The following is a 56549-nucleotide window of genomic DNA, read 5'->3' as shown; positions in this document are numbered from 1 at the left end:
TGTCCATGATACGCTGATGTATCCCGACAGCGGATCGTCGCGGGCCGATTTCCCCGGTGGCAGCGCTGCAGAACTGTGGGACAGCATTCAATCGATCCTGTCGCGCCCTGATGACACGCGGTTGTTCATTGGCCACGATTACGGCAAGGGCGACCGCAAAGAGCCCGCATGGGAAGCGACCGTCGCCCGGCACAAGGCCGATAACATTCACGTCAATTCAACAATTGAGCGTGCGGATTTCATCAAGACCCGCGAAGACCGCGATGCAACGCTGGCCCTGCCTGACCGGATGCTGCACGCGCTGCAGGTCAATCTGCGGGCGGGCGCCCTGCCCCCGGCCGAGGATGATGGAAACAGCTATTTCAAGATACCGGCGAACCGGTTTTAACCGGCCAAATCACCTGCCGCGCGGTTTATTGTGCGGCAGGTATTTCACATCACCCGAATGACAGCCCGGTGATCAGCTGGCGCAGGCCAAGTGCTGCACCGGCAAAGATCGCGGCGAAAACGATGGGCGCATTGATGGTCAGCAGGGAAAACGCCGATATGCCCTGCCCGATGGTGCATCCCATGGCCAAGATCGCCCCGAACCCCATCAGGACCGCGCCCAGAACCTGACGCTTCAGCTCTCTTGGGTCTTCGCAGGCTTCCCACCGGAAATGGCCTTTGAACAGGCTGCCGATAAAGGCGCCGACCAACACGCCAAACACCGATCCGACCCCAAAGGTCAGACCTCCGCCGCTGGATGTCATGAGAAACAACAGCGTTTCGCCCAAGGGCGATGTAAAGGTATGACTGTTGACCGGAAACGCGCTGTATCCCGTGTCGGCCACCCATTGGGTTCCGGCCCAGCCGGTGATGATGGCAACGCCAACCAATGCGCCCCAGATCACCGCCCGGGGTTGATTGATGAAATCCCGCGACCACAGGGCCAATCCGGTGATCGCCCCACTGATCAAAAGCCCCAGAGGCACGATGGGAAGACCCGTCAGATCATTCAGGATCTGTGGATAACTGCGGGTTTGGGCCGAAATCTCGGTCAGGGCGAGACCCGCAATCCGCAGATGCGACAGCGGCCCGGAAAGCATGAAATAGGCGCTGATCCCCATGACAACGACAATCACGAAAGATCGCAGATCGCCGCCGCCAAACCGCGCCAATGCGCCAAATCCGCAATTGCCCGCCATCGACATGCCATACCCAAACAGCAACCCGCCAAGGATTGCGAAGGCGGGCGATAACGGGGCCTGATGATAAATCGTCTGCGCCGGATCCAATGCGCCCAACCCGACAAGGCCGAATGTGCCCAGCCCCGCAACACCAATCGCCAAGCCCCACATGCGCAGCCTGATATCGCTGCCCTGATACAGGAAATCCTCGATCGCGCCGAGCGTGCAAAACCGCCCCAATCGCGCGGCAAGGCCAAGAATAACGCCACCGCCAAGGCCGATCAGCGCAAGAATTGTCGCGTCAGAAATACTGTACATCATCCGGCTTCTCCCGCTGGTTCACGGGTGTGGCTTTGGGTTATCCGTCTTTACAGAACAGATCGTAAACAAGATCCAGTATCTGAATGGCGCGGGGATCTGTCAAACGATAATAAATCGCCTTGCCTTCACGTCGTGGGGCAACCAACCCTTCTGCGCGCAACCGGGCCAATTGTTGTGAAACAGCCGCCTGTCGGGCCGACAGCAGCGTTTCCAACTCGGTCACCGATTTTTCGCCCGTTGCCAGATGGCACAGAATCATCAATCGCCCCTCATGGCTGATCGCCTTGAGGAAATTCGACGCATTCAATGCATTCTCCATCATCCGCTCAATTTCTGAGTCAGAGATATCCTTGGTGATGACAGGAAGTGACATTTTGAATGACGATCCGCAATTTTTCCGACCTAACTAACCGCCGTAGCCCTTTCTGACAAGTTGACAAGGTGAAGCATGCTTCAAGAATCGCTGTCTGCCTCAATTTCGTTTTCATCCAGCAGCTTACCAAGGATGAACCAAAAGAATTCATCGCCTGCATAGCCTTCCATCCGGCCGAGCTCCTTGCCATTTTCGACCAGAACGAACGTGGGGGTGAAAACCGGACGCGACGCAAATTCAACGTCATCGGGCAGATCGCGCAGATCGACACGGCGCAACGGGGCGCGCGCACCCTCATCGGTTTTGGGGTAAATTTCCGATATCTCGGCATCCCACTGGGCACACCAATGGCATCCCTCCTGCTCAACCATCACAAGTTCAGCAGCGAAAGCCGACAGGGTGAATAACGAAAATACGGCGCTAAGAAAAAGGTGCTTCATCAGAGTTCCAATTGACTGGCCTAATATATACAATATGTTGAATGTGTAATCTGCACAAGTGTTGGGGCGAAATTGAATGTTGGATGTAACGTTTTTTGGGGCCTTCATCGGTGGGCTGATCGTTTTCTTTTCGCCCTGCGTTCTGCCGATTGTGCCGTTTTACCTCAGCTATATGGCCGGGGCCTCCATGTCGGAAATCAGCGCCGAAGGAAAACTTGCGCCGGGCGTGCGCAAACGGGCGTTTTTGGCCTCGATCATGTTTTCATTGGGGATCATCACGGTTTTCATCCTGTTGGGCGCCGCCGCCTATGGGCTGAGCCAGACGTTTCGCAGCATGCAAACCGAATTTCGCCTGTTTGCCGCCTTGGTGGTTTTTGTCATGGGGCTGCATTTTCTGGGCGTTATCCGGATCGGGTTTCTGAATCGCGCATTTCAGATGGATGCGGGTGATACGAAAAACATGTCGGTTCTGGGCGCCTATGTGGTTGGGTTTGCCTTTGCCGCCGGTTGGACACCCTGTGTTGGCGGCGTGCTGACCGCTGTGGTATTTGCCGCCAGCACCGAAGCGACCGCCGCACGCGGGCTTGTTCTTTTGCTGGTATTTGGCATTGCGATGACCGCACCGTTTGTTGTGGCGTCGCTGTTTATCGGACCGTTTCTGAAATTCGCCTCGCGCTTTCGCCGCCACCTGCCCAAGGTTGAAAAGGCAATGGGCGTGTTCATGATACTGTTTGCCATTCTGATTGCCACCGATAGCGTTAATTATATCGCCCAGTGGATGCTTGAAACCTTCCCCGCCTTTCAAAACATATAGGGAGATTGCCTGATGAAACGTCTGATTGCCCTTCTCATGCTGATCGCGATGCCGGCTTTTGCCGAACTTGGCGATGATGGACTGCACAAGGCAGACTGGATGCGCGACACGTTCAAGGATCTGAACGAAGATCTCGCCGAGGCGAATGCCGAAGGCAAACGGCTGGTTGTCATGGTCGAACAGCGCGGATGCATTTATTGCGCCAAGATGCACGAAGAGGTGTTTTCACGCGACGAGGTGGCCGACTATATCCGCGACAATTTTTTTGTGGTGCAGATCAATCTGCATGGCGACACGGAAATGACCGATTTTGATGGCGAAACCCTGACCGAAAAACAGGCGGCGCGCAAATGGGGCCTCTTGTTCACGCCTTCGATTCTTTTCCTGCCTGAAGAGGTGGAAGACGGCGCCACCGCCCAAAGCGCCGCGGTTGCCCTGATGCCGGGCGCCTTTGGGGCAAGCACGACGTTGGACATGTTCACTTGGGTCAACGAAAAACGATACGCCCTTGATTCTGATGAAGATTTCCAAAGATATCATGCCCGCCGGATTCAGGAACGGCAGAACGGATCGGCCGATTAGAATAATTCCAACCCAGTTTGTTGAACTTGTTCTTGATTGATTTGTGGATCGCATTCTATAGTATGCCAAGAACTGAATGTGTTTTGGGAGGACGCATGGAACGCAAATTCCTCGTAATTTTGGCTTTTGCCGCATCAGCCGGTGCTGCATTTGCCGCAGAGATAGAACCGTCGAACGTTTCTTACAGCGACGGCGCGGTTGAAACATCGCTGACCGGCGTTGCGGGGGATCCGGCGAACGGACGCCTGATTGTCGGCGACAAGGGGCAAGGCAACTGTGTTGCATGCCATCAGGTCGGTGATCTGGCCGAAGTCCCGTTTCAGGGTGAAATCGGCCCCATGCTGGACGGTGCCGGCGACCGCTGGAGCGAGGCAGAACTGCGCGGGATTGTCGCAAACGCAAAGATGATGTTCGACGAAAGTCTGATGCCGTCTTTTTACAAGGTCGATGGGTTTACGCGCCCCGGCAATGCCTACACCGGCAAAGCGCCCGATGACACATTTGGCCCGCTTCTGGCGGCCCAGGAAATCGAAGATGTGGTGGCCTATCTGACCACCCTGAAAGAATAATGTTCCTAATCAGGATCTAAGGAGGTTCGCATATGCAACTGACACGACGTAACGCAATTCTCATGGGGACTGGTGCCGTTTTGGTCGCTGGTCTTCCCCTTGCCTCTTCGGCAGCTGGTGAAGATGCCATCGCGGCCTTTACGGGCGGCGCGGATGTTGGCGAAGGTGATATCAAACTGACCGCACCGGAAATCGCCGAAAACGGAAACACTGTTCCGATCGAGGTGTCTTCGGATTCCGCAGTCGAGATCATGGTTCTTGCCCTTGGCAACCCGACACCTGCTGTCGCGACATTCAAATATGGCCCCCTGGCCGCATCGCGCACAGCATCGACACGCATCCGCCTTGCCGGAACGCAAGACGTGATGGCGATCGCAAAACTTGAAGACGGATCGTTTGTAAAAACATCTTCGACAGTAAAAGTTACAATCGGCGGCTGCGGCGGCTAATCAGGAGTTAAGAATATGGCAGAAGGTGTAAAACCCCGCGTCAAGGTCCCCAAATCAGCATCGGCTGGTGAAACAATCGTCATCAAGACGCTGATCAGCCACAAAATGGAATCTGGCCAGCGTAAAGATGGTGATGGCAACATCATTCCACGTTCGATCATCAATCGCTTTACCTGCGATTTTAATGGTGAAAACGTTGTTGATATCGTTTTGGAACCGGCGATTTCAACCAATCCATACCTGGAATTCGAAGCATTGGTCCCCGAGGCCGGTGAATTCAAGTTCACTTGGTACGACGATGACGGATCCGTCTATGAAGACAGCAAGAAGATCGCCATCGAATGAGCGGAATGTCTTGGGAGGGACAAGGATGAAACGACTGACAGCCACCCTGACCGTCGGCCTTGCGGCGACGACGTTCGCTTGGGCAGATCCGGTGGACGACACGCTTGTCCTGAACGGGGAAACCACCATCGTAACCCGGACCGACGCGCCTGAAGCCGTTGAAAAGGTGTTCGATGAGGTCATTTCGGGCTGGCATTTCCGCGAGGATGACACGCGGGCAATGCAGGCCGACGATTTCGACAACCCCGGCATGCTCTTTGTTGAGCAGGCCGAGGATCTTTGGAATGCAGCAGACGGGACCGAAGACAAATCCTGTGCCAGCTGTCATGGCGCATCCGAAGAAATGGCAGGCGTCCGCCCGGTTTATCCCAAGTGGAATGAGGATGCGGGCGAAGTTCGCACCCTTGAGATGCAGATCAACGACTGCCGCGAAAATCGCATGGGCGCAGAAAAATGGGGCTATACCAGCGGCAACATGGTCAACATGACCGCGCTGATGGCTTCGGTTTCGCGTGGCCTGCCGATGAATGTGGCGTTCGATGGCCCTGCAAGGGAAACATGGGAAGCGGGCGAAGAACTGTATTACACCCGCTTTGGTCAGCTTGAACTGTCATGCGCCAATTGCCACGAAGAAAACAATGGCATGATGATCCGCGCCGACCACTTGAGCCAGGGCCAGATCAACGGCTTTCCTGTCTATCGCCTCAAGAACACCAAATTGAACGCGGTTCATGACCGTTTCAAGGGCTGTGTACGGGATACGCGCGCCGAAACATTCAGCCCCGGCAGCCCCGAGTTTATCGCTCTTGAGCTGTATGTCGCCACGCGCGGCAACGGTCTTGGCGTCGAAGGCCCCTCTGTCCGCAACTAATAATTGGATGCCCCGCATGTAAACCGTGCGGGGCGTTTCTCTTTGAAATACATTCAGGAATACGCATATGATCTCCCGGCGCGATTTTCTTCAGACCAGCATGGCCGCCAGCGCCCTTCTTGGGGCGTCGGGGTTCGGGCAATGGGGCCGCATCGCCGCACAACAAAGCCTGACACAGGATCAGTTGTTGCAGTTTGATACGTTTGGAAACGTTTCGTTAATCCATATCACCGATATTCATGCGCAGCTGAAACCGATCTATTTCCGCGAACCGTCGGTGAACCTGGGTGTTGGCCCGAACAAGGGCGAAGTTCCCCATGTTACCGGGGCCGATTTCCGCCGTCTTTACGGTATCGAGGATGGATCGCGGTCGCATTACGCCTTGTCCTCGGGGGATTTCACGGCACTGGCCGAAGGGTATGGCCGCGTTGGCGGATTGGATCGTGTTTCGACCGTGATCAATCAGATCCGGTCTGATCGCCCCGATGCCTTGCTGCTGGATGGCGGTGATACCTGGCACGGCAGCTATACCTGCCATCACACCCAAGGCCAGGATATGGTCGATGTGATGAATGCGCTGAAACCTGATGCGATGACGTTCCATTGGGAATTTACCCTTGGGTCAGACCGCGTGCGCGAAATTGTCGAAGGCCTGCCCTTTGCGGCACTTGGCCAGAACATTTTTGACGCCGAATGGGATGAGCCCGCCGAACTTTTCCCGCCCTACAAGTTTTTTGAACGGGGCGGCGTCAAGATTGCCGTGATCGGTCAGGCGTTTCCCTATATGCCGATCGCCAACCCCGGCTGGATGTTCCCGGAATATGCCTTTGGCATCCGCGATGAGAACATGCAGAAGATGGTTGATCAGGTGCGCGCCGAGGGTGCCGAATTGGTCGTCTGTCTCAGCCATAATGGATTTGACGTCGACAAGAAAATGGCCGGGATTGTCAAAGGGATCGACGTGATCCTGTCGGGCCATACCCATGATGCCCTGCCCGAACCGGTGCTGGTTGGGGAAACGATCATTGTCGCCTCGGGATCAAACGGCAAATTCGTGTCACGCGTTGATCTGGACGTGCGCGATGGCCAGATGATGGGCTTCCGCCACAAGCTGATCCCGATCTTTTCCGATGTGATCACGCCCGATGCCGAAGTGACCGCCGTCATTGACGCAGTGCGCGCGCCTTACGAAGACACATTGGCTGATGTGATCGGCAAAACCGAAAGCCTGCTGTATCGTCGCGGCAATTTCAACGGCACCTGGGATGATGTGATCTGCGACGCGCTGTTGTCCGAACGTGAGGCCGACATCGCGCTCAGCCCCGGTGTGCGGTGGGGGCCATCGCTCCTGCCGGGTCAGGATATCACCCGCGAAGACCTGTGGAATGTCACCTCGATGTCGTACGGCGAGGCGTATCGCACTGAAATGACGGGTGAATACCTGCATGTGGTGCTGGAAGATGTGGCTGACAACCTGTTCAACCCTGACCCGTATTATCAGCAGGGTGGCGATATGGTGCGCACTGGTGGTCTTGGCTATCGCATCGATATTTCCAAACCCCAGGGCAGCCGGATCACCGAAATGACGCTGTTGAAAACCGGCGAACGGATTGATCCTTCCAAAACCTATCAGGTGGCGGGTTGGGCATCGGTCAACGAAGGCACCGAAGGCCCGCCCATCTGGGATGTGGTCGAAGCGCATATTCGCAACCAAGGCACGGTCAGCGTTGCCCCGAACAACAGTGTCGAAGTGGTTGGCATATGACCGACCGGACCAGACGAAAAACGGAGAATGACATGTCAAACGGACCCTCGCGCCGGACGTTCCTGCGCGGTGCCGCTGCGGGCACCGCCCTTGTTGCGGGCGCAGCCCATGCCAACACGCCCGATCCTCTGATCACCGAGGTTCAGCCATGGGCCAGCGGTTTTGGCGACGGTGTCGATGTTACGCCATATGGCCTGCCGATCGAATATGAGGCCGACGTGATCCGCCGCAATGTGGAATGGCTGACGGCGGATACCATCAGCTCGATCAACTTTACCCCGATCCACGCGCTGGACGGAACGATCACGCCCCAGGGCTGCGCATTTGAGCGGCACCATTCCGGCGCGATTGAACTGCGCAAGGAAGATTATCGTTTGATGATCAACGGTCTTGTTGATCGCCCCTTGGTGTTTTCCTATGCCGATCTTGAGCGTTTCCCACGCGAAAACCATGTGTATTTCTGCGAATGTGCCGCCAACACCGGCATGGAATGGGCCGGCGCACAGCTGAACGGCGCACAGTTCACCCATGGCATGATCCACAACATGGAATACACCGGCGTGCCCCTGCGCACCCTTCTGGAAGAGGCCGGGCTGGATACTGCCGGTGATCTTTCTGACAAATGGGTGTTTGTCGAAGGCGCGGATGCGTCATCGAATGGCCGCTCGATCCCGATGGAAAAGGCGTTGGACGATGTTCTGATCGCGTTCAAGGCCAACGGCGAGGCGTTGCGCAAGGAACACGGTTATCCCGTGCGTCTGGTCGTTCCCGGCTGGGAAGGCAATATGTGGGTGAAGTGGATTCGCCGGATCGAAGTGATGGATGGGCCGGTGGAAAGCCGCGAAGAAACCTCTAAATATACCGATACGTTGGAAGACGGCACATCGCGCAAATGGACATGGGCGATGGATGCAAAATCTGTTGTCACCTCTCCCAGCCCGCAATCGCCCATCACCCACGGCAAGGGGCCGCTGGTCATCTCTGGCCTTGCCTGGACAGGGCGCGGCGCGATCACGCGGGTCGATGTGTCAAAGGACGGTGGCAAAACCTGGGAAACGGCGCGTTTGGCCAAACCCGGTGAGAAAATGGCGCTGACCCGGTTCTATCTTGATACCGAATGGGACGGCGAAGAAATGTTTCTTCAAAGTCGCGCGATCGACGAAACCGGATATGTGCAGCCCACAAAGACGCAACTGCGCGAAGTGCGCGGCCTGAATTCGATTTATCACAATAACGGCATCCAGACATGGTGGGTGCGCGCGAACGGAGAGGCGGAAAATGTTGAGGTTTCTTAAGTACACAACAGCGCTGGTTTTGATCGGCGCCCCCGCTTATGCCGATAATTTTGGTTTGGGCCGCGAGGCATTGCCAGAAGAAATCGCCGCATGGGACAAGGATGTCAGCCCCGATGGCACCGGCCTGCCGGTTGGGTCGGGCGATGCCTATACGGGCGAAGAAATCTTTGCCGACAAATGCGCGGTGTGCCACGGTGATTTCGCCGAAGGTCTTGGAAACTGGCCAAAACTGGCGGGCGGGCGCGATACCCTGGATCGCGAAGACCCGTTGAAAACCGTCGGCAGCTATTGGCCGCATCTTTCGACAGCATGGGATTACATCAACCGCTCGATGCCCTATGGCGATGCGCAATCGCTGGAGGCTGACGAAGTTTACGCCATGGTCGCCTACATCCTGTATTCCAACGATCTGGTGGATGATGATTTCGTTTTGTCCAACGAAAATCTGGCCGATTTCGAAATGCCCAATGCCGACGGGTTCATCATTGATGACCGGATCGAAACGGAATTTTCAAAATGGGTGGGCGAGCCTTGCATGGAAAACTGCAAGGATAACGTCGAAGTCACCATGCGCGCGCTGGTTCTTGACGTAACACCCGATGTCGCAACCGACGAGGCCGCATTGGATGTTGAGGCCGCGCCGGTTGAGGAAGCCGTGGAAGAAGCCAGTGCGCCAGCCGAAGAACAGACGGCGGCGATTGACCCCGAACTGATCGAAGCCGGTGAAAAAGTGTTTCGCAAATGCAAGGCCTGTCACCAGATCGGCGATGGCGCGAAGAACCGCGTCGGCCCGATCCTGAACGGGATCGTCGGCCAACCCGCAGGCGTGGTTGACGGCTTTGATTATTCGAACGTGTTGAATGACATGGCCGCCGATGGTTTGGTCTGGAACGAAGAAAACCTGCATGCGTTTCTGGAAAATCCCAGAAACTTCATGAAAGGCACCAAGATGAGCTTTGCCGGACTGCGCAAAGAGGCCGATCTTGTCGCGATCACCGCCTATTTGTCGAGCTTTGACAAGTGACCGCGCGAGCCTTGATCGCCCCGATGATCACGGCGGCGTTTTTGGCGGGCGGCGCCATGGCCGCCCCCATCGGTGACCCGGATCTGGGCGCAGAAGTTTTCGACCAATGCAAAAGTTGCCATCAAATCGGGGCCGGTGCGCGTGATCGCATCGGCCCTCATCTTAACGGCATATTCGGTCGCAATGCCGGCGCGCATGATGGCTTTGCCTATTCCAAATCTCTGGAGAGGGCGGGCAATGACGGGTTGGTCTGGACCGCACAAACCCTTGATGCCTATATCGAAAACCCGCGTGCCTTGGTGTCGAAAACCAGGATGAGCTTTCGCGGTATGAAATCGCCCGAAGATCGCGCCAACCTTCTTGCCTATTTGCGGGATTTTTCCGACGATCCGTCAAACATCCCCGAGGCCGAGCCGACCGCGCAGGCCACGGATCATGATCTGGATCCCGCAATCCTCGCGCTGGAGGGGGATGCCGAATATGGTGAATATCTGGCCAGTGAATGTCTGACCTGTCACCAATCAGACGGGGCGGCCGATGGCATTCCGCCAATCACCCGCTGGCCAACCGAGGATTTCGTGGTGGCGATGCATGCTTACAAGAACAAACTGCGCCCGCATCCGGTGATGCAAATGATGGCGGGCCGTTTGAACAACGAAGAAATTGCAGCACTCGCCACATACTTCAAGGATCTCGAATAACGCGATCCACTTTCTGGGAGGAGAGAACCGATGAAAATGAACCGACGCCTGTTTCTGGGCACCACCGCTGCGGCTGCCGCATCACTGAGTGCGCCGGCCGTTCTGGCCGAAGGCCATGGCAAACCAAATGTGGTCGTGATCGGCGGTGGGCCGGGCGGGGCCACCGCGGCGCGTTACATCGCCAAGGACAGCAAGGGCGAAATCAACGTCACGCTGATTGAACCGACGCGCACCTATTTCACCTGTTTCTTTTCCAACCTGTATATCGGCGGTTTCAAAGACATTGATGATCTGGGCCACACCTATGGCACACTGGCCCCGAAATACGGGATCAATGTGGTGCATGACTGGGCCGTGGGCGTGGATCGCGATGCAAAAACGGTCAGCCTGGCGGGGGGGAACACCCTGCCCTATGACAAACTGATCATCAGCCCCGGCATTGATTTCGTAGATGGCGCCGTTGATGGATGGTCGCTGGCGTCGCAAAACGCCATGCCCCATGCCTATAAGGGCGGATCGCAGACCGAGCTGTTGAAAGCACAGGTTGCCGCCATTCCCGAAGGCGGAATTTTCGCCATGGTCGCACCGCCCAATCCGTTCCGCTGCCCCCCCGGCCCCTATGAACGGGTGTCGATGGTGGCCCATACGCTGAAGAAAACCAACCCGACCGCGAAAATCATCGTCGCCGACCCCAAGGCGAACTTTTCCAAGATGGCGTTGTTTCAGGAAGGCTGGGCCAAACATTATAACGGCATGGTCGATTGGATCGGTCCCGATTTCGGCGGTGCCAATGTATCGGTTGACCCGGATGCAATGACCCTGACCATTGACGGCGAAACCACCAAGGTTGATGCCTGCAATGTCATTCCTGCAATGAAAGCCGGCCGGATTGCCGAAATCGCCGGCGTTACCGAAGGCAACTGGGCCCCGATCAACCCCGCAGATATGAGCAGCACGGTTGACCCGGACATCTATGTTCTGGGGGATTCCGCCAATCAGGGCGACATGCCAAAATCGGGTTTTGCCGCCAATAGCCAGGCCAAGGTATGCGCCAACGCGGTGCGCGGCGCGCTGACCGGATCGCGGGTGTTCCCTGCGAAATTCTCAAACACCTGCTGGTCGTTGATTGATACCAATGATGGCGTGAAAGTCGGCGCCACCTATGAGGCGACCGACGAAAAGATCGCCAAGGTCGACGGGTTCATTTCCTCAACCGGGGAAACCGACGAAATGCGCAAAACCACCTACGAAGAATCCGAAGGCTGGTATGCCGGCATCATCGCCGACATGTTTGCCTGAGAAATCCGGCCCGAACCTGATGCAAATCAATGTTCGGGCCGCCTGACTGTGATTTAACACAGTTGAACTCTGAAAGGACATCACATGAAACGCTTTATCATCGCCGGACTTTTCGCACTGGCCGCCGGCCCCGGCATTGCCTCGGATCAGGCCGTCACCCACCCTTTCGCAGGCAGCTTTGATGATGCGACCTTCGCCGTTGAGAATGCGATCGTGGGCCGCGGTCTGGTGATTGATTACGTCAGCCACACCGGTGAAATGCTGAACCGCACCGGTGAAGACGTGGGCAGCACCAAGGAACTGTTCGAAGAGGCCGATATCTTCCTGTTCTGCTCGGCGCAGATTTCGCGCCTGGTGATGGAGGCCGATCCGATGAACATCGCCCACTGCCCCTATGGCATCTTTGTGGCGGATCAGGCGGGCGAAGTGATGATCGGATACCGCACCTATCCCGAAGGCCCGATGCAAGAGGTGCAGAGCCTTTTGGAAGGGATCGTTCAGGATGCATTGCAGTAGCAGCAGCCAACGGCGTTTGTGAAAACTTGCGTGGCGGGGACACCCGCCGCGCATCGCGCATGGCGATTGCGGGCCTGGACGAACATGATTTAGGGCCGCATAGGCCAAATACCCTCGTGAACATTGCGGAATAACAACTATTGAAGCGGTCAGATCGGTTAAGCCAACACCCATCAAGGAGGCCGACAGATGCTGGAAACATTGATTGAGCGATTCGGTGATGGCGCAGTTTTGGCCATGGCGGGCGCGGTGGTTGGCGTTTTCTTTGGTGCCACGGCACAACATTCGCGGTTTTGCCTGCGCGCCGCCTCGGTTGAGGTGTCGGGCGGTGTATTCGGACCGCGCCTTTATATCTGGCTGATCGCTTTCACCGCCGCCGTTGCATCGGTGCAGGGGCTGATCGCCACCGGATTTCTCGATGTATCTTCTTCGCGGCAACTGGCCACAACCGGAAGCCTGTCGGGCGCCATCATTGGCGGGCTGATGTTTGGCGTCGGCATGATTTTGGCGCGGGGCTGTGCCAGCCGGTTGTTGGTGCTGTCTGCAACCGGCAATTTGCGCGCCATCGTGACCGGGCTTGTCCTGACCTTGGTGGCGCAGGCATCGCTGCGCGGTGTGTTGGCCCCGGCACGCGAAAGCCTTGCCTCAATCTGGCTGGTTGAGGGGGGCGAAACGCGGGACATGTTGGCGCAAATGGGGCTGACTTCGGGGTTTGCGGCGGTATTGGCAGGGATCGCATTGGTGGGTTCCCTTGCGATGGCGGGGCGCAATCAGGTGCCTCTCAGCCGCGCGATTGCCGCTGCCGGCGTCGGGTTTGCCGTGGCGTTGGGGTGGGTGTTCACCTATGCCATCGCGCAGGTTTCGTTTGAGGTTATTCCAATCGCATCCATCACATTCACCGGACCATCGACCGACACGCTGATGGGGTTTGTCGACAATACCAGCCTGCCGTTGGGCTTTGGCGTGGGTTTGGTGCCCGGCGTTTTTGCAGGGGCCGGATTGATGGCTCTGGCCACGCGCGAATTCAAGATTGAACGCTTCGGCCCGGAAACCCCGATGGAGCGGTATTTGATCGGTGCCGTGCTGATGGGATTTGGCAGCATGCTGGCGGGGGGCTGCGCCGTGGGGGCGGGCATGTCTGGTGGGTCGGTCTTTGCCCTGACCGCCTGGGTCGCCGTATTCAGCATGTGGATCGGTGCGATGGTAACGCACCGATTGTTGTTTTTGAATTGGAGCGTCAGGCCCGCCTGAGCGTCACTCGAACTCCATCTGTTCGAACACCCGCCCTGCGTTCTTGGTTGCCAGTTCTTCGAACGTATCAAGACGGGCATAGGCCGATTGGTCGACATAATACGCCTCGGCCAAACCGCCGCCCGCCTCGATATGGGCGCCGATTTCACCGCGCAGATGCTCAAGATACCCTTTGGTAAAGCGGCGCACCTGATCCATGTTGGTCGGGTGGCCATGGCCCGGAATGACATAGGTCGCGCCCAGCTGCTCAAACTCGTTGTCCCAGGTTTCCAGCCATTCGGCGGTATAGGTGTTTTCAAAAATCGGCAGCATCCGTTCGTGAAACGCAACATCGCCAGAAATCACCAGGCTTTGTTTGGGCAGCCAGACCACGATATCGCCCGGCGAATGGGCCGGCCCGAGATAGCGTGCCTCGATCCGGAAATCGCCCATTTCGACGATATACTCATCCTCGAATGTTTCGGTTGGCGCCTGTATCTCGGTGCCTTCCGCCTGATCCTGATTATAGGTTTTCATCCCTTCCAGGATCGACCCGCCATATTGCTCAACCTCGGCCGCGGCGTCGACATGGGCGACGATGGGCACACCCAGTTCGGCCCAGTAATTGTTGCCCAACACCGCATGTCCCTGCCCGTTTTCATTGAAAACCAGCTTGACCTCTTCATCGGTGACCGCCTTGATTTCATCGTGCAGCGCCTTAGCCAGACCATAGGCCGCGCCACCGTTGATCACGACAACTCCGTCGCCGGTTACGATAAAGCTCAGGTTGTTGTTGTGGCCCGCATTTTCATAGGTGGGCGGGGCCGTCGCGCCGATGGCCGAAAAGACGCCGGGAATGAATTCAACCGGTTTGTTATACAGCAATGATCCTGGGTATTTGTCAGCGATATCTTCGCTGGCAAAGGCGCCAGTGGCCGCCGCTGTGGCCGATATAAAAGGTAGTATCCAACGCATTACGCATCCTCCGGTACAAATCTGTAAGTTTCGCCATCCCGTTCAACCCGGCCCAAACCGCCCTGCGGCAAATGAAAGCCCAGCAACGAAATGTCATCCGCCGCAAGCTGATCAAGCAGGCGCAGACGTGTTTGCGCCCCCAGATCCGGGTCTTGATCCGAATTGCTGGCCCATGCCGGGCGTTCAAACGCGACGTGTCCGTTGCCGATGGCATCACCAACCACCATCACCGCATTTTTCCCGTCGCGAATTTCAAATGACATGTGGCCGGGGGTGTGGCCGGGCGTGGCATGGGCCATCACCCCGGACATGATTTCATCGCCATCCTTGAAAAAGCTGATCTGATCCTCAACCGCCGCCAGTCTGCGCGCGGCGCCCACCGCAAAGGATGCGCGCTCTTCGCCGATGGTGCTGACCGTATTGGGATCGGTCCAATAATCCCATTCCGCCTGAGCGATCATCAATTCTGCGTCGGGGAAAACCGGATCATCAAAATCGTCCAGAACACCCCACAAATGGTCGGGATGGGCGTGGGTGAATACCACGTGGGTGATATCCTCGGGCGACAGGCCCTCGGCCTCCAGGCTGTTCAAAATCTCGCCCGCGCTTGGCATGAAGGTCGATCCCGAACCGGCATCAAACAACACATTCCTGCCCTCTTGGCGCAACAAGGTCAGGTTGCACGGCGGTTCCAGCTGATCTTTCGGAACATCATATTTGGCCAGAATCTCGGTCAGTTTTTCTTCGGGCAGCCCTTCGAAAAAGAACGACCATGGCAGAACCAAATTGCCATCGCTCAGGCTGATCACCTGACTTGTTCCCACCTGCAGTGCCGTTCGCGCAAACACGCCCGACCCCGCGCCACATAGGGCAAAACCGCCCAGGCCCGCGATTACCTGCCTTCTGTTCAACGTCATCCGATCCCCTCCCTGGAAACCAATTCCATTTATTGAATATGGCATGACAAAACCAAAAGACGCAAGCCGTAGCGCATTTGGCACCCGCCGGACGAGCCGTGCCGCACCCGGCCCGCGATCGAGGATTGGCACAGCATCCCGTTGCCCTAAGCATTTGACAGGGATATCAATATCCCCAAGGGTCTGTCTGAGGGAGGAAGCGCTTGTGCCGCAAAGTACATCCACACTGACGCTTTTCCGGAACCAGACGTTCCGCATGCTGTGGCTTGCGGCGCTTGCCTCAAACTTTGGCGGGCTGGTTCAGGCGGTTGGCGCCGCCTGGATGATGACATCGCTGACCGATTCACAAAGCATGGTTGCGCTGGTGCAATCCTCGGTGACCCTGCCGATCATGATATTTTCGCTGTTGGCCGGGGTGTTTGCCGACAATTTCGACCGTCGAAAAGTGATGCTGATCGCGCAATCCTTCATGCTTGTCGTGTCGATCATCCTTGCGCTAATGGCTTATGGCGGGATGCTGACGCCTTGGCTTTTGCTTGGGTTCACGTTTCTGATCGGCTGTGGCACGGCCTTGCACAACCCCTCTTGGCAGGCGTCGATGGGCGATATCGTCTCGCGCGAAGAACTGTCGGCGGCGGTCTCGCTTAACAGCATGGGCTTCAACCTGATGCGCAGCGTCGGGCCTGCGGCGGGTGGCGCGATTGTGGCGATTGCCGGGGCCGCCGCCGCATTCACGGTAAACGCGCTCAGTTATTTCGGGATCATCACGGCGCTGTGGCTGTGGCGGCGGCCGGTGCAAAAACGGCATCTGCCGCGCGAACGGATGGGCAGCGCGTTTTCGGCCGGCCTGCGATATGTGGCGATGTCGCCCAATCTGATAAAAGTCATCTTTCGCGGGTTCATGTTTGGCCTGTCTGCGGTCGTGATCCTGGCTCTTTTGCCGTTGATTGTTCGCGAACTTTTGCAAGGCAACGCCTTTGTTTATGGCGTGCTGTTGGGGTGTTTCGGGTTGGGCGCGGTGTTTGGGGCGCTGCTCAATGGCCGTGTGCGGGCGCGGTTTCACAACGAATGGATCACACGCGCCGCGTTCATCGTCTTTGCACTTAGCTGTGTCATTCTGGGGGTCAGTCGGCATTATGTGTTCAGCGGTGGCGCGCTGCTGCTTGCCGGCGCGGCCTGGGTCATGGCGCTGTCGCTGTTCAATGTCACGATTCAGCTGTCGACGCCGCGCTGGGTGGTCGGGCGGGCGCTGTCGCTGTATCAGACCGGCGTATTTGGCGGCATGGCGGGGGGCAGTTGGGCCTGGGGCGCGATTGCCGAAAATTTCGGCGCCGACCGGGCCATGTATGTTGCCGCCGCCCTGCTGATGTGTGGCGCGGTGGCAGGTTTGATCGTGCCCTTGCCGGATTCAACCGATCTTAACCTTGATCCGCTCAACACCTTCACCGAGCCGTCTTTGCGGCTTGACCTGAAACACCGCAGTGGGCCGATCATGATCATGATTGATTATGAAATCGCGCAGCGGGATGTGACCGCCTTTCTGGCCGCGATGAACACCCGACGCCGGATCAGAATCCGGGATGGCGCCCAGCAATGGGCGCTGTTGCGCGATCTGGAAAACCCCGATGTCTGGACCGAAACCTATCATGTTCCCACCTGGGTTGAATATGTGCGCCACCACGAACGGCGCACACAGGCCGATGCCGAATCCTATGAACGTGTGCTCAGGCTGCATCGCGGCAATTCCCCACCCAAGGTGCACCGCATGATCGAACGCCAGGCGATATCGCTTTACGATGACACCCCGCGCAAGGATAACACCGCCCCCGCCTCATCCGCGCCGGGACATTGATGCAACCGGATCAGACCCGATTGACGCGCTTATGAAAAACGCCACAACGGCCTGCTGCTATATCAGATGGATCGAACAAACGGGGCAACCACGCTGAGTGCAAACAGGATTGCACTCAGCCAGATCAGCCTGACACGCTGGCGATGATAGCGGGCATGCGACAGCCCCTTGCGAAATACCGCAATTTGCGTGGAAAAACCCGGAAAGGCGCGCCCCGAACGTGCAACCGCCTCGGCGCGCATGGCAAAAAGCCACCGAAACGCCAAAACAGCCCAGAGCAGAAATACGCCACCCTGCAGGATCAAAAAGAGCGCAAACAGTGTGGTCATTCAAAAACTCCGGCGAAAAGAAGAGCTGCCCAATCTTAACTGGGATCCGCATCCTCTCCAATACGTATGGTTGACGGCCCCTCTCGCCGTCCCTTGCCGGTGCACAGAAAAATTACCCTTTGCGCCCAAACGCCACCGTGCAAATGTCGCGCTAAACATTGGACACGGGAAAGACCAGGCATGAGCGACGTTGACGCGGTGGTGATTGGTGCGGGCGTGATCGGCCTTGCCGTGGCGCGGGCGCTGGCGATGGCCGGGCATTCGGTGGTGGTGATCGAAGAAAACGGCGGCATCGGCATGGAAACATCATCGCGCAACAGCGAGGTCATTCATGCCGGCCTCTATTATCCTCAAGGCAGCCTCAAGGCGCGGCTGTGCGTCGCTGGACGCCAGCGCCTGTATGCTTTTTGCACCGCGCGCGGCGTGCCGTTTCGCCGCTGTGGCAAGCTGATCGTCGCCAGTGATGCCTCGGAACTGGCAGCGGTTGAAGCGATCGGCCAGCGTGGCCGTGACAATGGCGTTGACGATCTGATCATGATCACGGGTGACAAGGCCCGCGCGATAGAACCGGCGCTGGCGACGGTCGGCGCGCTCTTGTCACCCTCTACCGGCATTATCGACAGTCATGCCTATATGCTGGCCCTGCAGGGTGACGCCGAAAGCGCGGGCGCGGCTTTTGCGTTTCATACGCCCTTTGCCGGTGGCGCGTCGGGCGGTGATGGCTTTACCCTTCGCACCGGCGGTGCAGATCCCACCACCCTCACCTGCCAATGGCTGATCAACGCTGCGGGGCTGAATGCATCACAGGTGGCGCGCCGGATCGAAGGGTTGGATGAGACGCACGTGCCGCAAACCTATTACTGCAAAGGTAATTACTTTGTCCTGAGCGGGCGGTCGCCATTTTCGCATCTCATCTATCCGGCACCGCAAAAGCATGGGCTTGGTGTCCATCTCACGCTTGATCTTGGCGGACAGGCGCGGTTTGGCCCTGACACCGAATGGATGGAAACCCCCACCTACGGGGTTGATCCGACGCGCCAATCCGCATTCGAAACGGCGATCCGCCGCTACTGGCCCGATTTGCCCGCGCATGGCCTGGCGCCGGGGTATTCCGGCATCCGGCCCAAAATTGCCGGGCCAGATGCGCCTGCGCCAGATTTCCGGATTGATGGGCCGCAACAGCATGGGGTGGCGGGCCTCGTCAATCTTTTTGGCATCGAAAGCCCGGGCCTGACCGCCTCACTCGCCATCGCCGAAGAGGTTGCACAAAATCTGCGCTGAGCGACACAGGTTTCTAAACAATCGATCAACGCCGATCACCCTCTGGCTTTTTCTTGCTCTAAATATCCACTGCACACCGCAAAACACAAACGGGCCGCCCAATGTCGGACGGCCCGCTCGCAATCAAATCGGCACGACTTACATGCGCGAGGCGACGTTTTCCCAGTTCACCAGATTGTCCAGGAAGTTGGTCAAATAGGCCGGGCGTTTGTTACGGAAATCGATGTAATAGGAATGTTCCCATACATCACAACCCAAAAGCGCGGTTTGACCAAAGCAAACCGGGTTCACACCGTTTTCGGTTTTCGTCACCTTCAAACTACCATCGGTGTCTTTCACCAGCCACGCCCAGCCCGATCCGAACTGACCGCCACCAGCGGCGGAAAACTGTGATTTGAACTCATCGATCGAGCCAAAGCTGTCGGTCAGGGCCTTTTCCAATTCCGACGGCATCGATGATTTGCCAGGGCTCATCATTTCCCAGAATTGGTTGTGGTTCCAAAGCTGGCTGATGTTGTTGAAGATGCCACTCTGGGCGACGGCGTTCGCGTCATAGGTGCCCTTGATGATCTCTTCCAGGGATTTGCCTTCCCACTCGGTGCCGGCAATCGCCTTGTTGCCGTTGTCGACATAGGCCTTGTGGTGCAGATCGTGGTGGTATTCCAGGGTTTCCTTGCTCATGCCGTTATCGGCCAAAGCATCGTGCGCGTAAGGAAGATCAGGAAGTTCAAAAGCCATCGTAAGCCCCTTTTCAGTTAACGTGTCTGTGACCTTACCTGTGGCCCATTGGCGCAGAGGTCAAGCCTTTGGCAAACAAACCCGCCAAATCATCTATTGTTCCGACCCTTGGGCAAACAATCCCGGCGCGCCTCCGGGTTTGGCCGAGGTGCACAGCAAATCGAACATATATCGCGCGACCGAGCGAAAACAGATGACATTGGCGGTGGTTTCGTCGTCGATCCAGATCGCGGCGGGCACTTGCGCCAATCTTGTGCGCCGCATCGTGCCAACGGGCAGCGCAACCGGCGACACATCCGCCGGGGTCAGTTTGGTCAGCACATCGCGCACGCCCGCCCCTGTGATGTTAAACAGCGCCCGCGCGTCCGACACATCGGCGGCCAAGTGATGGGTTTCGCGCATCGCTTGGGCGATTTCGCCCAATGCGGCGGACACATCCGCACGGGGCAACAGTAACAACAGTTCGTCAGGCGACATCCAGGCACAGCCGGTTTTGCCGATGGTGATTTTTCCCATGGCGGGAATATCCACGCCGGTCAGCGTTTTCACCACGCCCTGCACCACGGGATCGGACAGATCACCGCGCAGGGTGATCATGCCGCACGATCCGGTTTCACGCACCGAAACAAAACCGTCATACGCGGCACCGTTCAACGGGCTGACAGGCTCAGACATTCTGTTTTTCTCCGTCCTTGTCAAAAAACACCGGGTTGACGATTTTTGCCTGCACCACCGTGCCATCAATTTTGGGAAACTCCAAAACCTCGCCCATCCGATCCGGCCCATGGCGCACCAAGCCCATGGCGATGCCCCGGTTCAGCGTTGGGGAATAATAGGTTGAGGTGACGCGCCCTTGGGTGTGTTGCTGTCCGTTGGCGTTTTTACCCGAAGCCTTGGCATAGGCCCCATCGGGCAAAACCGACCCATCGAGCGTTTCCAGACCCACCAGTTTCCACCGCTCCGCACTGGCCATATGGCTGCGCAAATGGGCGCGTTTGCCAAGATAATCGTCTTTCTTTTTCGACAAGGCCCAGTTCAGGTTCAAATCCTGCGGGATCACCGTGCCATCGGTTTCATCACCAATCATGATAAAGCCTTTTTCGGCCCGCATCACATGCAGCGCTTCGGTGCCATAGGCGGTTGCGCCAAATTCGGCCCCCGCCGCGTGCAATTTATCCCACAACGCCCGGCCTTGGGCCGCAGGCGCGGCGATTTCAAAGCTCAACTCGCCCGAGAATGAAATGCGAAACACCCGCACCGGGATGTCGGCCAATGTGCCCTCGGTCCATTGCATGAAGGCCAATGTGTCTTTTGACACATCCAGCCCGCCGAGTTTTTCCAACACCTTACGCGCATTCGGCCCGACCACAGCGATTTGCGCGTATTGTTCGGTGACATTGGCGGTATACACCTGCCAATCCCACCACTCGGTTTGCAACCATTCCTCCATATGGGCATGGACATGATCGGCCCCGCCCGATGTGGTGTGGCACAGCCAAGTGTCATCGTCGATCCGCGCGACAACGCCATCATCAAACAGAAACCCGTTTTCACCACACATCAGCCCGTAGCGGCATTTACCCACGGCCAGATTGCTCATCATATTGGTGTACATCATATCCAGAAACCGGCCCGCATCCGGCCCTTTGACCAGAATTTTGCCCAGGGTACTGGCATCAAGCAGGCCCAGCGAACCGCGCGTGGCGTTGATTTCACGCGCCACGGCATCGGCATGGGTTTCGCCGCCGCGTGGGTAACAATAGGGGCGGCGCCAGTGGCCCACCGGTTCGAAATAGGCGCCGTTTTCAATGTGCCACTCTTGCATCGGGGTGGCGCGCAGGGGTTGGAAAATCTCACCCCGCGCCTCGCCCGCAATCGCGCCCATGGAAATCGGGGTATAGGGCGGGCGGAATGTGGTGGTGCCAACCTGTGGGATCGGGCTATTCAACGCGCCCGACAGCACCGCGAGGCCGTTGATATTGCTTAGCTTGCCCTGATCCGTCGCCATGCCCAAAGTGGTATAGCGTTTCGCATGTTCGACCGATTCATAACCCTCTTGCGCGGCCAATTGCACATCTGACACTTTCACATCGTTCTGATAATCCAGCCACATTTTTTGGCGCAGTTTCACGCCCGCCCCCTGGGGCATGATCCAGACCGGCAACAGCGGGGCCTGTTCCGGGGCCTCGGCCTGTGGCGCGGCACCCGCGCCACCCAAGATCGTTTGCACCGCGTCGACGGCGTTGTGCAACGCATCCTGCGCCGTCATCGCGCCGCTGGCGGCCCCGGCGGTGGTGACAAACGGTTGCCCGTCGGCCCCTGTCGGCGCGCGCGCGGGATCGGGCACAAAACACGCCTGCGCCGCGTCCCAGGTCAGCTTGCCACCGCAGTGCGACCACAGATGCACCACCGGCGACCAGCCGCCCGACATGGCCACAACATCACAGTCAATCGTGCCAATCTCACCGCCTTCGCCCGCCTGCTGGCACAGGGAAACGCCGCTCACCCGTTTGCCGCCCTTCACACTTGCAATCGCTTGGCCGGTTTCCACACGAATGCCCGCCGCGCGGGCCTGCTCCATCAATGCGCCACCGCCTGCCGGGCGGGCATCGATGACCGCGGGCACGGTCAAACCGGCCTGATGCACCGCCAAAGCCGTGCGATAGGCATCGTCATTATTGGTGACAATCACCACCCGATCCCCCGGCGATACGGCGAAATTCACGATATAATCGCGCACCGCACTGGCCAGCATCACGCCCGGGATATCATTGCCCGCAAACGACAAGGGCCGTTCAATCGCGCCGGTGGCGGTGACGATATGTTTGGCGCGAATCCGCCACAAGCGGTGGCGTGGCGTATCGGCATCGGGGCGATGATCGCCCAGACGTTCGTAGGCCAACAGATAGCCATGGTCATACACCCCCGCCCCCATCATGCGCAGGCGCAGGGTGACGTTTGGCATCGCTTTTAACGCGGCGATGGTTTCGGCGATCCAAGCCGCCGCCCCCTGCCCGTTGATCACATCGCCATCCACGGGCGCGCGCCCGCCCCAATGGGCGGTTTGCTCCATCACAATGATCCGTTGGCCCGACTGCGCGGCACTCAGCGCCGCCTGCAACCCGGCAATGCCCCCTCCGATAATCGCCAGATCGAAATGCGCGTACAGGTATTCATACCGATCCCCATCGCGGTCTTTCGGGGCTTTGCCCAGACCGGCGGAAAACCGGATGAACGGCTCGTACACATGTTTCCAGAACGGGCGGGGATGGATGAACATTTTATAATAAAACCCGGCGGGCAAAAACCGCGCCAGATGGGTGTTGACTGCGCCGATGTCATACTCAAGGCTGGGCCAGTGGTTTTGCGATTGCGCGGTGAGGCCATCAAACAGCTCGGTCGTGGTGACCCTTTGGTTGGGTTCAAAGCGCGCACCCTGGCCCATGTTGACCAAGGCGTTGGGTTCTTCCGCGCCGCTGGCCACGATGCCGCGGGGCCGGTGGTATTTGAACGACCGACCCACCAGCATTTGATCATTGGCCAACAGTGCCGAGGCCAGCGTATCGCCCGCAAAACCGCGCAGTTTCTTGCCGTTAAAGGTGAAATTCTGGATCGCATCGCGGTTGATCAAACGGCCGCCAGTGGCCAAACGGGTGCTCATCTTGCGGGCCTCATCGGGGGTTGGGGTGGAGTGCGGCCCATCAAACCGGCCCCTGCCAATCGGGGCGGCGCGATTTGATCGCGTCGATCACATGCTGGGGCGGGCCAAAGGTTTGCGCGCTATAGGTTGCAAACACCTCAAGCGTGGCGGTGCAGCGGGCGGCGTGAAACCATTTCCCACAGCCCATGGAATGACGCCAGCGTTCAAAATGCACGCCTTTGGGGTTTTCGCGCATGAACAGATAGGTTTCGAAATCCGCATCATCACTGCCCGGCCCGTGGCGGGTGATATGGGCCTGACCGCCGGGCAACAATTCGGTTTCATCGGCGGCAATGTTGCAACAGGGGCACGTGAGGATCAGCATATCGCGGCTCTCGCTCTGAAAAGATCGGTTTCGGCTGGGGGCAAAACAGAGATACGCATCAATGGGCCACCCCCGCCGCCACGCTTTCGTCGATGAACCGGCCTTCGCGGAACCGATACATGCTGAACTCTTCGGCCAATGGGCCCGGTTCGCCCCTGGCGATCATTTCGGCGGTGGCCCAGCCCGAGCCGGGTATCGCCTTGAACCCGCCAGTGCCCCAGCCACAATTGATGAAACAGTTTTCCAGCGGCGTTTTACTGATGATCGGCGAGCGGTCGCCGGTCATATCCACGATCCCACCCCATTGGCGCAGCATTTTCAGGCGTGAAATCATCGGAAATGTCTCGATTAGGGCGCGCACGGTTTCTTCGATATGGTGAAAACTGCCGCGCTGGGTATAGTTGTTGTACCCATCCGCGCCGCCACCAATCACCATTTCGCCCTTGTCAGATTGGCTCATATAACCATGCACGGTGTTGGCCATCACCACGATATCCATACAAGGTTTGATCGGTTCAGATACCAACGCCTGAAGCGCGACAGATTCCAGCGGCAGGCGAAACCCCGCCATTTCGGCCAAAACCCCGGAATGGCCCGCCACCACGATGCCCAGCTTATCGCAATCAATTTCGCCCTTGGTGGTGGAAATGCCTGCCACCTTGCCGCCCGATTGGCGCACGCCGGTCACTTCGCATTGCTGGATGATGTCCATGCCCATATCGCTGCACGCGCGGGCATATCCCCAGGCCACGGCATCATGGCGCGCGGTGCCGCCGCGTGCCTGCCACAGACCGCCCAACACCGGATACCGCGGCCCGTCGATATTCATGATCGGGCACAGCTCTTTCACCCGCTGGGGGCTGATGAATTCGGTCTTCACGCCCTGCAACGCATTGGCATGAACCGTGCGTTGAAACCCGCGCACCTCGTGCTGGGTTTGGGCCAGCATGATCACGCCGCGCGGCGAAAACATGATGTTATAGTTCACATCCTGGGACATGGTTTCATACAGACTGCGCGATTTTTCATAGATCGCGGCCGAGGCATCCTGAAGGTAATTGGAGCGGATGATCGTGGTATTGCGCCCGGTATTGCCCCCGCCCAGCCATCCCTTTTCAATCACTGCCACATTGCGGATTCCATGGTTTTTGCCCAGCCAATAGGCGGTGGCCAACCCATGCCCCCCGGCCCCGACAATCACCACATCGTATTTCTTTTTCGGCGCGGGCGAATGCCAGGCCCGCTCCCACCCGGTGTGAAACCGCAGGGCTTCGCGCGCGACGGCAAAGACGGAATATCGTTTCAACGGAACGGCCCCCCGGGGTTGGCAAACTGTGCTTGTTATCGGCGGATTATCACGCCGCGCCCCCATGTCAAACGGCACCTGTTGCCCGGTTTGCGACAAACCCGCAAAAGACCCGATCAAAGGGCTGTGACCGAACGTCGCGCGGCGCTGGTGTTTGCCGCGTTTTGACGGCACATAGGGCAAAAGCAGGGAGACTTTATGTTCTGGGCAGTGGCAATTGGTTTAGCGGCGGGCACGGCGGCGCTAATCGTGTTGGCGATGGTGGGGCGTGGACGGGGCGATACGGCCCCTGCCGCCGCTTCTGATGTGCAGGTCTACCGCGACCAGCTGAACGAGGTCGAACGCGATGTTGCCCGCGGCACCCTGAGCGAAGAAGAAGCCAAGCTGGTGCGCACCGAAGTCGCCCGCCGCCTGATCGACGCAGATCGCGCCGCCAAGGTGGCCGGCACGCCGAAAGACGGGCCAAAGGGCGCCACCTGGGTCGTCGCCGCCCTGTCGGCGGTGGTGGTCGTGGGCGGGGGGATCGCCACCTATATGACCCTGGGCGCGCCGGGTTACCCCGATCTGCCCCTGCAGGCCCGGATCGAAATGTCTGACGAGGCCCGCGCCAACCGCCCCGGTCAGGCCGTCGCCGAGGCGGAAATGGCAAGGCAAGCCGCCATTGATACATCGCAGGTCGATCCGCAATTCCTGCGCATGATCGAACAACTGCGTCTGGCCCTGGCGGATCGTCAAAACGATCTGCGCGGTCACCAATTGCTGGCCCGTAACGAGGCGGCCTTGGGCAACTTTACCGCCGCCATTGCCGCCCAACAACGCGTGATTGCCCTCAAGGGCAGCGATGCAACCGCCACCGATCACGCCGATCTGGGCGAATACATGATTCTGGCGGCGGGCGGATATGTTTCGCCCGAGGCGGAAACCGCGCTGAACCGCGCCCTGTCGCGCGATGGAAAAAACGGCACGGCGCGGTATTATTCCGGCCTGCTTTATGCCCAGACCGGGCGTCCGGATCTGGCGTTTCAACTGTGGCGTGCCCTGCTTGAGACAGGCCCGGAAAGCGCCCCCTGGATGGAACCAATCCGCGCCCAGATGGCCGACATCGCCGATCTGGCCGGTGTGCGCTATGACATTCCCGAACCAAAAGGGCCGAGCGCCGATGACATCGCCAATGCCCAGGAGATGACCGAGGAAGACCGCGCCGAAATGATACAAGGCATGGTCATCGGTCTGGCCGACCGTCTGGCCACACAGGGCGGCCCGCCCGAAGATTGGGCGCGGCTGATCGTGGCCTATGGCGTTTTGGGTGATACACAAACCGCCGCCAATATCTATCGCGAGGCAAAAGGCGTGTTTTCGGATGATGAACAGGCGCTTGCCGCCTTGGCCACTGCGGCCACGCGCACCGGGCTGACCCCATGATCATTGACGCGCTTGAACCCTTTGCCGCCGCCCTGCCCCGCCACGGGGCGATTGCCGGGCTTGATCTGGGCACGGTCACCCTTGGGGTGGCGGTGTCCGATGTGCTGCGCTCGATCGCGACTCCGCTGGAAACCATCAAACGCAAGAAATTCACGCTCGATGCTCAGCGCCTTTTTGAAATCTGCGCCAAGCGTGAAATCAAAGGGCTGATTCTGGGCCTGCCGCTGAACATGGACGGGTCCGAGGGGCCGCGCGCCCAATCCACCCGCGCCTTTGCGCGCAATCTGGAGCGGCTGACCGATCTGCCGATCACATTCTGGGATGAACGCCTGTCCACCGTCGCCGCCGAACGCGCCCTGATCGAAGCAGACACATCGCGCAAACGTCGCGCCGAACTGATTGACCATGTGGCGGCGGGTTATATCCTGCAAGGGGCGCTGGATCGCCTAAGCCACATGAAGACCGCATCATGAGCGTTCCCGTCTGGACCCGCGATGAAATCGAATCGCCCTGTGTGAATATCTGCGTCATTCACCCCGCCGAACGGATCTGCACCGGCTGTTTGCGCAGCATTGATGAAATCACCCAATGGTCGCGGATGAGCAAAGAAGCCCGCCGCGCCGTGATGGAAGATTTGCCAGGCCGCGCGCCCCGGCTGAAAAAACGCCGCGGCGGTCGCGCAGCGCGGCTGGCCAAAACGCAGGAATAGGTCACGTGCAGGTCTGATGCACGTTCGACGCCGCACAGGTGTGCGATGTTCAGGTTTCACCCCTGCGCCGTCCAGACATAGGCGACATAGCCCACCAACATTGCCAATCCAATACCGCGCCCGATGACCGGGCGGGTCAGCAGCAAAGCGGTGATCAGCGCCGAGGCGGCGATCATGATGGGCAAATCAAAGCTTAAAAACCGCGATGCCACGGGGATTGGCGTGATCATCGCAGTCACCCCAAGAATGCCCAGCAGGTTAAATATGTTTGAGCCTATGATGTTGCCGATGGCAATTTCCGACTGGCGGCGCAGGGCGGCAATCAGGGATGTTGCCAGTTCGGGCAACGAAGTGCCGATGGCCACGATGGTCAGGCCGATGAATGCCTCGGAAATGCCATAGCCCCGCGCGATGGACACCGCGCCATCCACCAGAAACCGCGCCCCGAACATCAGGGCGACAAGCCCGCCAACCACCCACATCGCCGATACGGTCAGGGATGCGGGCGCGCCCTGAGCGGCGTCTTCGCTCACGGGTTCGGCGGACTGGCGATAGGCCCATGTCAGATACCCGATCAATCCCGCAACAAGGGCAACGCCCCACCCCCGCCCAACCTGACCGGTGGCAAAGATCGCAACCAGAACCAGAGCGGCGGCCATCATCACCCCGGTATCACGGCGCAGCGTCGCACCGGTCACCGTGATTGGCCAGACCAGGGCGGTGACCCCGACGATCAACAGAATATTGGCAATGTTTGATCCGATGACATTGCCAATGGCGATATCGGGCACACCACGCCATGCCGCATCAACCGACACCAGAAGTTCGGGCGTCGAGGTGCCAAACCCCACCACGGTCAGCCCGATCAGCAGTGGCGAAATCGCCATCCGCCGGGCAATATCAACACTGCCCCGCACCAAGGCCTCGCCACCGAAAAACAAACCGACCAAGCCGGCGATGATATAAAGATAATCCACGTTTCCTGCCCCACTGGGCAGCTCATCCGCCCGTTGAACACAACTGTGGCGGCGCTGCGGGCACTGCAAGATCAGGGGCAAATTAAATTCTGCCACAAAAGGAGGGCCAAACCGGCCTTGCGTGCCGTGCGCGTTTGTCGCAACTGACCGGCCCACAGTTCGGGGCCTTTCGGTGCCGGCCCTGCGCCTGTATACCCGTTGCGATACGGTGAACGGTCGGCCGTGCGGCAAAAGTAGGTGAAGATGTTTCTCGAAGTCGTGCTTGTCTTTTTGCTGACTCTGATCAACGGCCTTTTGGCGATGTCTGAACTGGCGATCGTATCGGCACGGCCTGCGCGATTGAAACTCATGGCCGACAAGGGCAACACGGGTGCGGCGACGGCCATCAGCCTGGCGCAGGATCCGGGCCGTTTCTTGTCGAGCGTTCAGATCGGCATCACGCTGGTTGGCATCTTGGCCGGGGCGTTTTCCGGTGCCACACTGGGCGCGCGTCTGGCCGCCGCGCTGACCAACGCCGGTCTGCCTGCGGGGTTTGCACAACCTGTCGGTGTCGGATCGGTGGTGGTGATGATAACCTATCTGTCGCTGATCGTGGGCGAATTGGTGCCCAAACAGATTGCCTTGCGCGCGCCAGAGCGGGTGGCGGCCCGGGTTGCGCCGATGATGGGGCGCATTGCCCAGATCGCCGCGCCGCTGATCTGGGTGCTGGATCGGTCGGGCAAATTGGTGTTGTCGCTGCTGGGCCAGTCGGGCGGCACAACAGATGGCGTGAGCGACGAAGAAGTCCGCCTTGCCGTGGCCGAAGCGGAAAGTTCGGGCGCGATACACCGCGCCGAAAGCCGGATGATCGCCGGTGTCATGCGCGTGGCAGACCGCACCGCACGCGGGCTGATGACGCCGCGCCACGACGTCGAAACCCTGGATGCCAACAGCGACATGGCCGAAATCCTTCAACGTTTACAGGGCGTCAACCGATCCCGTCTGCCGGTCTGGGATGGCAATGTCGATAATATTATCGGCGTACTGGTGATCCGCGATATTCTGGCGCCAACCCTGTTGAACACGCCTTTCGATCTGCGCGCCCTGTTGCGGGATGTGCGCGTGGTGCGCGATGGGCAAAGCGCGCTTGAGGTGGTCGAACGGTTGCGCACCGCGCCCGCGCATATGGTTCTGGTCTATGATGAACACGGCCACTTTGAGGGGATCATCACCCCGATGGATGTGCTTGAGGCAATCGTCGGCGATTTTCCCGACGCGATTACGGATGAACCGAAAGTCGTACGCAAAGCCGATGGCACATATCTGGTGGCCGGCTGGATGCCGGTTGACGAATTTGGCGACCTGTTCGCGCTTGATATCAATCCGGATCGTGATTTTGAAACCGTTGCCGGGCTCATCCTTGAGCAGGTCGGCCATCTGCCTCAGGTCGGTCAGCAGTTGGAAGTGCAAGGCTGGACCATCGAGGTTGTCGATCTGGACGGGCGGCGCATTGACAAACTTCTGGTGTCGCGCACCGGCTAAGCCCGTGATCCGATCCTTTTCGGCTGACAGGCAACCAACGCGCCAATGCCATATCAGATAATGAAACACATGGGTTTCAAAAGCGTAACTGTCTTGGGAAAGCTATGGTACCACCTCCTGGTCTCGAACCAGGGACCTCTTGATCCACAATCAAGCGCTCTAACCAACTGAGCTAAGGCGGCACGCGAGTTCACTTAACGCCCCTGTCGCCCGATGGCAAGGGGGCCTTTGACCAAAAATCTGCAGCCTTGGTGCCTTGGCCGTGATTGCGCGCTTTGCAATCCCGCACGATGGCGCACCCCCCTGCCCCTTGCGGTGCAAAGACCAAAGCGATACGCAAAGCCGTGCTATATTGGAGATGATCATGGGCATTAACAGCGAAAGCGATATCGCGGCAAACCTGCAAATCGGGCCAACCGATGCGGGCATGGTGCGGCTTTATGTCGAAGGTGACGGAATTGATCTGCCGCTCGATTTTGATCCGGAAGAGGCCGAGGAAATCGCAGAAGAATTACGCGCCGCCGCGGCCCAGGCCCGGAAAATCGGCACCAAAAAACGCTAAAGCGTCAGGCCCGGATCACGCGCCATCTGCCAACGCAAGGCCGCGTGACGGGCGAATTTCTGTACCATCACCTTGCGCCGCGCCGGTGCAAGTTTGGTTTCCGGCCCCATACGGATGATATCGGCATCATAGCCATCGGCGATGATCAGGCCGGTGTCATCGGGCAAGAGATCAGTTGGAAAATTCTCATCCACGGCCCAAAAATACCGGTCGCACCATTCCAGATATCCCTGCCATTTGTGATCTCCGGCAAAATCGGCGCGGGATGATTTGCACTCTATCACCCACACTTCGCCTTTTGGGCCCAACGCCATGACATCAACGCGCAAACCCGGCGTCGGTGTCAATTCTTCGACGGTTACAAAATCATGGCTGAGCAGATGGCGGCACACACCCCGCGCCAACAATTGGCCGGGGCGCGCGGAGTGTGGGGTCAGATCATTTGGCATGGTTGGAATGTGAACATAAGGTAAACAAAAATCAACCGCTGTTCTTGAAAATGATCGGATTCGGCCCGGCCACTGCAATCTTTTGCCGGTGGCGGGCGCGCACACCACCTTGGTAACAGGGGGCAAATTCCAGATCGTTAAAACAGTAAAAACCGGGGCTTGTCGTGTGCCCCGCCCCGCCCTATGTGTAGGGGGCGGCGGGTTCTGAGCTTTTCGTGCCGGGGTCAAAATCCAGTGGCCTTAATCAATTCCGAGGGAGCTGGCTCTGGCTGGATCGTGGTCCTGTTATCTGGCGCCCACCTGTGTATACAGGCTCTCGGGATTTAGCACCCTGACGATCGTTTCGGTCCCGTCGCACCTTCTGGCCTATTATAATAGGCCGCTGATCCCCTTTTTCCTGGCACCTTGAGGAACCTGGTCAAGGCCATCGGGTATCGCGCGTTTTAGCGGATCCTTATCGGCACCAATGCGGGTTCGGCCGCGCCGTGACCGCCGGTTGGATCCTGATCATCCTTTTCCGACATCAACATGATCGCCACACCGCACTGCGCCCCGGCAAAAACGATACCGTTGAAAAAGAACAACAATAATGTGGCCAGAATACCAACGTCAGAGTTTTCGACCAAGGCCCACAGGTTCGCGACGTTGAACCACAACAGCGCGGCCACAAACAGGCCGGCCCAGAAAAAACCGATCAGACAATTCTTGATATAGAACTTTGCGATATCGGGCATGTTGCGCCTCCCTTATCCCTATCAATATAATCCGACGCGTCCGTTCTGCAAGCGCCAGTTCGGGCCTGTCATGTCACAGGCAAACCGGCGTCAGCTGAACGCTTCGGGGCGGGCCGCGCGGGCCATGTGATCAAGCACGCCATTGACGAATTTGGATTCGCGGCCTTCGGGAAAGAACGCCTTGGCGATATCGACATATTCGTTGATCGCCACCTTGGGCGGTGTGTCCTTGCCAATCATTTCGGCCCCGGCAGCGCGAAACAGGGCGCGCAATGTGGGGTCGATCCGGGCGATCGGCCATTTCGCCACCAAGGCGCGGTCGGTCATCTGGTCGATCTTGGCCTGATGATGCACCGCGTCTTCCAGAACCCGGCGAAAATGATCCACATCGCCTTCGATCATCTCATCGCCGTCATAGATTGCCCCGAACCGGTGGGTTTCAAATTCGGCGCGCACCCGGTCAATGGTCAGGCTGGAATGTTCCATCTGAAACAGCGCCTGCACCGCATAAAGCCGCGAGGCCGATTTCATCTGACGTTTGGTTGGCGGCGTGGTCATGCGATGTTTGATCCGTCTGTGTTGTCCGCCATGCGGTAGCTGCCGGGTTGAAATCCGATGCCTTCGGGCCTGCGCGACCATTTGCGCGACAATGCCACCAGATGCAATGCCGCCGCCGCCGCACCGCCGCCCTTGTCCTGCTCGCCCGCACGCACAGCGGCCTGGGCGTGGTTTTCAACGGTCAGAATGCCGTTGCCGATACAGCATCCATCAAGCCCCAGCAACGTAATGGCGCGGGAACTGTCGTTGCACACCGTGTCATAATGGGTGGTTTCACCGCGGATCACACAGCCCAGCGCGACGAACCCATCAAAATTCGAAGTTTGCTGCGCGATGCGGATTGCCGTGGGAATTTCCAACGCGCCCGGCACTTCGACCAGATCCCAGGTTGCACCAGCCTTTTCGGCCATCGCCTTGGCCCCGGCAACCAGATCATCGGCGATGTCCTTGTAATAGGGGGCCACGACAATCAACAGTTTCACTGGCTTGTCAAATGCGGGCATGGGGGGGGTATAATGTGACGCGCCGGCCATTATCCGATCTCCGATATTTTGCGGGTGCCTGCGATTTCGAGGCCATACGCCTCAAGCCCGACAACCTTGGGCTGGGGCGAATTTGTCAGCAGGATCAGCTTGGACAACCCAAGCGAGCTGAGGATTTGCGCGCCCAATCCGTATTGGCGCAGGGTCTGGGGCGATACTTCGTTTTCGGCGCTCAGTTTCATATGCACATCGCGCAGCAAAACCAGCGCGCCGCGCCCTTCGGCGGCGATCATTTCCATCGCATCGCTGAATTCTCGGCTGCGGTTTGCGCCACCCAGCCCGATGATATCCAAAAGCGGATCAAGCGCATGCATCCGCACCATAACCGGCGCATCCCCCGACAGATCCCCCTTGATCAGCGCGATATGTTCCGCACCCTGGGTTTCATCCGAGAATATCTGCATGCGCCATTCGCCGCCAAATTCGCTTTGCACCATTTCTTCGCTGCGCATCCGCACCAGATTATCGTTGCGGCGACGATAGGCAATCAGATCGGAAATCGTGCCGATTTTTATGCCGTGGCGTTGGGCAAAGGCCACCAGATCGGGCAGCCGCGCCATGGTGCCATCGTCATTCATGATCTCACAAATCACACCGGCGGGCTTGTGCCCGGCCAGCCGCGCGATGTCACAGGCCGCTTCGGTATGGCCTGCGCGCACCAAAACGCCACCATCGCGCGCGCGCAACGGAAACACATGACCCGGCGTGGCGATATCGGCCGCTGATTTGCTGTCGTCAATCGCCGTGGCAATGGTCAGCGCCCGGTCATGGGCCGAAATCCCGGTTGTCACGCCTTCGCGGGCCTCAATGCTGAGGGTGAAGGCGGTTTCGTGGCGCGATGAGTTTTGCGATGCCATCAACGGCAGGCCCAGCGCGTCAATCCGATCACCAGGCAGGGTCAAACAGATCAGGCCGCGCCCGTGGGTGGCCATGAAATTCACCGCCTCAGGCGTGGCCATTTCGGCGGGGATCACCAGATCGCCTTCGTTTTCGCGGTCTTCGTGATCGACCAGAATGAACATTTTGCCATCGCGGGCATCGGCAAGAATCTCTTCGATGGAAGAAACGGCATCGCTGTAATGGTGGTCGGTCATGGGCGCTCCTGTGATCTTGGGGGCCTTAGCGTGTTGGCGCGCCGTTGGCCAGTGGTCAAACCGCCGGTGCGGCGCGATGCCCCCACCTGCTATGCGTATTCCTGCAAACGCGCGACATAGCGCGCCATCGTGTCGATTTCGATATTCACGGCATCGCCCACCTTGGCATCCCCCCAGGTGGTGGCGATTTTCGTGTGAGGGATGAAATTGATCCCGAATTCTGCGCCGCTCACTTCGTTCACGGTAAGCGATGTGCCGTTCAGCGCGACCGAACCTTTGGGCGCAATGAACCGCGCCAACGGTTCTGGCGCGCGCAGGGTTACGCGGGTGCTGTCGCCCTCGTCCTGCATGGCGATGATTTCGGCCACACCATCCACATGGCCCGACACGATATGCCCGCCCAGCTCGTCCCCCACTTTCAGCGCCCGCTCAAGATTCAGACGCCGCCCAACCGGCCAGCCCGTGCGCGCGATGTTCGTGGCCCCGACCGTTTCGGCAGAAATCTGAACATCGAACCACGGCTTGGGCGTATTGCCCAAGGCAACGACGGTCAGACACACACCATCACACGCGATGGAGGCGCCGATGTCGATTCCCGAAATATCATATCCGGTGGCGATGCGGGCGCGCAAATCGCCCTCTTGCTCAACCGCCAGAACCTGGCCGATATCGGTGATGATGCCTGTGAACATATGCGCCCCCTTTTGCCTGAACACAGGGGTATTCCGCCACGCGCCCCACGGCAAGACCCCCAAACCCGCCCTATTTAACGCCTTATTGCCCCGCTGTTGACATTTTAGTGTCGAATTTGGCGGCAATCCTTGGCAAACCGGGCCAATGTTGCGCGGTTGTTCAACAATCCCGCCCCTTTCGGGCAAAGGTATGGCTGATATGACCCAACCGAAAAAACGCCGTTTCTTGTTTCTGCAAGGGCCACACGGGCCATTTTTCTCGCGTCTTTCCAAAATGTTGCGGGCGGCAGGCGCAGAAACACGGCGCATCGGTTTCAATCGCGGTGATCAGTTCTTTTGGCACGATCCATCCCATTATCACGCCTATTGCGATTCGCCCGATCAATGGCCCGCCACTTTTGCAGCCCTTGTGGGCGAACACGCCATCACCGACATCGTATTATATGGCGATACCCGCCCGATTCACGCCCAGGCGGTTGAACATGCCCGCGCCCTAGGGCTGGGCATTCACGTGTTCGAAGAGGGGTATCTGCGCCCCTATTGGGTGACTTATGAACGGGGCGGATCGAATGGCAATTCGGTTCTGATGAACACCTCGATCAGCGATATGCAAAACGCCCTGGCCAATGCCGAACTGGACCAGGCCGAGGCCCCCGCCCAGTGGGGCGATATGCGCCATCACATTTTTTATGGGGCCGCGTATCATGCGTTCGTGATGCTGGCCAACCGGCGGTATTCGGGGTTTCGCCCCCACCGCGCACAAACGGTCACGCAAGAATTTCGGCTTTATATCAAACGACTGACCCTGATGCCGCTGTTATGGGCCGACCGCGTTCTGGCCACGCTGAAAATTCGCGGCGGCGGGTTTCCGTATCATTTGGCGCTGCTGCAACTGGAACATGACAGCAATTTTCAAAACCATTCGCCGTTCAAGTCAACGGTCGATTTTCTGGAAACCGTGATCAAGGGTTTTGCTATGGGCGCGCCCGGTCATCACCATCTGGTGTTCAAGGCGCATCCGCTGGAAGATGGGCGCGTGCCGCAGCGGCGCGATGTGCGCCGTCTGGCGCATCACTATGGTGTGGAAAACCGGGTTCATTATGTGCGCGGCGGCAAACTGGCACAGCTTCTTGACCATGCGCGCAGCGCGGTGACGGTCAATTCCACCGCAGCACAACAAGTGTTGTGGCGCGGCCTGCCACTAAAGGTGTTTGGCGATGCTGTTTATGCCAAGCCCGAATTTGTCAGCACGCAGCCGATTGCCGAATTTTTCGCCCAGCCGACGCGCCCCGACAGCCGCGCCTATCGCGAATATCGGCACTATCTCTTGGAAACAAGTCAGGTGGCGGGCGGGTTTTATTCAACCTCGGGACGGCGCCAACTGTTGCGCCAGGTGGTCGATATGATGCTGGCCCCTGATGATCCGTATGATGCCCTGATCCGTGGCACAGCGGCACCAAGGCAACAGTTGCGCGTTGTGAAATAGCCACAGGTGCAGTCAACCCTAGATTTTCCATCACAAAACCGATAATTTATAAAAAAACTTGAGGCAGAAACATAGGTCGAGGAGACCGCGCAGTGAACATCAACAAATCGCGCTGGGCGAAGTGTGTCGCCCTGACCGCGCTTGTGACTATCGTTGCAAGCTGCGGCTTGCCCCGATCCGGCCCCAGCAAACGCGAAATTTTCGAAGGCTCGGTGCAACGCTCGGGCGATGCCTTTGTCGTCACGGTCAACCAACGGGTCACGCGCGCGACATCGGTTGTGCCTGCTTTTGGCTTCTCCCAAGGGTTTTTGAAGGCCGGTATTGTCGGATCAGACACCATCGCGCCCGGCGACACCTTGGGCCTTACCATTTTCGAAAACGTCGATGATGGTCTTTTGGTGCCCGAAGGCGCGCCATCGGCCATATTGGAAGAGGTCCAGGTCGACGGCAGCGGATTTATCTTTGTCCCCTATGCCGGGCGGATCAGAGCCGCGGGCAATTCACCCGAAACCGTGCGCCGCCTGATTACCGAAAAGCTTGACAGTCAGACCCCCGATCCACAGGTTCAGGTGCGCCGGTTGGCGGGCGATGGCACCACCGTCAGCGTGACGGGCGGCGTTGGCGCGCAAGGGGTTTATGCGATTGAGCGGCCCACGCGCACCCTGTCGGCCATGCTGGCCCGGGCGGGCGGCGTTGTGATCCCGACCGAAATTGCCCAGGTGACCGTGATTCGTGGCGGGCAAAAAGGCAAGGTCTGGTTCGAAGATCTGTATCAGAACGCGATGCTTGATATTGCCCTGCGCGGCGGGGATCGGATTCTGGTGGAAGAAGATTCACGGTCTTTCACCGCATTGGGCGCGACAGGCACGCAGAACCGGGTCATTTTCGAATCCCAAAACATCAGCGCGATTGAGGCGCTTGCCCAGGTCGGCGGTCTTTCGACATCTCTCGCCGATCCGACAGGTGTGTTCGTGTTTCGCAATGAACCCGCTGAAATTGCCAATCAGGTGTTGGGCCGGTCAGATTTGCAAGGGGCACAGCGGATGGTCTACGTTCTTGATCTGACCGCACCGACAGGCATGTTCGAAGCGCGCGATTTCGCCATTCGCGATCAGGATACCGTGTACGTGACCGAGGCACCCTATGTGCAATGGACAAAAGTGCTGAGCGCGCTGACCGGCACCGTGTCAACCGTTGATGGGTTGACCTCAATCGGCAGTGAGTGACACAAATTACATGAACGATAACGCCGCCGTCGGGGAAACCCGGCGGCGGCTTTTTGTTTATAATGGCGGTTTTTTGACAAAAAAGCGCATCCGCCGGATGTTGGATCTGGCCGGATGGGATGTGCGATTGGGCAAACCGGGGTCGCAGGATTGGGTTGGTGTCTGGGGCAAATCCCCCACTGCGGGCCGGGGTGAAACCGTTGCCCGCGCCACCGCGTCACAGATTTTGACGGTTGAAGATGCCTTCTTACGCTCGGTCTTGCCGGGTCGGGCCGGTAGCCCGCCCTTGGGCCTGCATCTTGATACACGGGGCGCGCATTTTGATTGCGCGCAACCCTCTGATCTTGAACACCTTTTGGCCACTGCACCGCTGGATGACACGGCACTGTTGAACCGGGCGCGCGATGCTATCTCTCGGCTGCGCCGCGCGCATCTGAGTAAATATAATGCGTTTAACCCCGCCACACCCCTGCCTGACCCCGGGTATGTCTTAGTTATTGATCAAACACGGGGCGACGCATCGATAACCCATGGTGCGGGTTCTGAAACGCTGTTTGATGAAATGCTGGCCTTTGCACAAATCGAACATCCCGGTGCGAAAATCCTTTTGAAAACCCATCCGGAAACTCAGCAAGGGCACAGAAGAGGACATTATAGCGCATGCCACGAGGATTCGCGCACACGGCTTTATACTGATGCGATATCGCCTTGGGCGCTGCTTGAAGGTGCGATTGCGGTTTATACCGTGACCTCGCAACTGGGGTTCGAGGCGATCTTGGCAGGCCATAAACCGCGGGTGTTCGGACAACCGTTTTATGGTGGCTGGGGTTTAAGCCAGGATGAAAACCCCTGCCCCCGCCGCGAGCGGAAACTTACCCGCGCGCAACTGTTTGCCGCCGCGATGATCCTGTATCCCATCTGGTACAATCCATTTCGTGATGAGCTGTGCACACTGGAAACAGCGATTGACGTGCTTGAGGCCGAAACACGCGCCTGGCGCCAGGATCACCGGGGACATGTGGCCAGCGGCATGCGGTTATGGAAGCGCAAACCGCTGCAACAGGTTTTTGGCCGATACAAACCGCTGATCTTCGAAGATGACCCGCACCGCGCCAGCGCTTTGGCAAAAAATACCGGGCGCGGCCTGTTGGTTTGGGCTGGCAAGGAAGACACAGCCCACCATGGCGCAATCCTGCGGGTGGAGGATGGATTCTTGCGCTCACGCGGTCTGGGCGCAACGCTGATCCCGCCGCTTTCGTTGGTAGCAGACAATCTGGGGATCTATTATGACCCCAGCCGCCCCTCAAGGCTGGAGCAGATGATTGCAGAATCTTGCAGATTGACACCATCAGAAATCGAACATTCGCGGCGCATTATTGCCGATATAGCGACCTTGAAATTGTCTAAATACAACATTGGAGCCAAATCCCTGCCTGACTTGAAATCAGGGCACCGCATTCTGGTGCCCGGTCAGGTTGAAAACGATGCCTCGATCAAACGGGGGTGCACCCACTGCGTCACCAACCTTGATCTGCTTATGCAAACCCGCATCAATAATCCGGATGCGGTTATAATTTATAAACCCCATCCCGATGTCGAGGCTGGCCTCAGGGCGGGAAAGGTTGATCAGGCCACGGCGTTAGAACACGCCGATCATGTAATTACCGGGGCGGATTCAATCGTGTTGATCGAACAGGTGCAAGAAGTGTGGACCATGACCTCACTCTTGGGGTTTGAGGCCCTGCTCAGGCGGCGGCGCGTTACCACCCTGGGCGCGCCGTTTTACGCCGGCTGGGGCCTGACCCATGATCTGGGCGATGTTCCGGCACGGCGCACCGCCCGGCCCAGCCTTGAACAATTGGCCCATGCCGTATTGATCGGATATCCGCGATATTTCGATCCCGTTACCAAGATGCCCTGCCCGGTTGATGTGGTGATCGATCGGCTGGCGACAGGCACCGTGCCACGACCCGGCCCCGCAAACCGGTTACTTTCAAAACTGCAGGGGGTGTTGGCCAGCCGCGCGCACCTATGGCGCTGATGCCCATTCTGCCAACACATCGCCGCCCACGGGCGTCACCCGTTCCAGCAAAAATCGCGGCCCCTCTGGCAAACGGTTCAAACCCAAACCGCCCACAGATGGCCGCCCTTCGGCGCCCAGAGCCAGCCCTGCGGTGAAACCAATCAGCCGGTCAACCATCCCGGCGCGCAACAATGACGCCGCCAAACTGCCGCCGCCCTCGCAAAATACCCGAGTCAGCTCCGCCTCGGCCATTGCCTGCATGGCGGCCTTGGGTGTGAAATCAGCCAACGCAAAAGTTCGCGCGCCGATTGCCTGCCAAGGCGCGGGATCGGCATTGGGACCGTGGATCAACCACACCGGAACCTGATTGGCGGTGCGCGCCAGCCGCCCGTCCAACGGCAGGTTAAGCGATTCTGACATCACGACGCGCACAGGCTGGGCCACCTGGCCCAACCCCCTGACATCCAACATCGGGTCATCCGCCCGCGCTGTCCCGGCGCCGATCAATACCGCATCATGGGTCAGACGCATTCCGTGCACCGCACGCCGGGCCAATGGCCCGGTGATCCAGCGTGACTCACCCTGTGACGTGGCAATGCGGCCATCAAAACTACTGGCGAGTTTCAGCGTCAACATCGGGCGTAAATTATTGATACGGCTCAGGAAACCCGCCTGATCCCGCAGGGCGACATCCTGCATCACATCGGTTATTACCTCAACTCCGGCCGCGCGCAGCATGGCAAATCCGGCCCCTGCCACCCGCGGATCGGGGTCGCCCAATGCGCATACGACGCGGGTGATTCCGGCCTGTATCAACCCGGCGGCGCAGGGTGGCGTCTGCCCGTGATGGGCGCAAGGTTCAAGCGTGACATAGGCGGTCGCGCCCTGTGCGCGATGGCCTGCCTGTGCCAACGCCACAGTTTCCGCGTGGGGCCGCCCGCCCTTTTGAGTAAATCCGCGGCCAACAACGCGACCTTCCCTCACGATGATACAGCCGACCGCAGGGTTGGGCCATGTCTGCCCCAGCCCGCGCCGCCCAAGAGACAGAGCGTGAGCCATATGCCGCAAATCAGTGTCGTTCACGTTTCGGGGGGCAGATTTGGGCGCAGCTCGCTGACGAATTTATCAAAATCATCCGCCGCCTGAAAGTTTTTGTAAACGCTGGCAAACCGCACATAGGCCACGGTATCAATCCGCGCCAGGCTTTCCATCACGATTTCGCCAATCACTTTGGACGGGATATCGGTGTCGCCCAGAGATTCCAACCGGCGCACGATTCCACTGATCATCTGATCCATACGCTCAGGCTCGACCGGGCGTTTTTGCAAGGCGATACGGATCGACCGCTCCAATTTGTCACGGTCGAATTCTTCGCGCCGTCCGTTGGTTTTGATCACCACCAGATCGCGCAACTGTACCCGTTCATAGGTGGTGAACCGGCCGCCACAGGCCGGACAAAACCGCCGCCGACGGATGGCAACGTGATCTTCGGCAGGGCGCGAATCCTTCACCTGCGTGTCGATATTTCCGCAAAACGGGCAACGCATGTTGTCCTGGCCCCCTACTGCACTTGATCCACTGCCCTTATAGGCCAGCCGCGAAACCTTGGGTAGGGAAGAAAAACAACACCAGATATAGGTGTTGCGCAGGAGATTCAGTTTTGCATCGCCACCACCTGGCGCAGATGCGGCGCATCGCGATGTTCAAACAAATACAACCCCTGCCAACGGCCCAAAGCCATGCGCCCGCCGATCACCGGAATACCAAGGCTGACCGGCAAAAGCGCGGCCTTGATGTGGCCGGGCATATCATCGGGCCCCTCATAAGTATGGGTCAGATACCGCATGGCTGGATCTGTCGTCGGCGGAACAAGCCGGGAAAAAAACGCCTGCAAATCGATCTGAACTTCGGGATCTGCGTTTTCCTGAATCAACAGCGAACAGGACGTGTGGCGCACAAACAGCGTCAGCAGGCCGTCACCCAAAACCCAATCAGCGACCAGAGGCGTAAATTCAACCAACCCCTGCCCGGACGTTTGGATGTCAAAGATCGTGTGGCGCATGGTTACCTGAAAAGAAACGGGGACTCGTCACAAAGCGACCGGGCATGATTGATCGAAATGCCGCCCCCTCGCGTGCCAAATGTGGCCAAGCCGGTTTTGCTGGCCGCTTGACCCGGCGATAGGGAAAACGCGATTCCTTCACCCGATCGGCGCGGTGGCTCAGATGTGCGAAAAATCGTGACAGAGGGCGACAGGCCAAGCTGTTTTTGGGCATATTCACCCGCCGCGCACCAGAACGCCCGCGCACCGGATTTGCCACGATAGGGAACATAAAATCCATCGCCCTGTGGCTGAACGACCAAGCCATTACTGGCCAGATAAGCCGAGGCAGGTGCCGCGGTCAGGCCCACCGCAACCGCAAAAGGCAAAGCAAAAGACAGAATACGCATGTCGGCTCCTTCAATTCATACCACGAAAGTGGTGAGCCTGACGGCGACGATCAACCGCCGTGGCGTAATTGTGATCAGCGAAAAATATCGTCACCCTGCTGATCAACAAACATCTTTGCTTTTTTCAGCGAGGCTTCGGTGGCCGCTTCTGCACTGTCCAATGTATCTGCGCGGATCATTTTGTGAGACTGCAACGTCCCGTCAATCTGTTTTTCGATCCGCGCGCCGATCCGCCAGCGCCCACCGTCATTGACAGGCTCGGGGTAAATGGTGAAACCCGCGTGGGTTTCACCCTGTGGCGCGGCGGGCGCACCGCCGCCACCGCCAAACAATCGTGACCAAAGTGACATATCCGCCCCCTATTGATCGAGGAACGAGCGCAACTTGCGGCTGCGCGACGGATGCTTCAGCTTGCGCAGGGCCTTGGCCTCGATCTGGCGAATACGTTCGCGCGTCACGCTGAACTGCTGCCCCACCTCCTCCAACGTGTGGTCGGTGTTCATTCCAATGCCAAAACGCATGCGCAAAACCCGCTCTTCGCGGGGTGTCAGGCTGGCCAGAACGCGGGTTGTCGTTTCTTTCAGGTTTTCCTGAATCGCGCTGTCCAAAGGCAGGATCGCGTTCTTATCCTCAATGAAATCGCCAAGTTGGCTGTCTTCTTCATCACCAATCGGCGTTTCAAGTGAAATAGGCTCTTTGGCGATTTTCATCACCTTGCGCACTTTTTCCAAAGGCATCTGCAGCTTTTCTGCCAATTCCTCGGGCGTGGGTTCGCGGCCAATTTCGTGCAGCATCTGGCGACCGGTGCGCACCAGTTTGTTGATCGTTTCGATCATATGCACCGGAATGCGGATCGTGCGCGCCTGATCGGCAATCGAACGGGTGATCGCCTGACGGATCCACCACGTGGCATAAGTGCTGAATTTATAGCCGCGGCGATATTCAAATTTGTCGACCGCCTTCATCAGGCCGATGTTGCCTTCCTGAATAAGATCAAGGAATTGCAAACCGCGGTTGGTGTATTTTTTCGCGATCGAAATCACCAGACGCAAATTGGCTTCGACCATTTCCTTCTTGGCTTGGCGGGCTTCTTTTTCGCCTTTTTGAACCTGTTGCACGATCCGGCGGAATTCGCTGATATCAACGCCGACATATTGCCCGACCTGGGCCATTTCTCCGCGCAATTCCTCAACCTTGGGGGTGGATCGTTCGATGAACGCCTGCCAACCGCGGCCGGATTTTTCGGCCATCCGCTCCATCCAGGCGGGGTCAAGTTCGTAGCCGCGATAGGCCTCGATGAATTCACGGCGGTTGATGCGTGCCTGATCGGCCAGTTTCACAAGGCTTGAATCGATCGACATGATCTTGCGGTTAATGCCGTAAAGCTGATCAATCAGGGCCTCAATCCGGTTGTTGTGAAGATGAAGCTCATTCACCAACAACACGATTTCACTGCGCAATTTCTGATATTCTTCTTCGGCGCCCTTGGTAAAGCTGTTGTCTTCGTTCAGGGTTGCGGACATCCGCAAATCCTGCATCTCCGACAGCTTGGCATAGTCAAGCGCGATAACCTCAAGCATTTCAAGAACACGAGGTTTCAGCGCCGCTTCCATGGCGGCCAATGACATATTGGCCTGCTCATCATCATCATCATCGTCATCGGTTTTTGAAATCGGATTCCCGTCGGCATCCAACTCGGGCTTACTCTCATCGTCCTTTGTCGGCGTCGCGACATTGGCAACGTTCAATCCCGGCACAACCGGTTCGACACCGCCGTCTTCGTCCATCGAATTGCCGAAGGTGGTTTCCAGATCGATCACATCGCGCAACAAGATGTCTTCGTTCAACAATTCGTCGCGCCAGATCGTGATCGCCTGAAAGGTCAGCGGGCTTTCGCACAGGCCCAGGATCATCGTGTTGCGCCCGGCCTCGATCCGCTTGGCGATGGCGATTTCGCCTTCGCGGCTCAGCAGTTCGACCGAGCCCATTTCGCGCAAATACATGCGCACCGGGTCGTCGGTACGGTCCAGCTTTTCCGTTTCGGACCCGGCCAGAACGATATCGCGCGCGCCCTTGGTCGTGGCAAGTTCGGTCGAGCCTTTGGCCTCTTCTTCTTCGGCCTCTTCATCCTCGATGATATTGATGCCCATTTCCGACAGCATCGACATCACGTCTTCGATCTGTTCGGACGAAACCTGTTCGGGTGGCAAGACCTGATTAAGCTGATCGTATGTGATGTAGCCCTTCTCGCGGGCCTCGGCGATCATCTTCTTGACGGCGGCCTGGCTCATGTCCAGCATACCTTCGCTGTCCTGATCATCCTGCTTGTTCCGGTCGTCGGTGTCTTTGGCGGCCATGCGGCACTCCTTCCACAGCGAAGCGATTCGCGTCTCACCCGAATCATCTAGTGCGAATCGTCGATTCGCAACTAACTTAGCGTTATTTATTTACCGTTTTCTCACCGAGAGTCACGGCGTTACCCCGTTGTGTTGTCTTTGTTGATCTGTGCCAACAGCGAATCAAGCTTCAATCGCTCATTTCGGCTGATTCGGGCACCATTTGACCCCACTTCAAACTCTGTCTTGTCCTCGTTTTGCGCCCGTTCGGCCCGATTTCGCGCCTCGGCCGCCTGACTCAGGCGCCAGGTTGTTCCCTCATCCCCAACTGATTCGGCATCCCGTACCGCATCTTCGATTTCGCGGCGCGCGCCGCGCCTGGCGTGCAACTTGCTCAACTCTTCTGCGATACAGAGTGCAGCAATTTCATCATCGCCCGGACATCGGATGGCCGGACACAGGCTCACATGGCGTGGCTTGAACAGTTTTTCAAGTGGCGCAGTGCCAACAGAGTCGGCCACACGATCATACAACCTGTCGGTTTCCATGTGCCGCAACACCGCATCAGCGATCCGGCCATGATCCTGATCGATAAATTCAAAACGCTCCAACGCATCTTCAAACTGGGGAATAACATTGGGATGTGTCAACAAGATCGCCAAAATCACCGCCTCACGCAGGATTTCATCCATGGTCGAATCGCCCTGGGCCAATTGCGACGCCCGAGTGGTTGATGCCGCCGCCAACGGCGCGTTCTTTGGCTGCCATTTACGGCCCGGTTTGCGCGGATTGAACAGCGCCCAGCGTTTTTCCTTGATCGCGGCGCCATAATGGCTGCGAATATGCGGATCGGTGATTTTGGCAATGGCCGCGCGCAGGCTTTTATCCAATTTGGCACGCCGTTCGGGGCTGTCGAAAACGCCGCCTTCGGTTTCGCGTTGCCACAGCAATTCAACCATGGGCTGCGCGGTCCCCAACAGGGATTTCATTGCGCCAACGCCTTGATTTTTCAGAACATCATCAGGGTCCAACCCCTGTGGCATCAAACAAAATCTCAACCCCTTTCCGGCCTCCAGCACCGGCAAGGCCACATCGATCACGCGCATTGCCGCACGCAGGCCGGCGGTGTCACCGTCCAATGCGATGATCGGCTCGTCGGCGATCCGCCACATCAGGCGCAACTGGTCTTCAGTTACCGCCGTGCCCAAGGGTGCCACCGCCGCGCCAAACCCCGCCTCGGATAACGCGATCACGTCCATGTACCCCTCGGCCACGATCAACGGATGCCCCTTGCCAGCCGCCTCGCGGGCCGGGGCGAAATTGAACAGGCTGCGACCTTTGTCAAACAACGGCGTTTCCGGCGAATTCAGGTATTTGGCGTTATCGTCGGGGTCCATCGCACGACCACCGAATGCAATGGCGCGCCCTTGCGCATCGCGGATCGGAAACATGATCCGGTTGCGAAAGGTGTCATATGGCTTTTTGCCATTCTTCGAGGGCTTCGCAAGACCGACCTCAAGTATCATTTCAGGTTCGATCCCCTTGGCGATCAGGGCATCCCACAGGTTTTGCCAGCCTTTGGGGGCAAAACCGATTTGCCAGCGATCCTGCGCCGCCTCATCCAATCCCCGTCGCGCAAGATAATCGCGCGCCTCGTTTGCCTGCGCGGTTTTCATCTGAAGCCGGTAAAACTGTACCGCCTTCTCCATGACCTCCACCAATTGCACCCGCTTGTCGGCCTTTTCGCGCGCCTGCGGATCACGCGCCGGCATGGGCATTCCGGCCTCACCGGCCAGAATTTCGACAGCTTCCATAAAGCTGACATTTTCGGTGTCTTTTACAAAGGAAATCGCGTCGCCCTTGGCGTGGCAACCAAAGCAATAGTAAAACCCCTTGCGGTCATCCACATGAAAAGAAGGGCTTTTTTCGTGGTGGAACGGGCACGGCGCCCACATATCGCCTTTGCCTTGGTTTGATTTGCGCTGATCCCACACGACTTTGCGCCCGACCACCTGGGACAGGGAAACACGCGTTCGCAGTTCATCAAGGAATCCAGGAGGTAAGCTCATGCCTCTGATATTGGCCGAAACCAGACGACTGTCGAGTCTTGTAATCCCAATCGGCCCCCCTCCATCGCGGCTGATTGTGCTGGGGGATGGATTTCTTGGTTGGTGGTAAGAATTTGTAAAGATTCAGAACGCATCATGAACAGATCAAGATTGGTTTTACGAATGCTCCTCGGCCGCTGTTGCGGCCAGGGCCCGGTTATAGGCACGCAAGGCATCGACATGAAAAAGGGCTCCCAAAATCTCGGGCGCTTCCCCGGCGGCACCCGTTCGCACCACCGGCAGGAAAGGACGTGAGGTTTTATCAAACAACGGCAGTGCGGTTTTCAACGTCGCATTCGCCTCCACCATATGGCCTGCTTCGATGGCGGCCCAAATCGCGTCATCGGGCGCGGCACCCGCATCTTCGGGCCTGCGCATTACATTGGCAACCCGGAACATCCCCAAAAGATAGGCCTGCGGCCCGCGCGATACGGCAATATTTCGCCGCTCAAGCTGGGTCAGGAAAAACGAGCGATCAACCAGGCGCGACGCCAACGCCGTCGACAAGGACACCGCAACCATGACGGCCAAACCGGTTTGCCAGTCACCTGTCAGCTCAAAAACAATCAGCGTTGTCGAGATTGGCGCACCCAGAACCGCTGCCGCAACGGCCCCCATCCCCGCAAGGGCGTACAAGGTTTCAGACCCGCTGTTGTCAGGGAAAATCGAGGTTGCGATCAAACCAAAGGCAAGGCCGGTCAGCGCCCCCACCATCAAAGAAGGAGAAAATACCCCCCCGCCCATACGCCCCCCCATGGTAACCGCAACGGCAACGGTTTTGATCACGGCAAATACAATCGCCTCGTGCAGCAAAAGATTGCCGGTCAACGCGAGCGAGGTCGTTTCATAGCCAACGCCGATGATATGGGGAAAGACAATTGCGATTGCCCCCAAAACCGCCCCAGCAAACATCGGGCGTAGCGCGCGGTGCAGTTTGATTTTGGCCTGAATTTCTGACGACAGTTTGTCGGCCCAGAAAATCGCGCGCATGAACACGACGGCAACCAAGCCACAAACAAGACCAAGGATCAGAAATGCCGGCAATTCGACGTAAAACGCCAAAATACCATCGGTTCCCAGCGAAAATTCCGTTACATCGCCAAAGGCTAGCCTGTTGATGACCGTTCCCGCCGCCGATGCGATGACAATGGGCGCAAAGGCATTGACGGCGAAATGGCGCAGCACCACCTCAAGCGCGAAAAGCGCACCGGCGATCGGGGCGTTGAAACTGGCCGAAACCGCCGCCGCCACCGCACAGCCCAACAGGTTGCGCCCGGTTATACCATCCGCTTTGATGAAATTGCTCGTCCAACTGGATATAACCGCCGCCAGATGCACAACGGGCCCTTCGCGCCCCGTCGATCCACCGGTTGACAGGGTTACCAACGATGCGACAGCACTGGCCAATCCCGCGCGCTTTTCCACCCGCCCGTCATACAGCGCCGCCCCCTCGATCACATCGGCAACGGCACGCACACGGCCATCATCGGTGAACCGATCCAAAATGACCCCCACGATCAGCCCGCCAATAATCGGAATGATCAGGATCCAATACCACTCCAGCCCGCGGGCGAATGTATGGATCAGCAAAACATCGTCTGTGCCGTACACCGTTGATTGCAGCCACGTGATACCCTTGCGAAACAAAAGTGCCGCAAATCCAGCCGCAATGCCGACCATCAAGGCAATGAACCAGAATTGAATCTGCCCGGGGCCCTGCCGCCGCAAAACCTTCCAACCGCGCCCCAGCGCGGCCGAGGTCAGGGTCAGCTGCCCACCGGGTGACCAAGCCGACGGTTTTGGCGGCCTGGTCATGCCCAATCCCGTTTCTCTTTCGTGGCGCGGATCTTCCTCACAAAGGCCCCCGATTAACCTGCCTTGAACATTCGCCGTACAGCCCTGATCCGTTGATCCCCGGTACGTTGCGATTTACCGACCTTGTTACGGGATAGATCCAGTGGCTGAAAGCGTCATATCTCCTGCCATCTTTAATCCAAGTAGATCACCCCTGTGTGTACAGTCGGTTCGTTGGCCGATCTGCAATCATAAATGCGCCTTGCCGCCACACCTCCGATCAGATAGCCACGTCGGCTTTCGATGGGGGCTACTATGAACACTTTGGGCATTGATTTCGGTACGTCCAATTCCGCTTGCGGTGTTTTGGTTCACGGGCGTCCACAGCTTATTGAAATTGAATCGGGCAAAAGCACCATGCCGACATCGGTGTTCTTTGATTTTGATACCCGGCGCACGTTGTTCGGCACGGCCGCCAATCACGCGTTGATTGATGGCGCCGAAGGACGTTTCATGCGGGCGTTAAAATCGGTTCTGGGCACGTCTTTGATGCGCGAGCGGCGGAAAATCATCAATGAAACGCTTGATTTCATTGATATTATTGCCCGATTTCTTGCTCAGATGAAATCCGCCGCAGAACGGGCCTGTCAGACCGAATTCACCCACGCCTTGTCTGGCCGGCCGGTTCATTTTCATAGTGGAAATGCAGCCAAAGATGCGCAGGCATTGACAGATTTGCGGGAATGTTATCTTCGTGCGGGATTTACCGATGTCGCCTTCCTGTTTGAGCCAGAGGCAGCCGCCCTGGCAAATGGGGCAACGGACGGCGCGTTGGGATTGATCGTGGATATCGGTGGCGGGACGTCGGATTTTACCTTGTTTCGCGGCGCGCAGATTTTGGCCAGCCACGGTGTTCGCATTGGTGGAACCAATTTCGACAAGTCGCTCAGCCTTAATCATGTGATGCCCTTATTGGGCGCGGGCGGCATGTTGCGCAACGCATTTGGCGATGGCGTTCTGCCCGCCCCGGTGGGACTGTGGCAAGATCTGGCGACTTGGGAAAAAATCCCGTTTCTGTACGCCGCGAAAACCAGGCGCGATGTGGCGGCGATGGCACGCCAGGCGGTCGATTCCTCACCATTCCAACGACTGCAAGATGTGCTGGAGATGGAAACGGGTCACGATATCGCGTTTGCGGTTGAGCGCGGTAAGATCGCCGCCAACGACAGCGAAGGAACCATCGACTTGGGCGTGATCGAACCCCAACTTTCGATTCCTGTTTCACAAGAGGATTTGAACCTCACGTTGCGAGATCTGACGTCAGACATACGCACCGCCGCGCAGGACACCTGCACCCTTGGCAAGGTGGACGTGGCTGATGTGGAGCAGATCGTTTTTGTGGGTGGATCGAGCCTTTTGGGCGGTATCACCCAATCAATGTCAGATTTGTTTCCAAAGGCGATCCAAAAACGCTCTGATCCATTCACCGGCGTTGTTGACGGGCTGGCAATTGCTTCGGCCAAGGCATTTTAGACTTTCAGTTATCGAACAATTACCAGGATTGTATCCAAGGTATTCTGCGTCAAAATTACACAAATCGAACAATATTACCCAGTCAACAATTTCGCCGCTGCGCCGCGTGCTTCGTCTGTTACGATATCACCCGACAGCATCCGCGCGATCTCATCCACACGCTGTGCCGCGTTCAACGGGATCACATTCGATGTGGTCACATCGTTCAAGACTGACTTTTCCACACGCCAATGATGCTGTCCCAAAGCCGCAACTTGGGGCGAATGGGTTACCACCAAAACCTGCTGTCCCTGGGCCAATGCCGACAATCGACGCCCAACTGCATCTGCTGTCGCGCCCCCCACACCGCGATCAATTTCATCAAAAATTAACGATAGTCCGGTATCACTTCGGGTGAGACAAACCTTCAGCGCTAATAAAAAACGCGAAAGTTCGCCGCCTGATGCGATCTTTCCCAGTGGCCCTGAAGGCGCGCCGGGGTTGGTGGCAACTGTAAAATCGACAGCGTCGCTGCCATCGGCACCGGGACTGACAGGAGTAATGCGTGTGACAAAAACCGCCCGTTCCATTTTTAGCGGCGCAAGCTCTGCTGACATTGCCGCGTCCAGGCGCGCTGCGGCAGCGACACGCAAATCGGTCAAACTTTTGGCTGCGGTTTCATATTCGGCCTCGGCCTGCTGTACCTTCTTTGTCAGGCGCGACAGATCCGCCTCGCCCGCGTCAAGCGCAGTCAGACGCGCCCGCAACCCATCGGCAAATGCCGAAAGCTCATCGGCGAGAATGCCATGTTTACGGGCCAAACCACGGATCGCGAACAACCGCTCTTCGGTCAATTCCAATGCGTGAGGATCGAAATCCAACGCATCCAGACAAACCAACACGCCCTGCTCGGCTTCGGCCAATTCATGCAAGGCGCGGGTCAACGCCTCGAGCGGTTCATCCAAAAGACCGTCGGCCTGCCCCGCCGCCGCATCGAGCCATCGCGCAGCATCGGTCATCTGCCCTTCTGCGCCATCGGCACCGATGGCACGGACTGCGTTCAGGATGCCCTCACGGATCTTCTCGGCACCTTGCATCCGACGCCGCTCGGCATCCAATGTGGCCTCTTCTCCAGGGGCGGGTGACAGGGCGTCCAACTCTTCAACCGCGTGACGCAGATACTCTTCCTCGGCGCGCGCGGCATCTATGGCGGCCTGTGCTTCGGCCAACTCCTTTCGCGCGGCTGACCAGTTTCGCCAAGCCGCGCGCGTTGCGGCCAGCGGCAAATCATTACCCGCAAATTGATCAAGTAGGGTCATATGCCCGCGCGGATTTAATAATCCACGATCATCATGTTGCCCGTGAAGTTCAACCAAAGTGTCCGACAGGGCCCGCAGCACTTCGCCGCTGGTGCGGCGGTCGTTCACAAAGGCGGTTTTTCGCCCATCAGCCGTGTTTATGCGCCGCAAGATCAGCTCATCCGAAACCGGGAATCCGGCCTCTTCCAGAATTGTGCGCGCTGGATGTTGCGGCGACAGATCAAACCAGGCGGTCACCTCGCCCTGCTTTGCGCCCTGCCGCACCAATTCGGCCCGCCCCCGCCAACCCAGGACAAACCCCAGCGAATCCAACAAAATGGATTTACCTGCCCCAGTTTCACCTGTCAGCACGTTCAGACCCGGCTGGAACATCAATTCCAGCCGGTCAATCAACAACATATCCCGAATATCAAGCCCGCGCAGCATGTGCCTGCCTTTGTAGGATGGGGTTAGCCCACCATCCCGGTTAGAGCCATTCGCCCTGTATCACCTGACGATAAACGTTGCGCAACCACCCCGACCCTGCAGGTTCAAGGGTCAAGCCGCGGCCAGTGAGCAAGGCGAAACTATCCTGATACCACTCGGTCGATTGAAAGTTATGGCCCAGAATCGCACCCGCCGTCCGTGCCTCATCCTCCAGCCCAAGGGATAAATATCCCTCAACCAAACGATGCAATGCTTCGGGCGTGTGAGTGGTGGTTTGAAATTGCTCTACCACAACCCGAAAGCGGTTGATTGACGCGCTGTAATGCTTGCGCTTCAGATAATAGCGGCCAATCTCCATCTCTTTCGCGGCCAAATGATCGAATGCAAGATCGAATTTAAGGATCGAAGACCGCGCATATTCGCTATCGGGGTATTTTTCGATCACATCGCGCATGCTTTGCAGCGCTTGAAAGGTCAGCCCCTGATCACGGCCCACATCATCGATCTGATCATAATATGACAATGCCATCAAATATTGCGCATAAGCGGCATCTTCATCGGCGGGATAAAAGTCAAGAAACCGCTGCGCTGATGACCGCGACGCCTCGTAGTCACGATCGCGGTGATAGGCGAACGCCTGCATGATCAACGCGCGTTTGGCCCATTCAGAATAGGGATAAAGCCGCTCAACCTCGCCGAAATAGCGCGCAGCCTCATCCGGTTTTTTGGTCTCCAGCTCAAATTCTGCGCGTTTATAGATATCTTCGGCTGAAAAGCTCTCCAGCGGCTGTTCCCGCGTGGTGAAAAAATCTCCACACCCGGTCAGCATCATCGCCAATGTGGCCGCGGCAATGATCCGATGCCGTCCCGTGTCTAACCCCATGCCATATCCTCCGACGTCGCCCCATCCGTTACGGGCGCTTGCACTCTTAACGGGTGGTCTAGCATATTAAAACACGGTGCAAAACGTCTTTTGGCGCAGTTTCTATTGGACGTGCGGTGCATCATCGCGCGACAGGCCCGCACCGGGCAAACGGGCGATCATTGCCGCGTCACAAGTGACCATGCGACACGCCTGTGACCGGGCAAACAGCGCCCGCAACAGCGCATTCGTCATCGCATGACCGGCGCGATATCCGGTGTAGCGGCCCAAGATCGGCGCACCAGCCAAAGCCAAATCACCCAATGCATCCAACATCTTATGGCGCACTGCCTCGTCCGCGTGGCGCAATCCACCGGGCGACAAAACCTCGGCCCCATCAACCACCACGGCGTTTTCCAAGGTTCCGCCCAAGGCCAATCCATTGGCGCGCATCGCCTCAACATCCGATTGGCGACAGAAGGTGCGACTGTCACACAGCTCATGCACAAATGTCCCGTTGGCCATGTTCAGGCTTTTGTCCTGCGTCCCTATGGCGGCATCAGGAAAGGAAATGTGAAAATCCATCTCAAGCGATTTCGCCGGGGACAGGCGGGCAAATGCATCGCCGTTGCGCACCTCAACCGTTTCCAGAATCTGCAAGGCGCGAATGGGGGCATCAAGGCGGCGCAGACCTTTTGCCAAAATGCCGGCGACGAAAGGCGCGGAAGATCCGTCAAGAATGGGCACTTCTGGCCCATCCAGTTCGATCAACAGGTTTTGAATGCCACACCCAGCGACAGCCGCCATGATGTGTTCAATGGTCGAAACGGTTGCGCCGCTGGCATTGCGGATTCGGGTACACAGTTGCGAAGGTTCAACCGCATCCCAATGGGCCGGGATCAATCCATCGCGCGCGCCCAGATCAGTACGTTGAAACCAGATACCGAATTCGGCCGATGCCGGGCGCAGAGTCATGCGCACCGGTTTACCCGAATGCAGGCCAAGGCCCGTAAAGGTCACTGCTGCCTTCAATGTCGTTTGCATGATCCGCCTCGTCTGTTTGATCACCGGTGCAACGCCCGGTGTTGCATTGAGGTAATCACGGGGCAGGAATTAGACAATTCAATCTTTGTAACGGTCTGAAACATAGAAAGACAAACGTTACAGAAAACTGCCGACATATCAGCGATAGAAGCCTAAGCCGTTGTATGAAAAGAAAAAAGGCCAGCGATTGCTGGCCTTTTCCCGAAAAGTTGTGACGTGGCGTCAGTTCGCCTGGCGCCGCAAAAACGCCGGAATTTCAATCCGTTCCTGATCGGGCGACATGTCTTCAGGCTCGGCGATGCGGTTGACTTGCGGCTGTTCCCGACGCGGGGCGGATTGCGCCGCACCACGTTCGCCGCCGCCATCCTGATGGCCGGTCATCCGATTGATCAACGAATTGATCCCGAAACGTGGACGATCCGCAGCGGCGGCCGGTGCTGGCGCCGCCCGTTGTGGCGCGGCACCGGGGCGTTGCTGACCGGGCTGGCCAGGTGTGCGGTGAACCGCCGCCTGCAAACGCGCCATCGCTTCGGGTGACGGGGTGCCAGGGCGCGGCGCCTGAGGTGCAACAAAGGTTTCGGCCGATTGCTCGGGCTCGATGCGCGGCTGAAACGCGGCGGGTTGCGGGCGATAGGCCGGGGGCGGCACATCGTCTTCGACCACTTCCATGGGTTCACCGAACAGATCCTGATCGTCCTGCCGGGGCGGATTCATATCGGCAAAGAAATCATCGATTTCATCTTCAACCGGCTCGGGCTGAACCGGGGCAACGCGGGCCACCTGTTGAACCGGGGCGGGTTTCGGCGCAGCGGGGGCGGGTGCCGGGGCTGCTGCGGCTTCTTCCATCGATGTGGCCTGGCGCAGGGGTTCGGCCATGCGGCGGCGCGGCACGGGAATGTCATGCACCGCTTCGGTGGCATCAATTCCAGTCGCCACAACAGAAACGCGCATGCGCCCTTCCATCATTTCATCCAGGGTTGAACCGACGATGATGTTCGCTTCGGGGTCCACTTCCTCGCGGATGCGGTTGGCGGCTTCGTCCAGTTCGAACAGGGTCAGGTCATGCCCGCCTGTTACATTAATCAAAACGCCCTTGGCGCCACGCAGGCTGATTTCATCCAGCAGCGGGTTGGCGATGGCCTTTTCGGCGGCCATGATGGCGCGATCTTCGCCCTCACCTTCGCCGGTGCCCATCATTGCTTTGCCCATTTCGTCCATCACGGCGCGCACGTCGGCAAAATCAAGGTTGATCAGGCCCGGGCGCACCATCAGATCGGTCACGCCTTTCACGCCCTGATACAGCACATCGTCGGCCATGCTGAACGCTTCGGTAAATGTGGTTTTTTCATTCGCCAGACGAAACAGGTTCTGGTTTGGAATGATGATCAGCGTATCGACCATTTTCTGAAGCGCCTCAACCCCTTCTTCGGCCTGCTTCATCCGCTTGGCGCCTTCAAACTGGAAGGGCTTTGTCACCACGCCAACGGTCAGAACACCCAGTTCGCGCGCGGCCTGTGCAATGATTGGCGCGGCCCCGGTGCCGGTGCCCCCGCCCATGCCGGCCGTGATGAAACACATATGCGCACCGGCCAGATGATCGACGATTTCCTCGATGCTTTCTTCGGCGGCGGCGGCCCCGACGGACGGACGCGCACCGGCACCCAGACCTTCGGTCACTTTCACACCCATCTGCACCTTGGCTGGTGCGGTGGATTGCTGCAGGGCCTGCGCATCGGTGTTCGCCACGACGAATTCGACCCCGTCCAACTGTTTGGCGATCATGTTGTTAACGGCATTGCCGCCCGCCCCGCCGACACCGAAAACGGTGATCCGCGGCTTCAATTCTTCCTGAGATGGCATCATGAGGTTGAGTGTCATTGGGTCTGTCCGCCTGTTCTGATCCCGTTTTCGGGGTTTACTGCCGTTGTTTTCATTGATTCTAACGTTTCCATCCTGCGGCGTCACCCTAAAACCACAAATTTGCCACAAAAATTCTTCGTTTTTTGGGGGTAGTCAGCGGCATTTTGCCAATTACGCCCATTCTTGCGATCACCAATTGTCTTTGAACCATTTCACCGCCCGTTTTAACGACCGCGAAGGATAGCGATCGGCGGGCATTTCGAAATCCCACCACTCATCCTGGGGGTGTGCCGCAAACAGGCACAGGCCCACTGCGCTGGCAAATCCCGCACCCGTGGCGGCCTGTGGCAATCCCTGCACCCGCAAGGGCCGCCCGATCCGCACCTGTTGGCCCAGAATTTTCGGGGCCAGCCCATCAAGCCCGGGAATTTGCGAGGCACCGCCGGTCAGCACGATTTGTTGGCTGGGCAGGTGCTCAAACCCGGCCCCATCCAGCCGCGCGCGCACTTCTTCCAGAATCTCTTCGACGCGGGGGCGCATGATGCCGATCAGTTCGGCGCGCGAAACGGTACGGCGGTCCAGTTCCCAATCGCCGGTCTCACCCCCGATTTCGATCAGATCGCGGTCGTCCATCCCGGTGGCAACAACGCCGCCATGAACGGTTTTCAACCGTTCGGCCACGGCCAGCGGCACCTGCAATCCCTTGGAGATATCCGATGTCACCTGATCGCCGCCCATGGCCACGGTATCGGCATAAATCATGTGCTTTTTCATGAATATCGACAGACCCGTGGCACCGCCGCCCATATCGACACAGGCGGCACCCAATTCCTGTTCATCTTCGACCAGCGATGATATTCCGCTGACATAGGCCGACGAGGCCAGACCGGCCAACTCCAGATCACAGCGTTTGATACAATAGAGCAGGTTCGAAATCACGTTGCCATCAACGGTCAGCAGATGCATGTCACAGGCCAGTTGATTACCGATCTGCCCGCGCGGGTCTGACATGCCGCTGCGATGATCCAGCGCGAAATTCACCGGCTGGGCGTGCAACACTTCGCGCCCTTCGCCAAAATCGGGCACATCACAGGCGGCCATCACCCGTGCCACATCCTGTTCGGTAACGTTTGTGTGCTCAACCTCGATCTGTCCGGCCAATCCATAGGATCGCGGCGCGCCGCCCGCCAGACAGGCGATCACATGATCCACCCGCACATTCGCCATCTTCTGCGCCGCCTGCACGGCTGTTCTGATGGCGCGCTCGGTCTCTTGCATTGCGTCGATTTCACCAAACCGCACGCCGCGCGACCGGGTGGTTGCCGCGCCGATTACCCGGAAACTGCTTTGCCCCGCCAATGACCCCACGCCATCGCCGCCATCAAACCCTTCGGGGCCATCAAACCGCAAGACGAGACAGGCGATTTTTGATGTGCCCACGTCAAGAATGGCAATCACCCCGCGTTGCATCGCGGCCTTGCGCATGGACCGCATCGCACGCTGGGATTCATAGAGGTCTTTCATCTAGTCAACTCCCAGTTCTTTCAATCTTACAAGGCGCAGGCTGTCTGCCGCGCTTTCGCCCAGGCGCACCGTGGGGCGGTTTTTGTTCCGCATATCCACGGACACCACATCACGGGCCAACAAATCTTGTGC

Annotated in this window: 57 protein-coding genes and 1 tRNA gene (2 of these 58 running past the window's edge); 25 read left to right on the top strand and 33 right to left on the bottom strand. The window is 58.1% G+C overall.

The genetic code is table 11. The features are described 5' to 3' along the window. A protein-coding gene (locus C8265_RS08135; protein WP_108483500.1) for an MBL fold metallo-hydrolase crosses the window boundary here: on the top strand, positions 1-388 show its final stretch. The gene continues 518 nt to the left of window position 1, outside the view; only the last 388 of its 906 coding nucleotides appear in the window; its start codon lies off the left edge, out of view; the stop codon is at positions 386-388. A gap of 49 nt (positions 389-437) precedes the next feature. On the opposite strand, the gene C8265_RS08130 is transcribed toward C8265_RS08135, so the two are convergent. The 3 genes from C8265_RS08130 to C8265_RS08120 form a co-directional block, all read right to left on the bottom strand. Then, complete coding sequence (locus tag C8265_RS08130) at positions 438-1490, bottom strand: YeeE/YedE family protein (RefSeq protein ID WP_108483499.1); 1053 nt, start codon at positions 1488-1490, stop codon at positions 438-440. 37 nt (positions 1491-1527) lie between these two features. Further along, the gene (locus C8265_RS08125) at positions 1528-1863 is read right to left on the bottom strand and encodes an ArsR/SmtB family transcription factor (protein ID WP_108483498.1); all 336 of its coding nucleotides are present in this window, start codon (positions 1861-1863) and stop codon (positions 1528-1530) included. Positions 1864-1943: 80 nt separating this feature from the next. Beyond that, positions 1944-2303 (bottom strand): thioredoxin domain-containing protein, encoded by a 360-nt coding sequence (locus C8265_RS08120; protein ID WP_108483497.1) that lies wholly within the window; start codon positions 2301-2303, stop codon positions 1944-1946. A gap of 76 nt (positions 2304-2379) precedes the next feature. Between C8265_RS08120 and C8265_RS08115 the strand changes: the two genes are divergently transcribed. The 13 genes from C8265_RS08115 to C8265_RS08055 all read left to right on the top strand — a co-directional run bounded on the left by C8265_RS08115 (position 2380) and on the right by C8265_RS08055 (position 13784). Beyond that, complete coding sequence (locus tag C8265_RS08115) at positions 2380-3117, top strand: cytochrome c biogenesis CcdA family protein (RefSeq protein WP_108483496.1); 738 nt, start codon at positions 2380-2382, stop codon at positions 3115-3117. 12 nt (positions 3118-3129) lie between these two features. After that, positions 3130-3699 carry a thioredoxin family protein gene (locus C8265_RS08110; RefSeq protein WP_108483495.1) on the top strand — a complete coding sequence of 190 codons (570 nt, stop codon included), beginning with the start codon at positions 3130-3132 and terminating at the stop codon, positions 3697-3699. Positions 3700-3794: 95 nt separating this feature from the next. Beyond that, a complete protein-coding gene (gene soxX / locus C8265_RS08105) occupies positions 3795-4268 on the top strand; it encodes a sulfur oxidation c-type cytochrome SoxX (RefSeq protein ID WP_108483494.1) in 474 nt (157 codons plus the stop codon). Between the two features lie 32 nt (positions 4269-4300). Then, positions 4301-4717, top strand: coding sequence for a thiosulfate oxidation carrier protein SoxY (gene soxY / locus C8265_RS08100; RefSeq protein WP_108483493.1), 417 nt, complete (start codon positions 4301-4303; stop codon positions 4715-4717). A 15-nt stretch (positions 4718-4732) separates the two neighbouring features. Continuing rightward, a complete protein-coding gene (gene soxZ / locus C8265_RS08095; protein WP_108483492.1) occupies positions 4733-5062 on the top strand; it encodes a thiosulfate oxidation carrier complex protein SoxZ in 330 nt (109 codons plus the stop codon). A gap of 25 nt (positions 5063-5087) precedes the next feature. Then, on the top strand, positions 5088-5933 hold the full coding sequence (gene soxA, locus C8265_RS08090; RefSeq protein WP_108483491.1) for a sulfur oxidation c-type cytochrome SoxA: 846 nt from the start codon (positions 5088-5090) through the stop codon (positions 5931-5933). A 67-nt stretch (positions 5934-6000) separates the two neighbouring features. Continuing rightward, positions 6001-7698, top strand: a complete 1698-nt coding sequence (soxB, locus tag C8265_RS08085; protein WP_108483490.1) for a thiosulfohydrolase SoxB — start codon at positions 6001-6003, stop codon at positions 7696-7698. 32 nt (positions 7699-7730) lie between these two features. Then, entirely contained in the window at positions 7731-8993 is a 1263-nt protein-coding gene (soxC, locus tag C8265_RS08080; protein ID WP_206050311.1) for a sulfite dehydrogenase, read from the top strand. Further along, the gene (locus C8265_RS08075; protein WP_108483488.1) at positions 8977-10017 is read left to right on the top strand and encodes a c-type cytochrome; all 1041 of its coding nucleotides are present in this window, start codon (positions 8977-8979) and stop codon (positions 10015-10017) included. The genes soxC and C8265_RS08075 overlap by 17 nt, the downstream gene beginning before the upstream one ends. A 23-nt stretch (positions 10018-10040) precedes the next feature. Then, positions 10041-10718 (top strand): c-type cytochrome, encoded by a 678-nt coding sequence (locus C8265_RS08070; protein WP_108483632.1) that lies wholly within the window; start codon positions 10041-10043, stop codon positions 10716-10718. A gap of 30 nt (positions 10719-10748) precedes the next feature. Further along, complete coding sequence (locus tag C8265_RS08065) at positions 10749-12017, top strand: NAD(P)/FAD-dependent oxidoreductase (protein WP_108483487.1); 1269 nt, start codon at positions 10749-10751, stop codon at positions 12015-12017. 84 nt (positions 12018-12101) lie between these two features. Next, a complete protein-coding gene (locus C8265_RS08060) occupies positions 12102-12533 on the top strand; it encodes a DUF302 domain-containing protein (protein ID WP_108483486.1) in 432 nt (143 codons plus the stop codon). Between the two features lie 189 nt (positions 12534-12722). Further along, a complete protein-coding gene (locus tag C8265_RS08055) occupies positions 12723-13784 on the top strand; it encodes a YeeE/YedE family protein (protein ID WP_108483485.1) in 1062 nt (353 codons plus the stop codon). Between the two features lie 3 nt (positions 13785-13787). Here the strand turns inward: C8265_RS08055 and C8265_RS08050 are convergent, their stop codons facing one another. Together C8265_RS08050 and C8265_RS08045 are read right to left on the bottom strand one after the other, a co-directional pair. Continuing rightward, a complete protein-coding gene (locus tag C8265_RS08050; protein ID WP_108483484.1) occupies positions 13788-14738 on the bottom strand; it encodes an MBL fold metallo-hydrolase in 951 nt (316 codons plus the stop codon). Then, positions 14738-15655 carry an MBL fold metallo-hydrolase gene (locus tag C8265_RS08045; protein ID WP_108483483.1) on the bottom strand — a complete coding sequence of 306 codons (918 nt, stop codon included), beginning with the start codon at positions 15653-15655 and terminating at the stop codon, positions 14738-14740. Before C8265_RS08045 ends, C8265_RS08050 begins: the two co-directional genes overlap by 1 nt. A 205-nt stretch (positions 15656-15860) precedes the next feature. Between C8265_RS08045 and C8265_RS08040 the strand changes: the two genes are divergently transcribed. Further along, entirely contained in the window at positions 15861-17507 is a 1647-nt protein-coding gene (locus C8265_RS08040) for an MFS transporter (RefSeq protein WP_108483482.1), read from the top strand. 62 nt (positions 17508-17569) lie between these two features. Here the strand turns inward: C8265_RS08040 and C8265_RS08035 are convergent, their stop codons facing one another. Further along, positions 17570-17836: a hypothetical protein gene (locus tag C8265_RS08035; RefSeq protein ID WP_108483481.1), complete on the bottom strand. Its 267-nt coding sequence runs from the start codon at positions 17834-17836 to the stop codon at positions 17570-17572. 180 nt (positions 17837-18016) lie between these two features. On the opposite strand from C8265_RS08035, the gene C8265_RS08030 reads away from it, so the two are divergent. Then, positions 18017-19117, top strand: a complete 1101-nt coding sequence (locus C8265_RS08030; protein ID WP_108483480.1) for an NAD(P)/FAD-dependent oxidoreductase — start codon at positions 18017-18019, stop codon at positions 19115-19117. A gap of 138 nt (positions 19118-19255) precedes the next feature. Here C8265_RS08030 and C8265_RS08025 read toward each other — a convergent pair whose 3' ends face one another. From C8265_RS08025 to C8265_RS08005, 5 genes are all read right to left on the bottom strand, one after another. Continuing rightward, positions 19256-19855 (bottom strand): superoxide dismutase, encoded by a 600-nt coding sequence (locus C8265_RS08025; protein WP_108483479.1) that lies wholly within the window; start codon positions 19853-19855, stop codon positions 19256-19258. Between the two features lie 93 nt (positions 19856-19948). Further along, positions 19949-20530 (bottom strand): sarcosine oxidase subunit gamma, encoded by a 582-nt coding sequence (locus C8265_RS08020; protein ID WP_108483478.1) that lies wholly within the window; start codon positions 20528-20530, stop codon positions 19949-19951. Further along, positions 20523-23516 (bottom strand): sarcosine oxidase subunit alpha family protein, encoded by a 2994-nt coding sequence (locus C8265_RS08015; RefSeq protein ID WP_108483477.1) that lies wholly within the window; start codon positions 23514-23516, stop codon positions 20523-20525. The genes C8265_RS08020 and C8265_RS08015 overlap by 8 nt, the downstream gene beginning before the upstream one ends. Before the next feature lie 40 nt (positions 23517-23556). Beyond that, positions 23557-23880, bottom strand: coding sequence for a sarcosine oxidase subunit delta (locus C8265_RS08010; RefSeq protein WP_108483476.1), 324 nt, complete (start codon positions 23878-23880; stop codon positions 23557-23559). A 58-nt stretch (positions 23881-23938) separates the two neighbouring features. Continuing rightward, entirely contained in the window at positions 23939-25186 is a 1248-nt protein-coding gene (locus C8265_RS08005; protein WP_108483631.1) for a sarcosine oxidase subunit beta family protein, read from the bottom strand. A 198-nt stretch (positions 25187-25384) separates the two neighbouring features. Between C8265_RS08005 and ccmI the strand changes: the two genes are divergently transcribed. From ccmI to C8265_RS07990, 3 genes are read left to right on the top strand one after another with little or no spacing between them, the layout of a single operon-like run. Further along, positions 25385-26608 (top strand): c-type cytochrome biogenesis protein CcmI, encoded by a 1224-nt coding sequence (gene ccmI / locus C8265_RS08000; protein ID WP_108483475.1) that lies wholly within the window; start codon positions 25385-25387, stop codon positions 26606-26608. Then, positions 26605-27081: a Holliday junction resolvase RuvX gene (gene ruvX, locus C8265_RS07995; RefSeq protein WP_108483474.1), complete on the top strand. Its 477-nt coding sequence runs from the start codon at positions 26605-26607 to the stop codon at positions 27079-27081. Before ccmI ends, ruvX begins: the two co-directional genes overlap by 4 nt. Beyond that, a complete protein-coding gene (locus C8265_RS07990; protein ID WP_108483473.1) occupies positions 27078-27317 on the top strand; it encodes a DUF1289 domain-containing protein in 240 nt (79 codons plus the stop codon). The genes ruvX and C8265_RS07990 overlap by 4 nt, the downstream gene beginning before the upstream one ends. A gap of 56 nt (positions 27318-27373) precedes the next feature. Here the strand turns inward: C8265_RS07990 and C8265_RS07985 are convergent, their stop codons facing one another. Beyond that, a complete protein-coding gene (locus C8265_RS07985; RefSeq protein ID WP_108483630.1) occupies positions 27374-28294 on the bottom strand; it encodes a calcium/sodium antiporter in 921 nt (306 codons plus the stop codon). Positions 28295-28537: 243 nt separating this feature from the next. On the opposite strand from C8265_RS07985, the gene C8265_RS07980 reads away from it, so the two are divergent. Continuing rightward, positions 28538-29815 carry a hemolysin family protein gene (locus C8265_RS07980; RefSeq protein WP_108483472.1) on the top strand — a complete coding sequence of 426 codons (1278 nt, stop codon included), beginning with the start codon at positions 28538-28540 and terminating at the stop codon, positions 29813-29815. Between the two features lie 105 nt (positions 29816-29920). Here C8265_RS07980 and C8265_RS07975 read toward each other — a convergent pair. Then, positions 29921-29997, bottom strand: a tRNA-His gene (locus C8265_RS07975). 182 nt (positions 29998-30179) lie between these two features. Between C8265_RS07975 and C8265_RS07970 the strand changes: the two genes are divergently transcribed. Beyond that, the gene (locus C8265_RS07970; protein WP_108483629.1) at positions 30180-30377 is read left to right on the top strand and encodes a DUF6324 family protein; all 198 of its coding nucleotides are present in this window, start codon (positions 30180-30182) and stop codon (positions 30375-30377) included. On the opposite strand, the gene C8265_RS07965 is transcribed toward C8265_RS07970, so the two are convergent. The 6 genes from C8265_RS07965 to C8265_RS07940 all read right to left on the bottom strand — a co-directional run bounded on the left by C8265_RS07965 (position 30374) and on the right by C8265_RS07940 (position 34446). Beyond that, positions 30374-30826, bottom strand: coding sequence for an MmcB family DNA repair protein (locus C8265_RS07965; protein WP_108483471.1), 453 nt, complete (start codon positions 30824-30826; stop codon positions 30374-30376). The genes C8265_RS07970 and C8265_RS07965 overlap by 4 nt on opposite strands. Before the next feature lie 443 nt (positions 30827-31269). Further along, positions 31270-31560, bottom strand: a complete 291-nt coding sequence (locus C8265_RS07960; RefSeq protein ID WP_108483470.1) for a hypothetical protein — start codon at positions 31558-31560, stop codon at positions 31270-31272. 90 nt (positions 31561-31650) lie between these two features. Further along, positions 31651-32118: a transcription antitermination factor NusB gene (gene nusB / locus C8265_RS07955; RefSeq protein ID WP_108483469.1), complete on the bottom strand. Its 468-nt coding sequence runs from the start codon at positions 32116-32118 to the stop codon at positions 31651-31653. After that, positions 32115-32651: a 6,7-dimethyl-8-ribityllumazine synthase gene (locus C8265_RS07950; RefSeq protein WP_108483468.1), complete on the bottom strand. Its 537-nt coding sequence runs from the start codon at positions 32649-32651 to the stop codon at positions 32115-32117. Before C8265_RS07950 ends, nusB begins: the two co-directional genes overlap by 4 nt. Continuing rightward, positions 32651-33754 carry a 3,4-dihydroxy-2-butanone-4-phosphate synthase gene (gene ribB / locus C8265_RS07945; protein WP_108483467.1) on the bottom strand — a complete coding sequence of 368 codons (1104 nt, stop codon included), beginning with the start codon at positions 33752-33754 and terminating at the stop codon, positions 32651-32653. The genes C8265_RS07950 and ribB overlap by 1 nt, the downstream gene beginning before the upstream one ends. A gap of 89 nt (positions 33755-33843) precedes the next feature. After that, positions 33844-34446, bottom strand: coding sequence for a riboflavin synthase (locus C8265_RS07940; protein ID WP_108483466.1), 603 nt, complete (start codon positions 34444-34446; stop codon positions 33844-33846). A gap of 190 nt (positions 34447-34636) precedes the next feature. Here C8265_RS07940 and C8265_RS07935 point away from each other — a divergent pair, with 190 nt between their 5' ends. From C8265_RS07935 to C8265_RS07925, 3 genes are all read left to right on the top strand, one after another. After that, positions 34637-35932, top strand: a complete 1296-nt coding sequence (locus C8265_RS07935) for a capsule biosynthesis protein (RefSeq protein WP_108483628.1) — start codon at positions 34637-34639, stop codon at positions 35930-35932. Positions 35933-36024: 92 nt separating this feature from the next. Further along, on the top strand, positions 36025-37158 hold the full coding sequence (locus tag C8265_RS07930; RefSeq protein ID WP_240611014.1) for a polysaccharide biosynthesis/export family protein: 1134 nt from the start codon (positions 36025-36027) through the stop codon (positions 37156-37158). Between the two features lie 10 nt (positions 37159-37168). After that, a complete protein-coding gene (locus tag C8265_RS07925) occupies positions 37169-39199 on the top strand; it encodes a capsular polysaccharide biosynthesis protein (RefSeq protein ID WP_108483465.1) in 2031 nt (676 codons plus the stop codon). Here C8265_RS07925 and ribD read toward each other — a convergent pair. The 8 genes from ribD to C8265_RS07885 form a co-directional block, all read right to left on the bottom strand. Continuing rightward, entirely contained in the window at positions 39188-40240 is a 1053-nt protein-coding gene (ribD, locus tag C8265_RS07920) for a bifunctional diaminohydroxyphosphoribosylaminopyrimidine deaminase/5-amino-6-(5-phosphoribosylamino)uracil reductase RibD (RefSeq protein ID WP_108483626.1), read from the bottom strand. The two genes, C8265_RS07925 and ribD, sit on opposite strands and share 12 nt — an antisense overlap. Positions 40241-40260: 20 nt before the next feature. Further along, a complete protein-coding gene (gene nrdR, locus C8265_RS07915; RefSeq protein WP_108483464.1) occupies positions 40261-40728 on the bottom strand; it encodes a transcriptional regulator NrdR in 468 nt (155 codons plus the stop codon). Positions 40729-40835: 107 nt separating this feature from the next. After that, on the bottom strand, positions 40836-41243 hold the full coding sequence (locus C8265_RS07910; protein ID WP_108483463.1) for a secondary thiamine-phosphate synthase enzyme YjbQ: 408 nt from the start codon (positions 41241-41243) through the stop codon (positions 40836-40838). 2 nt (positions 41244-41245) lie between these two features. Beyond that, positions 41246-41632, bottom strand: a complete 387-nt coding sequence (locus C8265_RS07905; protein WP_108483462.1) for a hypothetical protein — start codon at positions 41630-41632, stop codon at positions 41246-41248. Positions 41633-41706: 74 nt separating this feature from the next. Further along, positions 41707-41982, bottom strand: a complete 276-nt coding sequence (locus tag C8265_RS07900) for an HlyU family transcriptional regulator (RefSeq protein WP_108483461.1) — start codon at positions 41980-41982, stop codon at positions 41707-41709. A gap of 9 nt (positions 41983-41991) precedes the next feature. Next, positions 41992-43989 (bottom strand): RNA polymerase sigma factor RpoD, encoded by a 1998-nt coding sequence (rpoD, locus tag C8265_RS07895; RefSeq protein ID WP_108483460.1) that lies wholly within the window; start codon positions 43987-43989, stop codon positions 41992-41994. A 119-nt stretch (positions 43990-44108) separates the two neighbouring features. Then, positions 44109-46037, bottom strand: a complete 1929-nt coding sequence (gene dnaG, locus C8265_RS07890) for a DNA primase (protein WP_108483459.1) — start codon at positions 46035-46037, stop codon at positions 44109-44111. 156 nt (positions 46038-46193) lie between these two features. Continuing rightward, the gene (locus C8265_RS07885) at positions 46194-47891 is read right to left on the bottom strand and encodes a chloride channel protein (protein ID WP_108483458.1); all 1698 of its coding nucleotides are present in this window, start codon (positions 47889-47891) and stop codon (positions 46194-46196) included. A 294-nt stretch (positions 47892-48185) separates the two neighbouring features. Between C8265_RS07885 and C8265_RS07880 the strand changes: the two genes are divergently transcribed. After that, positions 48186-49403, top strand: coding sequence for an Hsp70 family protein (locus tag C8265_RS07880; RefSeq protein ID WP_240611013.1), 1218 nt, complete (start codon positions 48186-48188; stop codon positions 49401-49403). Positions 49404-49477: 74 nt separating this feature from the next. Here the strand turns inward: C8265_RS07880 and recN are convergent, their stop codons facing one another. The 6 genes from recN to C8265_RS07850 all read right to left on the bottom strand — a co-directional run. Further along, positions 49478-51127, bottom strand: coding sequence for a DNA repair protein RecN (recN, locus tag C8265_RS07875; RefSeq protein ID WP_108483456.1), 1650 nt, complete (start codon positions 51125-51127; stop codon positions 49478-49480). Positions 51128-51167: 40 nt separating this feature from the next. Continuing rightward, on the bottom strand, positions 51168-52010 hold the full coding sequence (locus tag C8265_RS07870) for an outer membrane protein assembly factor BamD (RefSeq protein WP_108483455.1): 843 nt from the start codon (positions 52008-52010) through the stop codon (positions 51168-51170). A gap of 102 nt (positions 52011-52112) precedes the next feature. Further along, positions 52113-53033, bottom strand: coding sequence for a UDP-3-O-acyl-N-acetylglucosamine deacetylase (lpxC, locus tag C8265_RS07865; protein WP_108483454.1), 921 nt, complete (start codon positions 53031-53033; stop codon positions 52113-52115). 222 nt (positions 53034-53255) lie between these two features. After that, on the bottom strand, positions 53256-54911 hold the full coding sequence (ftsZ, locus tag C8265_RS07860) for a cell division protein FtsZ (RefSeq protein WP_108483453.1): 1656 nt from the start codon (positions 54909-54911) through the stop codon (positions 53256-53258). A gap of 171 nt (positions 54912-55082) precedes the next feature. Then, the gene (ftsA, locus tag C8265_RS07855) at positions 55083-56417 is read right to left on the bottom strand and encodes a cell division protein FtsA (protein WP_108483452.1); all 1335 of its coding nucleotides are present in this window, start codon (positions 56415-56417) and stop codon (positions 55083-55085) included. Then, a protein-coding gene (locus C8265_RS07850; RefSeq protein WP_108483451.1) for a cell division protein FtsQ/DivIB crosses the window boundary here: on the bottom strand, positions 56418-56549 show its final stretch. Its footprint extends 738 nt past the window's final position; 132 of the gene's 870 nt are visible here — the last part of the coding sequence; its start codon lies beyond the right edge, outside the window; it ends in the stop codon at positions 56418-56420. It abuts the gene before it with no gap.

The organism is Oceaniglobus ichthyenteri (assembly GCF_003057885.1).
GTDB lineage: Bacteria > Pseudomonadota > Alphaproteobacteria > Rhodobacterales > Rhodobacteraceae > Oceaniglobus > Oceaniglobus ichthyenteri.
This window is presented reverse-complemented; position numbering and strand designations above follow the sequence as displayed.

Excerpts from the sequence above, each read along its gene's own strand:
- C8265_RS08130 (WP_108483499.1), bottom strand. The coding sequence starts at position 1,490 with ATGATGTACAGTATTTCTGACGCGACAATTCTTGCGCTGATCGGCCTT.
- C8265_RS08125 (WP_108483498.1), bottom strand. The coding sequence starts at position 1,863 with ATGTCACTTCCTGTCATCACCAAGGATATCTCTGACTCAGAAATTGAG.
- C8265_RS08120 (WP_108483497.1), bottom strand. The coding sequence starts at position 2,303 with ATGAAGCACCTTTTTCTTAGCGCCGTATTTTCGTTATTCACCCTGTCG.
- C8265_RS08115 (WP_108483496.1), top strand. The coding sequence starts at position 2,380 with ATGTTGGATGTAACGTTTTTTGGGGCCTTCATCGGTGGGCTGATCGTT.
- C8265_RS08110 (WP_108483495.1), top strand. The coding sequence starts at position 3,130 with ATGAAACGTCTGATTGCCCTTCTCATGCTGATCGCGATGCCGGCTTTT.
- soxX (WP_108483494.1), top strand. The coding sequence starts at position 3,795 with ATGGAACGCAAATTCCTCGTAATTTTGGCTTTTGCCGCATCAGCCGGT.
- soxY (WP_108483493.1), top strand. The coding sequence starts at position 4,301 with ATGCAACTGACACGACGTAACGCAATTCTCATGGGGACTGGTGCCGTT.
- soxZ (WP_108483492.1), top strand. The coding sequence starts at position 4,733 with ATGGCAGAAGGTGTAAAACCCCGCGTCAAGGTCCCCAAATCAGCATCG.
- soxA (WP_108483491.1), top strand. The coding sequence starts at position 5,088 with ATGAAACGACTGACAGCCACCCTGACCGTCGGCCTTGCGGCGACGACG.
- soxB (WP_108483490.1), top strand. The coding sequence starts at position 6,001 with ATGATCTCCCGGCGCGATTTTCTTCAGACCAGCATGGCCGCCAGCGCC.
- soxC (WP_206050311.1), top strand. The coding sequence starts at position 7,731 with ATGTCAAACGGACCCTCGCGCCGGACGTTCCTGCGCGGTGCCGCTGCG.
- C8265_RS08075 (WP_108483488.1), top strand. The coding sequence starts at position 8,977 with ATGTTGAGGTTTCTTAAGTACACAACAGCGCTGGTTTTGATCGGCGCC.
- C8265_RS08070 (WP_108483632.1), top strand. The coding sequence starts at position 10,041 with ATGATCACGGCGGCGTTTTTGGCGGGCGGCGCCATGGCCGCCCCCATC.
- C8265_RS08065 (WP_108483487.1), top strand. The coding sequence starts at position 10,749 with ATGAAAATGAACCGACGCCTGTTTCTGGGCACCACCGCTGCGGCTGCC.
- C8265_RS08060 (WP_108483486.1), top strand. The coding sequence starts at position 12,102 with ATGAAACGCTTTATCATCGCCGGACTTTTCGCACTGGCCGCCGGCCCC.
- C8265_RS08055 (WP_108483485.1), top strand. The coding sequence starts at position 12,723 with ATGCTGGAAACATTGATTGAGCGATTCGGTGATGGCGCAGTTTTGGCC.
- C8265_RS08050 (WP_108483484.1), bottom strand. The coding sequence starts at position 14,738 with ATGCGTTGGATACTACCTTTTATATCGGCCACAGCGGCGGCCACTGGC.
- C8265_RS08045 (WP_108483483.1), bottom strand. The coding sequence starts at position 15,655 with ATGACGTTGAACAGAAGGCAGGTAATCGCGGGCCTGGGCGGTTTTGCC.
- C8265_RS08035 (WP_108483481.1), bottom strand. The coding sequence starts at position 17,836 with ATGACCACACTGTTTGCGCTCTTTTTGATCCTGCAGGGTGGCGTATTT.
- C8265_RS08030 (WP_108483480.1), top strand. The coding sequence starts at position 18,017 with ATGAGCGACGTTGACGCGGTGGTGATTGGTGCGGGCGTGATCGGCCTT.
- C8265_RS08025 (WP_108483479.1), bottom strand. The coding sequence starts at position 19,855 with ATGGCTTTTGAACTTCCTGATCTTCCTTACGCGCACGATGCTTTGGCC.
- C8265_RS08020 (WP_108483478.1), bottom strand. The coding sequence starts at position 20,530 with ATGTCTGAGCCTGTCAGCCCGTTGAACGGTGCCGCGTATGACGGTTTT.
- C8265_RS08015 (WP_108483477.1), bottom strand. The coding sequence starts at position 23,516 with ATGAGCACCCGTTTGGCCACTGGCGGCCGTTTGATCAACCGCGATGCG.
- C8265_RS08010 (WP_108483476.1), bottom strand. The coding sequence starts at position 23,880 with ATGCTGATCCTCACGTGCCCCTGTTGCAACATTGCCGCCGATGAAACC.
- ccmI (WP_108483475.1), top strand. The coding sequence starts at position 25,385 with ATGTTCTGGGCAGTGGCAATTGGTTTAGCGGCGGGCACGGCGGCGCTA.
- ruvX (WP_108483474.1), top strand. The coding sequence starts at position 26,605 with ATGATCATTGACGCGCTTGAACCCTTTGCCGCCGCCCTGCCCCGCCAC.
- C8265_RS07990 (WP_108483473.1), top strand. The coding sequence starts at position 27,078 with ATGAGCGTTCCCGTCTGGACCCGCGATGAAATCGAATCGCCCTGTGTG.
- C8265_RS07980 (WP_108483472.1), top strand. The coding sequence starts at position 28,538 with ATGTTTCTCGAAGTCGTGCTTGTCTTTTTGCTGACTCTGATCAACGGC.
- C8265_RS07970 (WP_108483629.1), top strand. The coding sequence starts at position 30,180 with ATGGGCATTAACAGCGAAAGCGATATCGCGGCAAACCTGCAAATCGGG.
- C8265_RS07965 (WP_108483471.1), bottom strand. The coding sequence starts at position 30,826 with ATGCCAAATGATCTGACCCCACACTCCGCGCGCCCCGGCCAATTGTTG.
- C8265_RS07960 (WP_108483470.1), bottom strand. The coding sequence starts at position 31,560 with ATGCCCGATATCGCAAAGTTCTATATCAAGAATTGTCTGATCGGTTTT.
- nusB (WP_108483469.1), bottom strand. The coding sequence starts at position 32,118 with ATGACCACGCCGCCAACCAAACGTCAGATGAAATCGGCCTCGCGGCTT.
- C8265_RS07950 (WP_108483468.1), bottom strand. The coding sequence starts at position 32,651 with ATGGCCGGCGCGTCACATTATACCCCCCCCATGCCCGCATTTGACAAG.
- ribB (WP_108483467.1), bottom strand. The coding sequence starts at position 33,754 with ATGACCGACCACCATTACAGCGATGCCGTTTCTTCCATCGAAGAGATT.
- C8265_RS07940 (WP_108483466.1), bottom strand. The coding sequence starts at position 34,446 with ATGTTCACAGGCATCATCACCGATATCGGCCAGGTTCTGGCGGTTGAG.
- C8265_RS07935 (WP_108483628.1), top strand. The coding sequence starts at position 34,637 with ATGGCTGATATGACCCAACCGAAAAAACGCCGTTTCTTGTTTCTGCAA.
- C8265_RS07925 (WP_108483465.1), top strand. The coding sequence starts at position 37,169 with ATGAACGATAACGCCGCCGTCGGGGAAACCCGGCGGCGGCTTTTTGTT.
- ribD (WP_108483626.1), bottom strand. The coding sequence starts at position 40,240 with ATGGCTCACGCTCTGTCTCTTGGGCGGCGCGGGCTGGGGCAGACATGG.
- nrdR (WP_108483464.1), bottom strand. The coding sequence starts at position 40,728 with ATGCGTTGCCCGTTTTGCGGAAATATCGACACGCAGGTGAAGGATTCG.
- C8265_RS07910 (WP_108483463.1), bottom strand. The coding sequence starts at position 41,243 with ATGCGCCACACGATCTTTGACATCCAAACGTCCGGGCAGGGGTTGGTT.
- C8265_RS07905 (WP_108483462.1), bottom strand. The coding sequence starts at position 41,632 with ATGCGTATTCTGTCTTTTGCTTTGCCTTTTGCGGTTGCGGTGGGCCTG.
- C8265_RS07900 (WP_108483461.1), bottom strand. The coding sequence starts at position 41,982 with ATGTCACTTTGGTCACGATTGTTTGGCGGTGGCGGCGGTGCGCCCGCC.
- rpoD (WP_108483460.1), bottom strand. The coding sequence starts at position 43,989 with ATGGCCGCCAAAGACACCGACGACCGGAACAAGCAGGATGATCAGGAC.
- dnaG (WP_108483459.1), bottom strand. The coding sequence starts at position 46,037 with ATGAGCTTACCTCCTGGATTCCTTGATGAACTGCGAACGCGTGTTTCC.
- C8265_RS07885 (WP_108483458.1), bottom strand. The coding sequence starts at position 47,891 with ATGACCAGGCCGCCAAAACCGTCGGCTTGGTCACCCGGTGGGCAGCTG.
- C8265_RS07880 (WP_240611013.1), top strand. The coding sequence starts at position 48,186 with ATGAACACTTTGGGCATTGATTTCGGTACGTCCAATTCCGCTTGCGGT.
- recN (WP_108483456.1), bottom strand. The coding sequence starts at position 51,127 with ATGCTGCGCGGGCTTGATATTCGGGATATGTTGTTGATTGACCGGCTG.
- C8265_RS07870 (WP_108483455.1), bottom strand. The coding sequence starts at position 52,010 with ATGGGGTTAGACACGGGACGGCATCGGATCATTGCCGCGGCCACATTG.
- lpxC (WP_108483454.1), bottom strand. The coding sequence starts at position 53,033 with ATGCAAACGACATTGAAGGCAGCAGTGACCTTTACGGGCCTTGGCCTG.
- ftsZ (WP_108483453.1), bottom strand. The coding sequence starts at position 54,911 with ATGACACTCAACCTCATGATGCCATCTCAGGAAGAATTGAAGCCGCGG.
- ftsA (WP_108483452.1), bottom strand. The coding sequence starts at position 56,417 with ATGAAAGACCTCTATGAATCCCAGCGTGCGATGCGGTCCATGCGCAAG.